The following is a 56,211-nucleotide window of genomic DNA, read 5'->3' as shown; positions in this document are numbered from 1 at the left end:
CAGATCGATTCGGTGCGCGCCGATCTGACGCTTCTGGAGACTGAGATCACCGACTTCGAGCGCCTGCGCGACGGCGCGGTTCGGAGCTTCGACACCGACTCCCTGGCCGACTTGCCGAAGGTTCTGATCCAAGCGCGGATCGCTGCGGGCCTGACCCAGCGCCAGCTCGCCGATCGGCTGAGCCTAAAGGAGCAGCAGATCCAGCGCTACGAAGCCACGCTCTACGACGGCGCGAGCTTCAGCCGCATGGTCGATGTCGCCGATGCCATCGGCTTGGTCGTCAACAAGCGGCTGGAACTGATCGAACCGAGCGACCCCCAGGCGGTGGTGAAACGTCTGTCGGCCATCGGCCTGGACGAAGGTTTCCTGAGGCGCCGGATCACGCGTGACCTCGACCTGGATCACGACCGCGAGTCGCTAGGCGTGATGGCCAATCGGGTAGGGGCGATCTTCGACTGGTCGCCGCGCGACATCCTCGGCTCAGGCGCTCTGGATCCGTCTCAGCTCGGCGGCACCACGGCCCGCTTTAAGATGCCCAAGGGCCGCGATGCCCGGTCCGCCAACATCTATGCGGCCTATGCCTATCACTTGGCGACGCTGTGCGCGAAGGCCATGGTCGACCGGCCGCGGTCGACGATCCCGACCGAGTGGCGCGTGTTCCGGCACGCCCTCGTCCATAACTATGGCGGCGTGGATTTCCGGGCGTGCTTGGACATGGCTTGGGATCTCGGGGTCGTGGTTCTGCCACTCAACGATCCGGGCGCGTTCCACGGCGCCTGCTGGCGGATCAACCACGTCAACGTCGTTGTGCTCAAACAGGCGCATCGCTACCCGGCGCGCTGGCTGTTCGACCTGATCCACGAGCTGCGGCACGCTGCCGATAATCCCGACGCCGCCGAGTTCGAGGTGGTCGAAGGTGAAGAGACTTCCGACGAGCGCCGGACCTCCCATGACGAGCAGCTCTGCAGTTGGTTTGCTGGACAGGTCACCCTCGACGGGCAAGCTGAAGCCCTGGTCGAAGCTGCCATCGCGCACGCGGACGGCGACATGCGACGCTTGAAGACGTCGGTGACGGCCGTCGCCGATCGGTTCGGCGCCGATGTCTCGGCATTGGCCAACTACGCGGCCCATCGGCTGTCGCTCCAGAAGGTGAACTGGTGGGGCGTCGCGGCCAACATGCAGGACACGTCCTACGACCCGCTGGTCTTCGCGCGGGACACCTTCTTCCAGCGCTTCGCCTTCGAGAGCCTTGGCGAACGCGAGCTGGACCTCCTCACCCTGGCTCTCCACGACGAGGCCGCCGATGGCTGAAGATCCGGAATTCAATCAGCAGGCGTTCGCGCCGCTGAACGTCAAGTGCAAGGACAGCGACTGCGCGACGGGCCGCCATGCCTTTAGCCCGGACAAGAGAAAAAGGGACTGGGCTAAGACCTACGAAGGCCAGTGCCGCGAGTGTGGCGTGAACCTGGTCGACTGGGATCGCGTGAAGCAACGCGATCTGCGCGATGTGGAAGGCGTGTTCGCAGAACTGCAGCACGAACTGATCCGCCACGTATTCTTCCACGCGCCTTTCGACGAGAAGTCGCGCAAGCAGGCGGCGAAGCTGGGGCGGCAAGCGCTGCGCCAGCGGGTGCGGCCTTACCTGGAGAAGAAGATCGGCAAGGCGAATATCGCCTGGGACGGCCGGCAGACGCCGAAGGGGGAAAGCGCCATCCATTTCGGCCAGCATGCGACCGCGACCTGTTGCCGGAAGTGCCTCGAGTATTGGCACGACATCCCGCAGGGGCGCGAGCTGACCTCGGCCGAGCTCGACTACTGCGCGGGTCTGGTGCTGGCCTACCTCGATCAGCGCATGGTGGATCTGATGGCGCCGGCGCCCGGCGCAGGGACCTCGCCGGATCTCGTCACGAAGATGACCTCGCCCCCCGCGCCGCACTCGCCGGGGGCGGCCCCCTGATGGCCAAGCCGATCGACACCGGGGCCTTTACGGCGCAGATGCGCGCCAAGATCGTGCGCCCGGCGTCCGGCGAGATCTTGATCAGCCGGCTGGCCGGCTCAGATCAACAAGCCGACCTCACCGTGCCGCCGAACTGTGACGGCCTGGGACGCGTGCGGCACTTCCGCCGCGCGACGGCCGCTGGCTGGCCTCAGAACCCACTGCCCATCGACCCTGCCGCGCGGGCGCTTGGTGGGGTACCCGGCGATATGGTCCGCGCCCAGGTATTCCAGAATGCCGCCTGCGGCTGGCGCTGCTGGTACTGTTTCGTCCCCTTCGCGATGCTCAACGGCAACGCCGCCAACGGCGTCTGGCGCACCGCCGAGCAATTGGTGTCGCTCTACGCGACCGAAGCCGATCGTCCTGATGTGATCGACCTGTCCGGCGGATCGCCCGACCTCACGCCGGAGTGGATCGTCTGGATGATGGATGCGCTGGAGGAGGCGGGCCTGGCGGAGACGACATACCTGTGGTCCGACGACAACCTCAGCACGGACTACGTCTTCACCAAGCTCTCCGACGCCCAGCGCGAGCGTCTTGCCGCGTACCGGAACTATGGCCGCGTCTGTTGCTTCAAGGGTTTCGACGCCGCCTCGTTCGCCTTCAACACCACCGCCCAAGCTGACGGCTACGACGCGCAGTTCGAGCGGTTTGGCCAATATCTTGAGCTTGGCTTGGACCTTTACGGCTATGTGACCCTGACAGGTCCGGGTGTTGCGGCAGCGGCCAACGGCGTTCCGGCTCTGCTCGATCGCCTGCAAAGGTTGGACCCGAATCTGCCGCTGCGAGTGATCCCCCTCGAAATCGGAAACTTCTCGCCGACGCGGGAGCGTGACGCCCGCGGTGGGCATGCCCGCTTCGAGGCCGCGGCTCCGGTGCAGGATGCCGCCATCGCGATCTGGATGGATGAGCTGGACCGGCGGTATCCGGCCGATCTGCGCACTCGGGCGATAGTGGACGTGCCGCTCGGTGTGCAGCCATGAGCGCGGCGCCTGGCCTAAGCACGCCCTGGACGGCGTCGTTTCCGGCGCTGGTGGCGGCGGCCAAGGGGCGCCACCCGATCGAGTTGCTGGCCGACCTCCAAGGTGAGCAGAGTCTGAGCGCGCAGCGGCTCGCTGGCGAGGCAGGCGCCGTTCCGCTCTTCACGCCTCCCTTGCCGCAAGGCGAGGGCTTGGCTTTGCCCCATCCGCTCGACGCCGAGTGGCGGTTCTGCGCCGAGACGGCGCGCGGCTTGGTGCGCCGAGCGGTCGCGGTGACCCGGCCCGGCGACAAGGTCCTCTTGCTAGGGGTGCCGACCGTGATCCTAGCGGCCGCCGAGAGCGCCGCGGACCGCCGGTTCTGCGTGGCCTACGAGGACAACATCATCGGCGTGGGACTCGCGGCGCGGCTTGGCGAAGACCCGCGCTTCCAGGATCCGGTCGCGGCGGACTGCGCTGCCGCGATCGTCGACCCGCCTTGGTATCCGCCTGTATTTGCGGGCCTGCTCGGAATGGCCGCAACGGGCTGCAGCCAGGACGCTGCGATTTTTGTCGGCACGCCGCCTTTGGGTGTGAGGCCAACGTCGGAGACGGAGCGCGCAGAACTCCTCGCGACAGCAGACCAACTTGGCCTCAGCTTGGTCGATCAAGCGTCGGAGTCCTTGACCTACCGCACGCCCGCCTTCGAAGCGGCCGCCATGCAAGCGGCCGGTGTCCACCTGTGGCTGCCGACATGGCGTCGTGGCGATCTTCTGGTGTTCCGCCGCGGGGAAATCCGTGTCGGGCCGCCACTGCCGACGGCGCCGCCGGCCTTCGAGCTGACGCTGCACGGCGTTCGCCTGCGACTGCTGGCCCAGCCGGCGCCGGCCCCCGATGGTATCGTGCCCCTCGTCAACGGCGAGGTGTTCCCTAGCGTCAGCACTCGCGTCTCAGGTCGCGCGCAGGCCAATCTCTGGACCAGCGGCAACCGCGCCTTCAGCTGCCCCCCGGCCGCAACACTTACCGCCCTTCAGCTCCTCGCGGCCGAACACGACCTGTGGCCAAAAGGACTCGACCCGGCGCGAACCGAGACTCGGGATTCGACGCCGATTGACCCGATTCACCTCGTTGCCGAACTTGCGCGAATCGCTGCGCGCGACCTCGCGCATTCGGCGACGCTGGTTGGAGGGTCGTCTTGGGACCGGACTGCGAACGACGCGCGATTCTTGAACGGCTCCGCGACCATGTTCCGGCGAACTCTGGCTGGGGCCGCCGGCTGAGCGACCTGCTCGCTGAGGAAGAGATCAGCGTCGGCGTCCATTTAGCGATCTTCGTCGAACCCTTTCTCTCGGCGGTCCTCGACGGCCGTAAGACCGTGGAGTCGCGCTTCGGCGTCCATCGTCGTCCGCCCTACCGCTGTGTCGATCCGAACGACATTATCCTCATCAAGCGGAGTGGCGGCCCGATCGTCGGCGTCGCCCAGGCGGGTGCTGCGACTTTCCACCAGCTCTCGCCGCGCGTGCTGTCCGACATCCGCGAACAGTTCGCCGGCCAGCTCTTCGCCTTGGACGACGCGTTCTGGGAGAGCCGCGCGGAAAAGCAGTATGCGACCCTGATCGAGCTCAACGATCCAGTGGAAGTCACGCCGCTGCCTTTCCCCAAGCGTGACCGGCAAGGCTGGGTAATTATCGACCGTCGCCCAGAGCGCGAGCCGCAGTTGGCGTTTCAATGATCATTGCACTTGCCGGCGCCATCGGCAGCGGCAAGAGCACCCTGGCCAATGCGCTGGCCGCAGCCCGCGCGGCTCGATGCGCCAGCTTTGGCAACTACGTCCGGCACCTGGTTGGCGAGCGCGGCCTCGACGTGAACGATCGTACGGTCCTGCAGGACGTCGGCCACGAGCGTGTCGAGGCTGACGCCCGCGCCTTCCTGGACGACACATTGGAGTGGGCCGGCCATCAGCCGACAGATGAACTCGTGCTCGACGGCGTGAGGCATTTGAAGATCCTGGCCGCGCTGCAGGTCCGCGCCGCCGAGCTGAACGATCCGACGGTGCTGGTCTACCTGGGCACCCCGGTCGACGTCCGCCATGCGCGCGTAGCCTCCCGTGGCAAAACGCTCGAACAGATCCTCGAAGACGAGCGCCACCCGGCGGAGCAGGACCTTTATCAAGGCCTGCGAAACGCCGCCGATCTCAGGCTTGACGGTGGCCGGCCGGTGCTGGAGCTGCGTGACGAACTCTTGGGCTTCCTGTCGACGCGGTGATTCAGCGTCTGTTGGGCGGCCACGTTTGTGATAGAACAAGACAGGAACATAGGGCTGAGTCTTGAGCCAACGCACCGGGAGCGCTGATCTGCCGCTACATGGCGGCCGCGTGCCTGCGTGGCTGTCTGATCGGATGACCGCGCTGGGTGTCGTCATGTGCGAGGCCATCATCCATCACTACGGGCGCGATGAGCTGCTGAGGCGCCTGGCGCATCCGTTCTGGTTCCAAGCGTTCGGCTCGGTCATGGGGATGGATTGGCATTCGTCCGGTATCACCACGAGCGTGCTCGGTGCGCTGAAGCGAGGCCTTGCGCCGCGGTCGAAGGAACTTGGCCTCCATGTCTGTGGAGGCCGCGGCAAACACTCTCGGCAGACGCCGCACGAGCTCGTCGCACTGGGCGATCGCCTCGGATTTGACGGCGGCGGCCTGGCGACCACTAGCCGGCTTGTCGCCAGAGTCGACAGCGCCGCCGTACAGGACGGCTTCGACCTCTATCTGCACGGGTTCATCGTTAGCGACGACGGGCGCTGGGTGGTGGTGCAGCAAGGAATGAAGGGCGAGGTCGGCCAGGCGCGCCGCTATCACTGGCTGTCGGAGGGTTTGGAGAGCTTCGTCGATGCTCCCCATGTCGGGATCGATGGTGAGACCCAAGGCGACATCCTGAATCTCACGGATCTGCGCGCCCGTGCCTCGCGGAGTGCTCAGATCGAACTGCTGAACACTCTGGGCGCCGAAGGGGTAGCTCGCGAAGTCGCCGCGATTGAGCGGGCAAAGTCTCCCGCGCCGGCTCCCGAACCCCAAATGATGTTGCCCCACTTGAGCCTGCCGGCGCACCACGAGGTTCGACGAGGCGATGTTGTGATGACCCGTCTCCAGGGCAACTTGGCTGCGGCTGCCGAGCGGGGTCCGGTGGACTTCACCGAACTCCTGCAGGTTCCGGGCGTCGGAGCCCGGACGGTGCGGGCGCTCGCGCTCGTCGCGGAGGTGATGCATGGCGCGGCGTGCCGTTTCAGCGATCCCGCGCGGTTCGCCTTCGCACATGGCGGCAAGGATCGTCATCCGTTCCCCGTGCCGATCCACGTCTACGACCACACGATCTCAGTACTGAAATCCGCGGTCAGCAATGCCAAGCTCGGCCAGGACGATCAGCTCCACGCTCTACAGCGCCTGGACGCGGAGTCGCGCCGGCTGGAAGACATGGCGGCGGCAGTCAGCTTTGAGAAGGTGGTAGCCGAAGAGCGCGCTCGCTCTGGCCGTTACGGCGGGCGCAGCATCTTCGGCTGGGAAGCGGACGCGCGCCGGATCGCCTAGCCGGGTCGGGGCGCAGGCATTTCGTAGAGCTCTAGATTCTTGGGCGCGTAGAGAGGACTCGCTTGGTTGTTGGCATCCAACCACTCGAGATAGCCATCCACGTCGGGGCCGCCGATGTTTATCGTGTACTCGATTCCGAAGATCGCCTGAGCGAAGTAGATTTCCTGCCTGGGCGTCACCAAAAAATCCGACTCATGCATGACTTGGCCCCACGAACCGTCGGGACCGAGCGTTCGCGCGTTCGCGGGATAGATTCTTCGGACGTGTACGGACCAGTCCAAGGGCTGCCCTCGGCGGGCGTGATTGCGCAGGGGGTCGAGCTGAGGATCGTCAATGAACTGCTCGAGGAGCCTGGGATCGTAAGTCAGCCGTGCGGCCATCGACTCCGTGGCTACCTTCGCAAAGAACCGCGACAAGACCGTGCCCGAGGGCGGGGCGCCTCCCATCGGCATCAGAAGTCGACCTTCGGGCCGTTCTGCGAGACGGCCGAAATGCTCCGTCGGCACCGCTGCTGAGAGCGCCCTGTCCTTGGCGTCGCGGAACAGCCGAACGGGTACGTCGGGATCGAGCAGACCGACGATCGAAGGTACCCGGCCCTTCTTGCTCGGCAGGCCCTCGTGGAATCGCATCTGGCGGACCGCCTCAGCCTCTAGGAACGGCTTCTCCACGGCCTTGGCGAAGTAGTTGTTGCACTTGTCGCAGACGACGCCCTTCGGCAGCAAAAGCTTGGAGTTGCCGATAGACTCCGGAAGGATGTGCTCGATGCTGCGGGAGGCCGACGATTCCGCCTTGCAAAAGATGCATCGCATGAGGTGCGTCCCCGCTCTCGGGTTGGGGCTGAGGCAACCAGGATTCCACGATGGTCTCAATTGTGGTCGGGACGGGCCCCGTTGTTCACATCACCGGACACGGCTTGGCAATAACAAGCGAATTTGCGCTGGCGCCAGGGATAACCCTAACTTCAGAGATCCCGAGGCAAACTACCTCTTTCGCATCGAGCGTCAGCAAGATGCCAACGGACGCTGCGCTGATGGTCATGGAGACCCTCGCCGACTTCTCCCTGCGGATTGAACACCCTGACGGCGGTGAAGTATTGGCGGCCAAAGCCTGGAACGCGCTCTGGGTGTTCAGCCTGCTCAGCTTGGCATTCCGGTCACCGATCATCCCGCTCTATAGCTATGCTCAAGACCAGGGGTTCGCGATCGCGAACCGTAACCTGATGATCCGGCCACGCGAGGCAGTGCTGGAGCCAGTCCCGGAATTTCTGGCCTGGGCGGCTGCAAGCATGGAGCGGTTCGACGTCGTACTTGCCGACCAGCGTTTTCAAACCGCACAGCGCTACTACAACAATGCGCACTACCTAGTCGACGACGACGCGAAGATTATGTTGCTGTGGGCGGGCATCGAGGGTCTTTTAGGGGTGGAAGCCGAGATCAGCCGACGCATTGCCTTGCACGCCGCGATACTCTTAGACGGCTCGCCCGATGAGAAGGCTGCAACGTATCAAGCCGTCAAAAAGGCCTACGCCGCTCGTTCCAAGGTTGTCCACGGCGTGGGAATGGACCGCGCGGCACTTTCGACGGCGTATCGCTTCGCGAGCGACCTCCTCGCCAAGGTTCTGCGAAAAATAGTCGATCTCGGCCGTGTGCCGACGATGGCTGAGCTGGACCGCGTGGCCGCGTCTGGATCGTTGTCCAGCTAACCCTCTTCACATCGCGCGGCGTCGAACCTCGGCTCTTTGGTCAGATCCTAGCGTCTACTCAGGACGCTTCTGAGGTCTTGCGGATTGCACCTTCTAGGCCAGCCGGTGTAACCAATCCCCCTGCGGCCCCTGTGGTGAAATTGGTAGACGCGCCGGATTCAAAATCCGGTCCCGAGAGGGGTGTCGGTTCGAGCCCGACCGGGGGCACCACCTATTCAGATGCATTATGAGCGCCGTGCGATTTGATGGCTTATCATTCCGCGCCATCATTTCAGCACGCGCTGAAATGGGAGCTATCAGTGAAATTCCTTGACCTTTTTTACTGGAATGGCCATTTCAACTGAATGTTGAAATCGCACGAACCAATTGAAAGCATTGAGGCTGGAGCCGGGGAGATTCTGCGCAGCCTGCTTCAAGACGTTCCGGCAATCCAAAATATCGAGGTTGAGCACGAACACGCCACCCAGGATCGCGGTGTGGATCTGCTATTTCGCTTCGATGTGGAGGGCCGGCCGCACACGATCGTCTGCGAGGTAAAGTCCAGCGGCCAGCCTCGCTACGTGCGCGACGCCGTCCATTACCTCAACCACCTTGCGCTTCGATTTGATCGCGCCACGCCGGTCTTCATCGCGCCCTACCTCTCCGAGCAGGCCCGCGACCTCTGTCGCGACGCCGGCGTGGGCTATGCCGACCTTGAAGGCAACTGCCGGATCGTCTTCGACGGCGTCTTCATCGAACGCGTGGTCGCGACCAAGCCGGCCACTGAAAAGCGTGAGCTCAAGTCCCTCTTCAAGCCCAAGTCGGCCCAGGTCCTGCGGCGTCTGCTCCGCGAGCCGTCGCGGGTTTGGAAGGTCGTCGATCTCGCTGAGGCGGCGGACGTCAGCTTGGGGCATGTGAGCAACGTCCGCAGGGCGTTGCTCGACCGGGACTGGGCGGCGGTGGAGCCTGACGGCCTGCGCCTCACCGCGCCGGACGCCTTGCTCGATCATTGGCGCGACAACTATGAACCGCTGGCCGGTGAGCGCATCCACGCCTACACGCCCGCGCATGGGACGTCCTTCATGGCGGCCGTTCGTGGCGCCATGAGAGATCCGGGGGTACATGTCGCGCTTGCCGCAAATTCCGCGGCGCACTGGCTGGCGCCGTACGGCCGCACGGGCCGTGAGCACATCTATGCCGACAAGGCTGGATGGGCGGCGCTGCGCCGCCATCTCGAGGTCGGCCCGATAGGCCGCGGCGCCAACCTTGAGATCATGGTGCTCAAGGACGATGGCCTGTTCCGCGATATCGTCGAGCCCGCGCCCGGACTCTTCACGACCAGCCCCGTACAGACCTATCTCGATCTGGCGGCCTCCGGCGAGCGGGGGCGCGAGGCTGCGGACCATCTGCGCGAGAACGGCTTGGAGTGGCCGCGATGACCGAACCGCAGATCGCTTCGGACTACGACGATCGCACCACCGCCGCCGTGAAGAAGGTGCTGGTCGAGATGGGCCAGGTCCTCGGCAGCTACCAGGGCAAGTTCGCCGTGGTCGGCGGGGCGGTCCCGTGGTTGCTGCTCGACAATCCCGACATGCCGCATATCGGCACCTTCGACATCGACCTCAGTCTGCACGCCGAGGCACTGGGCGATGGCGAGTACGCGCTGCTGATCGAGGCGCTGATGGGCGCAGGTTACGAGCAACGGACCGACAAGCGCCGCTTCCAGTTGGTCCGCCGCGTGCCGGCGACGGCGGAAGGCCCGGCGATCGACGTGGTCGTCGACTTCCTCATGCCGCGTGATGCGGACGTCGTGAAGAACCTGCCGCCGCTGGTGGCCGACTTCGCTGTCCAGAAGGCGGACGGCGCCGACCTGGCGCTCAAGTTCTACCAACTGGTCGCGATCGACGGCCCGATGCCGGACGGGGGGACCAACAGGGTCGAGGTGGCGGTCGCATCGATCCCGGCCCTGCTGGCGATGAAGGGCTTCGCGATCCACGGGCGGCACAAGCAGAAGGACGCCTACGACATCTACTATTGCGTCCGGAACTACCCCGGCGGCGCGACCCCCCTGGCGGAGGCCTGCAAACCGCTGCTGGAGGTCAAGGGCGGCGCCGAGGGGTACGGACGCATCAACGAGAAGTTCGACACCTTCGAGGGCTATGGCCCGACCTGTGCCCGCAAATTCGTCGAGGAAGGCGGAGCGCTGGGCGAACGCTCTGCCGACGAGTGGCAGCAGGACGCCTTCGGCCAGGTGGATGCCTGGCTGAAGGCTCTGGGACTGCGGTGAGCGGTCGGTTCGGCGTCAGAGGTCGAACTTCGGGATGTTTTCGGCCGGCAGCTGCCAGCCGTCTTCCAGCTGCACCATCGCGACCTCCTGGTGCTCACTGTCGGCGATCGGCCGGATGGAAATCAGGCCGATCCGGAACTGCAGCGGCGGGCCCTCGCTGAAGCGCCTGAGCGCGCGGTAGCGGCCCGTGTGAACCAGGTAGCCCAAATCGGCCAGCTCCGTACAGGCCTCGGCGAGGCCGCGGCACGCGTCCAAGCGCTCGGTCAGCCCGATCTCGTCCCAGATCTCGCCCCAGTCGCGCAGGTTCTGAGCGAAGGAGGTGGCCGCTTCCAGGGCGTCGTCACCAACGGTGTCGAGGTCGATGTTCCAGGCGTGGAAGCCTTCGAGCGCGGACATCAGGCCCCGGGCGTCGCGGAGGATGGTCGTACGGACCACGGCCGTGGTGCGCAGCGCTTTCAGCATCGAGTCGCGCTGGCGCTGGGCCTGCTCTGGCGAGGGCTTGATGAAGTAGCTCCGCTCGATGCGCAGGCCGCGGCAGAGGCTGCGCAGGGTCTGTTCCGCGGGGGCGCTGCGCCCGCTTTCCAGTTTTTCGATCGTGCGGGTGGTCAGCCCCGTGGCCAGCGCGACGTCCTGCTGCGTGAGCTGGAAGACGCGCCGCAGGAACCGCAGTTGCTCGGCGAAGTAGGGCAGGTCCAGTTCGATCTGTGTGTTCATCTCGGGTCTCCTTGAGGACCTGTCGAGCGTGATCCATCGTCCTGCTGGTTTCCCCGAACCGTACCCGAATGCAGACCGAAGGCGGATTGGACGAGCAGCGCGATCACCCACCACGCGACCCTGTCGCCCGATAGAAGAAGGGGCCGCGAGGATGCCCGCGACCCCTACGCCGACCGAGAAGCCCCGTCCACGTTTCGGATCATACGCTGTCTCGCCGGCCTGCACGCCCGCCCGCGCTCACAGTTCGCAGACGATGCGCTCCAGGGCCGGATCCCCGCGCTTGTAGCCCTTGCGCGGCGCGGCGGAGGCCTCGTCCGATATGACCGCGCCCAGCGCTTCGCTGAGCCGCATCAGCTTCCAGCCCACCTTCTCGCCGCTGGCGCTGCCGCCCCGCACCTGCCAGGCGCGCATCATCGGCTCGCCGGTCTTGGTGTAGCCCACCGCGTGGACCTCCACGCAGCGGCTGTACCCATCGTACCGGAGCTCCAGCACCTTATGCTCGCGCAGGGCGCGGCAGGCCGTGTCCATCCACATGGGCCTGAGCCTAGCCTGACTCGGGTCCGGAGCGTGACCTGGGAGGGGAAGGCCTTCCCCTGCGCCGGAGCCCCGCGGTCTCCGGCGACCCCTTCGACTCATGTCCATTTGTCAAGCTGGGAGGCACGCCGAAGCGCCCGGCCGATGGGCCGAGCGCCAGCCGTTGGAGTCCATGCGCAGGGTCGGAGGCGGGGCTCAAGACGACGGTGGATCAGACACTCATGCGCGGGTTGGCTACCGCAGGACCGCGGTGTTCGTCTCGGAGCTTGCTCTGTCAGCGGGCGGGCGTCGGTTCGATGACCGGCCACACGAAGGGGTCGAGAGATCTCCTTACCGGCCCCGCCCCCGATACTGCGTATGGACGCGTGTTGGACCTGTCGTCAGGCGACCGCCGGCGCGGCGACGCGCTGGCCGATGGCCCAGATGAAGCCCACCAGCTCGCGCGCGATGGCGGTGATCACCACGTTCTTCGGCTTGCCCGTCGCCGCCAGCCGGCGGTAGCGGTCGTGCAGCCGCAGCTGCGCCTTCCAGGCGATCTTCACGATCTCCAGCTCGACGCCTTCCTGCCGCCGCTGAATCTCCTGGCTGACGCGTGGAGACTTGGCGTAGGTCCAGGCGCTCTCGACCAGCAAGCGTCGGGCCCGCGGGTTGCCGGCCTTGGTGATGCCGCGCCGGCGGACCTTCGCGCCGCTGGAGTGCTCGGCCGGCACCAGGCCGAGGTAGGCCATCAGCTTGCGCGGGGTGGTGAAGCGCGCGAGGTCGCCGATCTCCGCCACGATGGTGGCGGCCGTGATCATCGCGACGCCGCGCATCGCCTGCAGGGCGATCACCAGCGGCGCCATCGACCAGGTCGGGATGATCGCCTCGATCTGCTTCACCAGGCGATCGTGCCGCGCGTCGGCTTCCTGGATCGCCAGGATGTACTCCTGCATCGCGAGTTGCTGGGCTGGATGCTCGAGTTCGAGGGTCGCCAGCCACCGCCAGTACGACACGGTCCAGGCGCTTCGGCCGCCGTATCGGTAGCCTTGCCGCAGCAGGAAGCTGGAAAGCGCTTGGCGGGCGCGGTTGCGCCAGTACATGGCCGCTTCCCTCGCGCGGACGAGATCCCGGACAGCCTCGTGGCTCGCGTCCGGCACCCACACAGTCGTCAGCTCCCCGGCGCGATGCATCTTCGCCAACGTGGTCGCGTCGCGCTTGTCGGTCTTGATGTGGTCGCCTGGCCGCGTCGGAATCAGCGACGGCGCGATCACCAGGCACTCGTAGCCGGCGTCGGTGAGCTCGCGCGCCAGGCCGTAGCCGCACGAGCCCGCCTCGTAGCAGAATGTCAGCCTGGCGCCTGGGTGCTTGCCTTGCAGCCGCCGGCCCAGATCGGCCATGGTGCCCGGCCGATGCGGCACGGAACCCTGGAACCTGATCTCGTTGGAACGGCCCTCCGGCGCCAGCGCCACGGCGATCGTCGCCTTATGAACGTCCAAGCCTACAAAGATGACTTCCTGATCCACTGATCCCCTCCTGTCCGGGCTCGCGCCGGCCGCGCCGGCGCCGCCCAGACGGTCGCACAGCGATGCGACCGCGCATGCCCGTGGACATCAGGTCAGCGGGGGGAGCCCCCGCAACGCCCCCGGTTCGGAGAGCGGCCGGCGGGCGGGCTCGGTCCCGCCGCGGGGCCCGCGGCTCCTACGGGACCGCCCCTTCGGGCGCTTCGCGCCGCCAGCCGCTCGACGGCGCGTCCCGCCGTGCAGCGGCTCGCCTTCGGCGGTCGCGCAGGCTCCTTGCAGCCTTCTCCTTTGAACGACGCGCGGGCGCGCGTCGGGGGCTTGGGGCTCCGCCCCCGGCGTGCTTCGGAGCGGCTTCCGCCCAGCTTCGGGCTGGGCAGGACCGGCCAGGTCTGCAGGGCCTCAAGCCCTGCAGCCGGTTCCCCGCGAAGCCGCCCCTCCGCTTGCACCCCCGGTCTCGCCGACGGGCAAGGCTGCAGGCGCGCCTTGCGCCTGACAGCCATGCCCCAAGGAGCAGGACCATGACCGACCAAGCTCAGATCATCCCTCAAGACGGCGACGTCATCGACGTGCCGCTGAACAAGCTGAAGGCCTCGCCGCGCAATGCGCGGCGGACCCCGCACGCCCCCGCCGACATCGAGGCCCTGGCCGCCAGCATCGCCGTGAAAGGCGTGCTTCAGGCCCCGGTGGTGGAGCCGGAGACGGACGCGGACGGCGCGCCGACCGGCGTCTACTTCGTGACCATCGGCGAGGGACGGCGGCAGGCGCTGCTGCTGTTGGCCAAGCGCAAGACGATCAAGAGGGCCGCGCCTGAGCGTTGCGTGGTGGACCTGAACAACGACCCCCACGAGATCAGCCTGGACGAGAACGTCACCCGCACGGGCCTGCATCCGGCCGACCAGTTCGACGCCTTCCGGCGGCTCGCCGAGGAGCGCGGCCTGTCGGCCGAGGAGATCGGCGCCCGTTTCGGGGTGTCGGCGGCGGTGGTGCGCCAGCGCCTGCGCCTGGGCGCCGTCAACCCGGCGCTGATGGACCTCTACCGGTCGGGCGAGCTGAACCTCGACCAGATGATGGCCTTCGCGGTGAGCGAGGACCACGCCCGGCAGGCCCAGGTGCTGGAGCAGTTGGGCGGGCATCGGCCGCCCTACCTGATCCGCCGCACCATGACGGCGGCCAAGGTGTCGGCCACCGACCGGCGCGCGGTGTTCATCGGGGCCGAAGCCTATGGCGAGGCGGGCGGGACCATCCTGCGCGACCTCTTCACCGAGGACGGCGGCGGCTGGTTCGAGGACGTGGCCCTGCTGGACCGGCTGGTCGCCGAGAAGCTGGCCGCCCTGGCCGAAGAGGTTCGCGCCCAGGAGGGCTGGAAGTGGGCCGAGCCACATCTGGACTATCCCCGGTCGCTCGGGCTGGCCCGCGTCTATCCGCACCCTGTGGCGCGCTCGGACGCGGACAAGGCGCAGATGGATGCGCTCTCCGAGGAATACGACGCCCTGGTCAGCGAGTGGGATGCGATCGAGGACCTTCCGCCGGAGGTGGCCGAGCGGTTCAAGGAGATCGACGCGGCGCTTGAGGCCTTCGGCGACGGGACCGCCTACGATCCCGAGGAGATCGCTTGCGGCGGCGTGTTCGTGATCCTCGGCCACGAGGGCGTGGCCCGCTTCGAACGCGGCTTCATCCGCGCCGAGGACATGCCGTCGCTGGAGCCGGAGCCCGAGCCTGACCCCGAGGCCCGCGCCGAGGGCGAGCCGGAGACGCGCGCCCCGGAGGCCGAGGCGCCGGAGGGGAGCCCCAGCGCGCCGTTGCCGGAACGGCTGGTGCTCGACCTGACGGCCCACCGTACCCTGGCCCTGCGCGACGCCCTGGCCGCCCACGCCACGGTGGCGCTCTCGGCGGTGGTCCACGCCCTGGCCCTGGCCGCCTTCTATCCCGCCTACGAGCGGCCCACGTGCCTGGAGATCAAGGCCGCATCCGCGTTCCTCGACGGCCATGCGCCGGGCATCGATGACACCCGCGCCGGGCGTAGCGTCGACGCGCGGCATGCGGCGTGGGCGGGCCGCCTGCCCAAGGCGACGGACGACCTCTGGGAGGCCGTCCTGGCGCTGACCGGCGGCGACCTCCTGGACCTGCTGGCGCACTGCGCGAGCCTGACGGTCAATGCGGTGCGCTCGCCCTACGACCGCAAGCCCGGCGCCTGGGCGCATGCGGATCGGCTGGCCGAGGCGGTGGACCTCGACATGCGCGGCTACTGGTCGGCCACCGAGGCGAGCTATCTGGGACGGGTCACCAAGGCCCGCATCGGCGAGGCGGTGCGCGAGGCCGTGTCGGCCGAGGCCGCCGAGCGGATCGGCGGCTTGAAGAAGCCCGACATGGCGTCCGAGGCCGAAGCGCTGTTGGCCGGAAAGGGCTGGTTGCCGAGCCTGCTGCGCGGGCCGATCCCGGTTCCAGGCGAGGGGGAAGCGCCCGCTGAGACCACGAGCCTGACCGCAGAAGCCGCGTGAGGCGGGGCCGCGTCGCGGCCCTTCCGATCCGACTCCAGGGGCCGTGCGCCGACGAGGCGTGCGGCCCTTCTTTCGTGCGCCGTGGCCGGGGGCGAGCTTGGCGGCGCGGGATCGCCAGGAAGGTCTTCGGAGGGTCGCACCGGCCCATGGCCGCCGCTCTGGCCTGATCTGTCCGAGGGGTCCGGGCCGCGAGGCGCGGCCCCGCCGTCCGCCGCAACGGCGCGCGCTGACTTTCCTCCCCGGCCTGCGGCCTTCCTCGCGAGGCAGGAAAGTCGCGCTTCGCCATCCTCCGCTCCGCTTCGGGCCTGCCGGCTGCGGCGGCCGTCGCCCCTCGTCCTGGGGATCGCCATCGAGGCCGCGATGGGCGCGGTCCGACAGACCTCTAGGAGACTTCCCATGGCGACCATCGGCACCTTCAGCAAGGACGACGCCGGCCACTACAACGGCGCGATCAAAACCCTGACCCTCGACGTCAAGTCGGCCACCTTCCGTCCGGTCGAGACGGACAACGACAAGGCTCCCGACTTCCGCATCTTCGCCGGCAAGACCGAGTTCGGCGCGGCCTGGAAGAAGACCTCGCGCGACAACCGGGACTACCTCTCGGTCAAGCTGGACGACCCGAGCTTCCCGGCCCCGATCTACGCCAGCCTCGTCGACGCCGACGAGGGCTACAGCCTGATCTGGTCGCGCAGCAGCGCCAGCTCGAACTGACCCCCGCGCCACGCGCCCCGCCGTCATCGGCGGGGCGACTCCTTCCCCAACAACCCCGAACGACAGGAGGCCGCCATGACGCGCCTTGTCGAGACCTCACGCCCGCACCCCAAGCCCGACCTCTACACCCGGGTCACCGACGCCATCGTCGCCGAACTGGAGGCCGGCGTCCGGCCCTGGATCAAGCCCTGGTCGGCCGAGCACCTTGCCGGCCGGATAAGCCGCCCGCTTCGCGCGACCGGCGAGGCCTACAGCGGCATCAACGTCCTGCTGTTGTGGGCGGAAGCCGTCGCCCAGGGCTATGCGGCCCCGATCTGGATCACCTTCCGCCAGGCGCTCGCGCTGGGCGGCCATGTCCGCAAGGGCGAGCACGGGGCGACCGTGGTCTACGCCAACACCTTCAGCCGCACCGAGACCGGCGACGACGGCCAAGATGTCGAGCGCGCCATCCCGTTCCTCAAGGCCTACACCGTCTTCAACGTCGAACAGGTCGACGGCCTGCCGGCCCATTTCCACGCGGTTGCCGAACCCCGGCTGGACGCCGTCCAGCGCATCGCCCATGCGGAGGCCTTCTTCGCCGCGACGGGCACCGAGGTGCGCCATGGCGGCGATCGCGCCTATTACGCGGTGGGACCGGACTACGTGCGGATGCCGCCGTTCGAGTGTTTCGCCGACCCGGAAGCCTACTACGCCACACTCGCCCATGAGACGACGCACTGGACGCGGCACCCCACGCGCCTCGACCGCGACTTCGGCCGCAAGCGCTGGGGCGACGAGGGCTACGCCCGCGAAGAGCTGGTCGCCGAACTCGGCGCGGCGTTCCTATGCGCCGACCTCGGGCTGGAGCTCACGCCCCGCTCGGACCACGCCAGCTACATCGCAAGCTGGTTGGAGGTGCTGAAGGACGACCGCCGGTTCATCTTTACCGCCGCCGCCCATGCGCAGCGCGCCGCCGACTTCCTGCGGGCGCGGCAGCCCGGCTAGCCGTCAGGGGTCGGCCGGCCTCGGGCCGGCCGACCCCTCCCCCGCCAAGGGCGCGGCGCCGGCGCCCTTAATTCAAGGTCGGGCGAGGCGGGGTGTCGAGGGCGTCGGCGACACGCGCCAAGAGCCCGTCCAGCGCATTGAGGGCGTTCTGCGGGTCGGGCAGCGGCCACGACAGATAGGCCGGATAGCGCAGGGTCTGGGCGAGATGCGGCATCGCCAGCGCGCTGAGCACCGCTTCGATCTCGGTGCCCGCCGGTTCGAGGTCGAGTCCACGGTCGCCGGCCAGCCGCAGGCAGAGCGGCAGGTCGTGGCCGATGATGATCAGCCGTTCGTCGTCCACGGCACCGCCCGCGATCACCGCCTTGAGCCCAAGCTCCATGGCGTGGGCGATCAGCATGAAGAAGGGCGGGCGGACGTCCTCGACCATGCCGACCTCCGCCAGCGCCGCCGCCGCCCGGCCATAGGCCCGCGCCCGGTCGAGGTAGCGCCGCCCCCGGCGGGTCATCCAGGAGATCGCGGTCATGACGGCGCTTCCGGCTCGTCCGGCCCCGCCTCGCCGAGGAGGCTGAGGAAACTCACGAAGGCCGGCCGGCTGGGACGCGGCAGGCGGGCATAGGCCCGCAGCAGGTCGAGCGCGCCGGGCTCGCCCAACAAGGTCGCGACCTCGTCGGTCACCCCGCGCGCTTGATCGTTGACGCCGAACAGCTCGGCCACAGGCGTGTCCAGGGTGCGGGCGATCTTCACCAGCATGGAGGCGCTCACGCGGTTGGCGCCGCGCTCGTACTTCTGGATTTGCTGGAAGGTAATGCCGCCCGCCGACGCCAGGGCCTCCTGCGACAGACCTCGGGTCTTGCGGGCCAGTCGGATGCGGGCACCGACGGCGATGTCGATGGGATCGGGGGCGGAGCCGGGATGATGCGACATGGGCGTCCTCCTCTCGCCTAGCGCCACAGGCGCCTGAGGTCGGCCTGACAGCTCCGCAGCAACGGATGGGCGTCCTCATTGTCGTGCGGATCGAGCAACCACAACAGGGCGTCCAGCCGGGCGAAGACGCCGTCGCGTGTGCAGGCCGGGGTCGTCTTGAGGAGCGGCAGCAGCACATCGTACTGGCCGTCGATGACGTCGAGCTGGTCCTCGATCACCCGGAACTGGGCGGCCTCCGGCACGGCCGCCTGCTGCGCCTTGGTCAGGCGTGGCCAGTTGCGGTGCTTGAAGAGCCAGCTCTCGAGATCGGACCAGGCGAGCAGGAGCCGGCGTTGCTCCCGCTCCAGCGCGCAATACTGCTCGGCGACGACCTGGCCGGGGTCGGCGGCCCCGGCCAGGGCGGGCAGCGGAAGGCCGGCGGCGCCGCCGATCTGCAGCAAGCGGCGGCGGCTCGGCGCATGGGTGATCGCAGGTTTGGAATCGGGCATGTATCGTCGCTCCGGCGGCGTGCTGGGCGTCGCGGTCAGAAGTTGCGTAAACGTCGCTAATTCGCGCTGTTTGCGCAAGTTTGTCAAGAAGGGTCCGTTCTGAGCTCGCCGCTGATCACGCCTCTACAAGCTCGGCTGGCGCGCGCGGCCCTTGGCCTCAGCCTGCGCGACCTCGGCGCGGCGACTGGCTTGGCACCCAACACCATCACCCGCTTCGAACTTGGCCGGGGCGGGGTGCATGCTGCGAACCTGTCGCGGCTGCAGGACGTCTTCGAGCAGCGCGGCGTGGTGTTCCTGCCGGCCGACGAGGTCGGCGAGGCGACCGTGCGGCTGCGCCGCCCGCCGGGTCCCTGAGCCCGCGGGCCCGCCGTGTCCGAGCCGCTGGTCCTCCAGATCAATCTCAATCGCGACAGCGTCGCGGCGCCGGCCCAGCGGGCCATCACGATCTGCGCCCAGCTGCTGCCCATCGCCCTGACCGCCGTTGCGGGCGCGGACCTCGCCCGCCGCAGGTCGAGGGGGCGTTCGTGCGGATCGGACACCCGCCGCACGCGGACGTCGAAGCCATCCGGCAGCACTTCCGGCAATGGCTCGTCGCCAAGGCGCTGCAGGAACTGGCGCGCGGGGTTCGCGGCGCGCTGGAGGAGGCGGCGAAGTACGTCTGGGCCTTCGGCCAAGGCGGGAAGCAGATCACCGTGGCCGACTTCAACACCGGCTTGGCGGCCGAGGAGCGGCGCGCCAATGGCCGGAACTTCCCGCAGTTGCTGGAGGATGTGAACGCGGGTCTCACGCGCCCCTTCGAATTCGGCGGCGCCTATCTCTACCTGCAGCGCGCCCGCAGCTGCTTGGAACATCAGGACGGCGTGGTCCTGCCGCGCCATCTGAACGAAGGCGGCGACCGTATGACGCTTCGGATGCCGCGCTATGAAATCTGGGCGATCGAACTCGATCCGCCGCAGCAGATCGAGGGTCCGATGATGCTAGAGAAGGAGTCGCGGATCGTGATCCGGCCGGGCATTTGGCAGATGTCGTTCATGGCGGGGCAGCGCATTGAGCTCATGCCGGCCGACGTCATGACCATCGCCCAGGGCTGCATGGTTTTCGTGCAGGACCTGGTGGGCAAGCTGCCGCCCGCGCAGGCTGAGCCGGCGGCGGCCGGCGAATGAGCCCCGGTCGTCAGGGGTCGAACGTCCCGACGAATTCGCGATCGGCGTAGTGGCGGACCTTGCCGGCGATGAGCGGATCGCGGCCGGGGCGCAGCACCAGCATCAGATGGTCGGCCAGTCGCATGACCTCGTCCGGGGTCAGCAGATCACGGCGCACCCGCTGTTCGCTCCAGGACTCGCCTTGACCTGAGGAGGTTGAGCCGCCCTGCATCGACGACGAGGAGCCCGTATTCGCCGACGTGCCCTGCGCGATGAAGGTCTCGGTCATGACGCCCAAGGTGCGCGAGACCCATTGGGCGGTGTCGAAATCCGCCACGTCGAAGATCTGGGTGACGGCGGCGTTGGCGAGGAAGGTCCCGTGACGCTCGCCATAGAGCGCCTTCAACTGGTGGAGGTCCTGCAGGATGGCCCAGAGCTGGACGCCGTAGCCGGCCATCAGCCCGTAGGCCTGGACGAGCGGTTCGAGGCGGCCGAGCGTCGCGAACTCGTCCAGCAGGAAGAGGATCGGCGCGCGGTTGTCGTGGGCGCCGCCGCGCGGCTGGCGCGCGAGCGCATGCAGCGCCTGGGCGACCAGCAGGCGCAGCCAGCGCGCATAGGCGCCGAGCCGTTCGGGCGGCAGGACCAGGAAGACGGTGGCGCGCCGGTCGCGGAGGTCTTCGAACGCGAAGTCGGCCCGGGCGAGGCTGTTGTTGATCCGGCCGCTGTCGAGGAAGTGGGTGTGGCGCTGGGCTGCCGACAGGACGCCGGCGGCCTCCCGGTCGGCCTTGCCGAGATGGCGGTTGGCGGCGCGCGCGACCAGCCCGTCGGCCGCCGGGCTCGCCTGCATGGCCTTCAGCGTCGCGGCGAAGCGCGCCGGCGCAGAGGTGAGCAGGTCGCGCACCGCGGCGAGGGTGGCGCCCTCGGCCGGGGGATGCGTGACCACGTGCAGGATGACGCCGGCGATCAGCGCCTTGGCCTCCTCGTTCCAATGCGCCTCGCTCACCTGCTCCGGCGGATCGTAGACCAGGGCCTCGGCGATCAGGGCGGCGTCCTCCGGCAGGTCCGCGCCGAACGGGTCCAGCGCCGCGAGCGGATTATAGGCGGCCGCCGGGCGTCCCGAGACGCCGAACGGATCGAGGACGTGAACGGGGCCGTAGCGACCCCTCGCGCGGGCGGCGATCCGCGCGTTTTCGCCCTTGGGATCGACGCACAGGACCGCGCGGTCGGCGAGCAGCAGATTGGGCAGCACGACCCCGACGCCCTTGCCCGAGCGGGTCGGCGCGAAGGTCAGTAGGTGACCCGGCCCGTCGTAGCGCATCAACCAGCCGTCCGTCGCCCGGCCGATGATCAGCCCGTCCGGCCCGCCGAGCGCGCCGCGGGCGCGGCGGTCGTCGCCGAATTGTGCGCTGCCGTGGCTCGTGGTCGGCCCGGCATATCCATAGCGGGCCTTCCACTGCAGGAAGCCGAGCGCGCCGCCGGCCGCGGTCCCGGCCAGTGGGATGATCCACTCCGCCAGCAGGTCGGGCAGGCCGAAGTGGTCGCGGACGATCAGGAAGGGCAAGCCGGCGCAGACGTTGCCCCAGAAGGCGCCCACCAGCGTCGGCCATATCGCGCCGAACGCGAGCCTCACGGCATGGGCTCCGCTTCCGCCGCGAAGGCACGCTGGCCGCGTCGCCGCCAGAGCAGCCGCGCGCCGTCGCCATCGGGCGCCTGTAAGCGCTCGGCGAGGTCTAGGAAGGCGCCGTAGAGGGCGGCGCGATCGTCATGCGTGAGATCGACGAGGCCGGCCTTGGCCACCAAGCCGCCCAGCTCGATCAGGTGGCGCGTGCGTTCGCGGCGTTCCACGACCCAAGCCCTCGTGTCCGACCTTGCCCGCGCGGCCTCAATGCGGCGGAGCGCCGCCGTCATCCGGCGCCCGGCGCTCGCCATTTGCTGCAGGCTTCGATGAAGGCCGGGCCTGTCCTTGAAAGAACGCGGCGCCCTTGCTGCGCCACCCCTCGCGTGTGCCTGCGTCCGCCTTGCCCGCCGCTAGCAGCGCGCCGGCCAGGACGTCCAAATCGAGCTTGTCGGCGCCTGTGGCGATGACCAGCTCTCCGAACTGCGTCACCCGCCGGCCCTTCAGCGCCTTGGCGCGCCGCTGCAGGGCCTGGAGTTCGGCGTCGAGATCGCGCGGCTTCTTCATGACGATGGCCTCCGAGGATCGGAGCGCGAACCCTGCGCGGCCGATGACCGGCGTGCTATGGGTAAGCTTACGCATGGCGCGCCCGTCACTCACGGCCGAAGGTCTGAGTGCGCGCTTATACGTCGCTGACGCGACGTGCTTGGGCGGGAGGGATCGCATGGCGATCTATCACTTCTCAGCGAAGGTGATCTCGCGGGCCAAGGGCTCGTCGGCCGTCGCGGCTGCCGCCTATCGGTCCGCCTCACGGCTGCACGACGAACGCCTCGATCGCGCGCACGACTTTTCCGCCAAGACCGGCGTCGTCCATTCCGAAGTCATGCTGCCTGAGGGCGCGCCCGAGCGATGGCGCGATCGCGAGACGCTCTGGAACGAGGTGGAGGCGCGCGAGGTCCGCAAGGACGCCCAGCTCGCGCGCGAGGTGGAGTTCGCGATCCCGCGGGAGCTCTCGCAGCGGGACGGCGTCGCGCTGGCGCGGTCCTTCGTGCAGCGAGAATTCGTCGACAAGGGCATGCTCGCCGACCTCAATGTCCACTGGGACGTGGGCGCCGATGGTGAGGCGAAGCCGCACGCGCACGTGATGCTCGCCCTGCGGGCGGCAGGGCCTGAGGGATTCGGCGGCAAGGTCCGCGACTGGAATGCGACTGACAGGCTCGTAGGCTGGCGGGAGGCCTGGGCGGAGCATGCGAACCGCCGGCTTGCCGAACTCGGCATCGAAGCCCGCATCGACGCCCGCGCGCTCAAGGACCAGGGCATCGACCTGGAGCCGCAGAACAAGATCGGCGCGTCCGGCGCGCGGCGCGAGATCCATGGCGAGGCGGCGGAGCGCGCGGAAGATCACCGCGCGATCGCGCGACGCAACGGCGAGCGGATCCTCGCCGAGCCTGAGATCGCGCTGTCCGCCATCACGCACCAGCAGGCCACGTTCACGGACCACGGCCTGGCGCGATTCCTCCACCGGCACACGGACGGGCGCGAGCAGTTCGACGCCGCGCTCGCCAAGGTCCGCGCGAGCGGCGAGACGGTGCGGCTGGGGCGCGACGGCAACGGTCGCGAGCGCTTCACCAGCCGCGAGATGTTGCGCGTGGAGCGCCGCCTAAAACAGGACGCCGACGCTATGGCCGCCCGGCCGGGTCACGCGGTCGGCGGACGCGACAGGGTCGCGGCCCTGGCGCGTTCGTCCGAGCACGGTCTCGACCTCTCCGTCGCGCAGCGCGACGCCGTGGATCATGTCACGCGTTGTGGCGACCTCGCGCTGCTGGTGGGCTACGCCGGCACGGGCAAGAGCGCCCTGCTGGGAGTCGCACGCGACGCCTGGGAGGCTCAGGGCTATCGGGTACGCGGCGCCGCGCTGTCGGGGATGGCCGCTGAGAGCCTCGAAGGCGGTTCCGGCATCCCGTCCCGCACCCTCGCCAGCCTCGAACACGCATGGGCGCGCGACCGCGAGACGCTCGGGCCCCGCGACGTGCTCGTGGTCGACGAGGCCGGCCTCGTGGGCTCGCGGCAGCTGGGCCGGGTCATGGCGCAAGCGCAGGCGGCCGGCGCGAAGGTGGTGATGGTCGGGGACGCGGAGCAGCTGCAGGCCATCGAGGCGGGGGCCGCGTTCCGGGCGCTCGCCGAGCGTCACGGCGCCTATGAGCTCACCGAGGTGCGACGCCAGCAGGTCGACTGGCAGCGGGACTCGACCCGGCAACTGGCGACGGGCCGGACCGTGCAGGCGCTCTCCGCCTATTCGGCCGCGGGCGCCGTGCGGGGGCACGACGATCCTGCAGCGGCGCGGGAGGCGGTGGTCGCGGGCTGGTGGGACGCCAAGCAGGCGGCGCCCGGGTCCTCACAAGTGATGCTGGCCTACACCCGCGATGACGTCGCGGCCCTCAACGGCCTGGCGCGAGAGCGCATGCAGGCGGCCGGCGCGCTTGGACAAGATCATCGGGTGGAGACGATCCGGGGCGCGCGGCTGTTCGCCGAGGGCGAGCGGATCGTCTTCCTGCGTAATGAGCGCGAGCTCGGGGTGAAGAACGGCACGCTCGGGACGGTGGAGCAACTTGGCGACACGCGCCTGGGCGTGCGCCTGGACGACGGCCGGCGGGTCGCGTTCGATCAGAAGGCCTACACCGATCTCGACCACGGCTATGCCACCACGATCCACAAGTCGCAGGGCGTGACGGTCGACCGGGCGCATGTGCTCGCCGGCGCGTACATGGACCGGCACGCGACCTATGTCGCGCTCTCCCGCCACCGCCAGGGCGTCACGCTGCACTACGACCGCCAGACCTTCGCCGACGAGGCCGCACTGGGGCGGGCTTTGTCTCGCGAGCGCGCCAAGGACTCCACCCTGGACTATCCGGCTCAGTTCGCAGAACGCCGTGGGCTCGGCCCCGCGGCCGCGGGTGTCTTCGATGCCTTCCGGCCGGCGCAGTCGGGCGGGCGCATCGGCCAGGACGCCCGGCAGGACGAGTTGGCGCGGGTTCAGGCCCTCGCCCGCGCCTGGCAGGACGGCGCCCGCATGCAGGCCGCCGGACACGAACCCCTGGCGCACCAGCGTCTCGCGCTCGACCGCGCGGCCGGCGCCCTGGACCGCGCGAGCCCGGGTCTGGCGGCGAGGGTCGCTGGCGAGCTAGAGCGCGATCCGACGCTGGCCGCTTCGGCGGCGCGAGGGCGGCCGGAAGCCCTGCTACGCGCCGCCATGCGTGAGCCGCCACAGCGGGACCTGCCGCGATCGCAGGAGATCGACCGCGCGCCAGGCCAAGATCGCGGGCTGGAGCGATGAGCCTGCAGCCCGATGACGCGGCGGCCGACGCCTTCGAGCGCCTGCGAAGCGAGGTGGCGCTGCTCCGGCGCGCCGTCGAGGGCTTGGCGGCGGACGTCGGCGCGGCGCCGGCGGACTACAGCCCGACGCTGGCAGAGCTCACTGAGGCGGTGGCTGAGGTGGGCGCGCAGGTGGTCGCGATCAGCGAGCGGCCTCTCCTGGCGCTGGCGTCGGAACAACTCGGATCGCTGTTCCAGATCGCCGCGGCGAAGGTTCTGGCTCGACCGGTTGCGGAGTTGGAGCGCGAGCGCGCGACGCTCCAGCAAGCGGCTGATGCCCTGGGCAGGGTCCGCCAGTCTGATCTGGCGAGGTCCCGATCCTGGTGGAGGACGGCCGGCGCCTTCGGCGGCGGCGCACTGGCGGGCGTGGTGCTCCTGAGCCTTTGCCTCGGTCCGGTGGCGAGGCTGCTCCCGGCCCGCTGGAGTGTCCCGGAGCGACTGGCCGCCGCCACCCTGGACCTGCCGATGACCGAAGCCGGTGAGAAATTGCTACGGCGCGGCGATCCCGATGGCTGGGAGGCGGTTGCGGTCGCCCGCCGCTTGCCCACCGAGCAGGTCAGGGCGCTGCGCGACTGCATCTCCCGCACGCCGACGGGCCGGAGCAGGACCTGCCAGGTCAAGCTTACGCGCCAATAATTGGCGGGTTCTCCGCCGATCTCCGGCGGATCATCCGCCAAATCTTGTCGTCTGAGGGTTGCGTTTGTTCGTGGTGAGTTCTTGAGGTAGCGTGGTGCTCGATTTCGCGAGCGTTCGGTGCGCCATGCGTATGCTTAAGCTTGAAGAGTCTTCCGCATCTCCGGACCGGAACTTGGTTGTTCTGAGCTCGCGCCAACTCGAATGCTTGAGCTGGGCGGAAGTCGGCAAGAGCGCGCGGGATACGGGCCAGATTCTGGGTATCTCCCAGCGCACAGTCGAGAAGCATCTGGAGCAAGCCTACGGGCTGCTCGGCGTCCGCACGCGCATTCAGGCGGTGGTGCGGGCCCGGCAACTGGGGCTTCTCGACTGACCGGCCTGCTGCTGCGTGTGGCGGCGTGACGCTACGGAAGGTCGCGCGAATCGGGCAAATTCCACGCCTCCGAACACATCCAGTTATCGGCGAGGTCTTGATGGTCTCAGTCTTTCGCGAACTCCCTGGCATCGCCGACCTTGAGCGTCGGGCGCTCCTCGAACCGCAGCTTCGCTCCCTCGTCGGCGCAGTGACGTGCCCGGAGTTCGACCAGTCCGCTCTTGAGCTCTTCGGCACGACCTCGCCGGACTTCCAGGAAGGACTAGGAGACGACGATTGGACCGGCATCTACGGCGACCTCCCAGAAGACGATCGCGAGATGGTCGCGTATTTCGCGACCAAGGGCTGGGTCGTCTCTGACGGGTATGGCCGCCCCTCCTACATGCTTGAGCCATACCTGCTGCTTTTGTGCGGTCATCTGGCTGGCAAGCTGCCGTTGAACGCTCAGGTCTCGGCGGCCCGCTGGGGCAGCAATCTCGCGGAAGAAGCCAAGCGGTTCCGCCCGGCCCGCAGCTAGGCCGACGGGTCCCAGTAGACGAAGCCACGGACAGCATCATCTGGGTCGCGGTCGCCGGGCAAAGTTCGCCGAACTGCCGCGCCGCGCGGATCTGGGCTGGCGCCTCTTCGCGCGGGGCCTCGACAAAGCCGAGGGCGCCGAAAAAAACCCGTCGCATCGGTGGTGAGCAGCCAGACGCGCTCGGCGCCGATGCGCGCGGCTTGGCGCTGCGTCGCCCGCCGCCGTCCGTTCCCGTGCCGAGCACGAGCGGTACCCACACGAGACGATCCGGTGCTCACTGTCGACGTGCAAGAGTCGGTCGGCGAATTCGGCTGACATCGGATTCAGGTCAATGTGCATGAGTGCCTGAGATATCGTCCAGAAGCTCGCCCAACTTCGTGATTATGCGATCTGGCTTCACTTCGGTGTCAGGCGGAAGGCCTTTGCCCTGCCGGTCATGCAGATCGAATAGATGCCGAGCCGCTGGGGAGCCGCGACCTCCCATTCCAGATTGTCGCCGACCATCCAGACCTCACTTGGGTCGGCGTCCAAGGCCTGCAAGGCGTGGCGATAAGCCCGTTCCTCCGGCTTTCCAAAGCCATGCTCATCCATCAGCAGACCGGTCGACCTGTGCCATTCCCGCCGACGCAGCAACGCCCTTGCATCGAATTATATTACGATCCATATTCGTTACTGAATTGAGGCGTCGCCAGAAACACGGCGTCGCCCGGCAGGGGGAGGTCGGATCTTGGCGAAGGCTCGAGTGGAGATTGCCAGGCTTGACAACTCCGCGGCGACCCGATCCGACCTGTTGGACCTCTTCAGCCGGGTGCAGCTCATACGGCAGGCCGAGCAGCGGCTTACCACGCTGTTCGCAGACGGAGAGGTCCCGGGGTTCATACATCTGTCGATCGGCCAGGAAGGCGTTGCGGCGGGGGTGGGAGCTGCGCTTGGGCGCGACGACACTCTGGCGTCCAACCATCGCGGCCATGGCCACGCCATCGCCAAGGGCCTCGATCTGGATCGGTTCTTTCTCGAGATCATGGGAAGGGACGAGGGCTATTGCCGCGGTCGCGGCGGCTCCATGCACATCGCGGACATGTCGGTCGGCATGCTGGGCGCCAACGGCATCGTCGGCGCCGGCTTGCCGATTGCCGTAGGCAGCGCGCTCGCCCACCAGGTGCGCCGGACGGGTGGCCTGGCGACCGTGTTCTTCGGTGATGGCGCCCTCGCCGAGGGCGTCGTGCTGGAGAGCCTGAATCTGGCGGCGCTCTGGAAGCTCCCCCTGCTGTTCGTCTGCGAGAACAACGGCTGGTCGGAGTTCTCGCCCACCGCCAAGCAGTTCGCGGCAGACGTCAAGGATCTGGCCGCCGCCTTCGGCATCCGATCGCGCCTCGTGGACGGCAATGACGCCGTCGAGGTCTGGCAGGCCGCCCGGCAGTTCTGCGACGAGATCCGCGACGGAGGCGGCCCACGGCTTCTGGAGTGTATGACCAAGCGGGTACGGGGCCATTTCGAGGGCGATCCCCAGAAGTACCGCGTCGGCGTCGACACCACCGAGATGGGGGATGACGATCCGGTCGTGAGGCTCGCAGGACGACTATCCGACGCCGGCGTGTCGGACGACGAGATCCAGGCGGTCACGGCGCGCGCGGTCGCCGCCATCGAAGCGGCCGTCGCCGCTGGCCGAGCCGGATCGCAGCCGTCCTTTGAGCGCATGCTCGACGGTGTCTATGCGCGGCAGGTCGCCAATGGCTGAGGTGCGGTTCGGCCAAGCGATCAATCGCGCCATCTCCGACGCCATGGCGCAGGACCCGACCGTGGTCATGTTCGGCGAGGACGTCGCCGCCGCGGGCGGGCCCTTCGGGGTGACGCGAGGCCTCGCAGAGCGCTTCGGCGGCGAGCGGGTCCGTGACACGCCGATTTCCGAAGCGACCATCGTCGGCGCCGCTGTCGGCGCGGCGATGAGCGGGCTGCGGCCAATCGTCGAGATCATGTTCATGGACTTCATCACCCTGGCCATGGACGCCCTCGTGAACCAGGCCGCCAAGGCCCATTTCATGTTCGGGGAGCAGTGCTCTGTGCCGATGGTGGTTCGCACGCCCCACGGCGGTGGCATCTCGGCCGGGCCGCAGCATTCCCAGTGCCTTGAGGCCTGGCTGGCGCATGTTCCAGGCCTGAAGCTTGTCTGCCCCGCGACCATCGCCGACAGCTACAGCCTGCTACGGGCCGCCATCGCCGATCCGAACCCGGTGATCTTCGTGGAGAACAAGGCCCTCTATGCGTTGAAGGGCGAACTGCCCGATGAGCCCGAGAACGTCGCCATCGGCGCGGCAAGAACCGCGCGCGCGGGGCAGGATCTGACCATCGTCACCTATGGCGCCGCCCTAGCTCCCGCGCTGGACGCGGCCGCGACGCTTGCCTCCCAGGGCGTGGAAGCCGAGGTCATCGATCTTCGCTCGATCCAGCCGTGGGACGAAGCGGCGGTGCGACGGTCGCTGGCGCGGACCCATCGCCTCATCGTCTTCCATGAAGCGGTCGAGGCCTTCGGGGTCGGCGCGGAGATCGTCGCGCGGATGTCCGATGTCGCCTTCGACGAGCTTGACGCCCCGCCGCTCCGCGTCGGTGCGCCCTTCTCGCCGCCGCCGTTTGCAAAGTCCCTCGAACAACAATTCCAGCCCTCAGCCGATCGCCTGATCCACGCGGCGCGCCGGGTGCTGACCTAGTCCGCGGAGCGCCAAGGCCATGAGCGATGATCTTGTTCTGATGGAGTCCAAGGCGGGCATCGGCCTGATAACCATCAATCGACCGAAGACGCTGAACGCCCTGAACCTGCAGACACTGGCGGCGCTCGAGGCGGCGCTGACCACGCTCGAGCAGGACCGCGAGGTGCGGGTGATCGTCTTCACGGGCGCCGGCGACAAGGCGTTCGTGGCCGGCGGCGACATCGAAGATCTCAACTCCCGCCAGGGCCTGGCGCACTATCAGGGCTTCGCGGAGGTCATCCATCGCGTCTTCCGGCGCGTCGAAACTTGCGACAAGCCCACCATCGCCGCAGTGAATGGCTATGCGCTGGGCGGCGGCGCCGAGCTGCTGCTGGCGACGGACATCCGCATCCTCGCCGACCATGCGCGCATCGGCCTGCCCGAGATCCTGCTGGGTCTTTTCCCCGGTGCCGGGGGGAGCCAGCGCCTCATCCGCCAGCTTCCGCTGTGCCTGGCCAAGCAACTGATGTTCACCGGCCATCCGATCGGCGCCGAGCGGGCCGTGCAGCTGGGCCTGGCCAACATGGTCGTCCCCGCGGCCGAGCTGATGAGCGAAGTGATGGCCCTCGCCGCCGACATCGCGGCCAAGTCGCCACTCACCCTGAAGCTGATGAAGCGGGCGCTGTTGCACGGCGGCGAGATGACCCTCGCAAACGCGCTGGCGTACGAGCAGAGTATGATCGGCCTGGTTCTCGACACCCGGGACGCCCACGAAGGCTGCAGCGCCTTCCTTGCCAAGCGGCCGGCGACCTTCGTCGGGGAATGAGCGTGGCCGTCGTCGACCTCCTGATGCCGAAACTCGGCCTCACCATGACGGAGGGGGTGGTTTCGCAATGGTCCTGCCAACCGGGCGGGCGTTTCGCGCCGGGCGACATACTGCTCGTCGTCGAGACCGAGAAGATCGCCAACGACGTGGAGGCGACCGCCAGCGGCGTCCTGCGGGAGATCCTCGTTCCCGAGGGTGAGACCGTGCCGGTCGGCGCGCCGATCGCGCGATGGGAGCCCGACGGCGCGGTCAAGGCTGCGGCTGCCCCGGTGTCCAGCCAGACCGCGGCGGCGCCGACGGGTCGGGAGGAAGGTCGGCAGGTCGCGGACCTGACGAGCCGGCGGCCGGAGGGCGCGCGTGTGGTTGCGACGCCCTACGCGCGACGCCTGGCGGCGGAGAGGGGGATCGACATCCCATCCATCGCAGGCCGTGGCGAAGGCGGTCGCATCCGAGCCGCTGACGTACTGGCCGCGTCGGCGAACGGTGAGCCGGACGCCCCGGCCGTCTCCGTTCCGGAAGCCGAGCCCGCATTCCGCGGCGGCGGCAAGCTTGTCCAGCCCACCGGCTATCAACGGTCAGCGGCGCGCCGATTGAGCGCCGCCAAGCGCGACACGCCCCACTTCTACCTGTCCGCCGAAGTCGACGTCGGCGAGCTGCTGGGACTGCGGCAGAAGCTGGTGTCCGGCGGCGGCATCGAGCGGCTGACGCTGACGCCGCTCTTCCTGCTCGCGATGGCCCAGGCGCTTCGCGAGGAGCCGAACGCCAATCGGGTCTGGTCCGACGATGGCATCGTCGCGTTCGACACCGTCGATGTCGGGTTGGCCGTGCACACTCACGTAGGGCTGCTTGTCCCCATGCTGCGGGACGCCGGGTCTTTGACGCTTCGACAGATCGCGGCTGAAGCGTCGCGGCTGACCACAAGAACGCGCGCCGGCGACCTCAGTCTCGACGATTTCGGCGGCGGCGCGGCCACCTTGTCGAACGGCGGAATGTTCGACGTGACCTACATGAGCTCGATCATCACGCCGGGCCAATCCTCGATCCTCGGTGTTGGAAGCGTCAGGAGCGTCTTCCGGCCCGACGTCGAGGGGCGTCCGATCCTGCGCCAGGAAATCGGCCTGGTGCTTTCCTGCGACCACCGGGTCTTCGACGGCGTCCTCGGCCTGAGGCTGCTGAGTCGTATCCGCGGATACCTGCAGGACCCGCTGAGCCTGCTCATCCGCTGACAACTGGAGCGATCATGTACCTTCCCCTCTCCGACGAAGCCCGCATGGTGGCCGACACGGCCCGTCGGGTGGGCGAGCGTTTCGGCCTCGAGTATTGGCGCGAAAAGGACGCGACGAAGAGCTTTCCCACAGAACTCTGGCAGGCCATCTGCGACGCCGGTCTCTGCGGCGTCGCCCTGCCCGAAACCTACGGCGGCTCCGGTCTGGGCATGGTCGAGATGGCGCTGATCGTCGAGGCCCTCTCGGAGGCGGGAGGCGGATCGACGCTCGGCCAGCTGTTCATGTGCAATCCCATCTTCGGCGGCGTTTCGATCGCCCGATTTGGCAGCGAGGCGATGAAGGCCGATCTCCTGCCCAAGCTCATCTCGGGTGAGGTCAAGTTCTGCATGGCGCTGACCGAGCCGGACGCCGGGAGCAACAGCCTGGAACTCACCACCTTCGCCGCCCGCGACGGTGACGGGTGGCGCGTCAACGGCCGGAAAATCTGGATCACCGGTGTCGACACGGCCCAGAAGATGCTGCTCGTTGCCCGCACGAAGAAGCCCGACGAGGTCAGCCGCCGGACCGACGGCCTCAGCCTGTTCCTGATCGACGTGGAGCGCGAGGGGCTCTCTTCTGCGCCGATCGAGAAGCTGGGGACGAACACCCTTTCGTCTTCGAACGTGTTCTTCACCGATGTCCGAGTCGAGCCCTCCGAGCTCCTCGGCGAGCTGGATGGGGGCTGGCGGCAACTGCTCGACGTCCTCAATACCGAGCGTATCGTGACCACGGCGGGCCTGGTGGGCGCCGGGAAACTGGCGCTGAAGCTGGCTGTAGAATACGCGAACCAGCGCAAGGTGTTCGCCGGCCGTCCAATCGGCTCCTACCAGGGCCTGCAGTTCCCGCTCGCGCAGAGCTATGCCGAGATCGAATGCGCCGCGGTCATGAACAACAAGGCCGCGGCGCTGTTCGACGCCGGCCTGCCCAACGGCTCCGAGGCGAACATCGCCAAGCTGATCGCCGCGCAGGGAGCCTCGCTGGCGACTGAGCGCGCCATGCAGACGCTGGGCGGCATGGGCTACGCCAAGGAATCGCACCTGGAGCGCCTCTGGCGCGACGCCCGTCTCTTCAAGTTCGCTCCGGTGTCGGAAGAGATGGTGCTGAACTACATCGCCACCCAAAACCTCGGCATGCCGCGCAGCTACTGATCGGAGCCTCGACGTGAACATAACCTTCGATGGCGCGATCGCGGTGGTCACCGGCGGCGCGAGCGGAATCGGCGAGGCCTCGGCCCGCGGCCTGGCGGCGGCCGGGGCGAGGGTGGCGGTCGCCGACCTCAATATCGAGCGTGCCGAAGCGGTGGCGGCGGACATCGGCGGCCTGGCCGTCCCCCTCGACCTGGCCCAGGAGGCGAGCATCCGGGCCATGGCCCAGCGGGTGGAGGCGGAACTCGGCCCCATCGAAGTGCTGGTGAATTCCGGCGGCGTCCTGCAACGACCGCTGCCTCCGGAGGATCTCACCCTCAAGGAGTGGGACATTGTCATCCGCGTCGACCTGCGGGGCCTCTACGTCGCCTCCGCAGAGATCGGCGGCGCCATGGCGCGACGCGGTCGCGGCGCCATCGTCAACATCGCCTCGGTGTCTGGCATGACGTCGAACCCGGTGCACGCCTACGGTCCGGCGAAGGCCGCAGTCATCAATCTCACGGCCAGCTTGGCGGCGGAATGGGGCGGCCGGGGGGTGCGGGTGAACGCTGTCTCCCCCGGCTTCACCGAGACGCCGGGCCTGCGCCGCGGCATGACGCTCAAGATGATGGATCCGGCGAGGATGACCCAAAATTCGGCGCTTGGTCGGATGGTGCGCGCGGACGAGATCGCCGCGGCCGTGACGTTCCTCGCCTCGTCCTCCGCCTCCGCCATCACAGGCGTGAACCTTCCGGTCGACGCCGGTTTCCTCGTCGCCCCGCCGTGGGCGGCTTACGGCAATCCCTGACGGCGGCGATCTCCCACCGAACGAGGCCCACATGCTGCGTCTTTCCGACCTGCCCCGGCTCAGCCGTCCGCTTCGCCAGGATGATCTTTCGGACCTAGGGGAGCCCACCACGGAGAAGATCGTGCAGGCTGTGGACGGCGGCCGCCTCGCGGAGGCCAAGCAGCTTGCGCGCTACGTGGTGACGGAAGGAAAGGCGCTCCACGACCTGTTCTGCGACTGGATCTGGAACCTGTTTACCGAGATCGCGCGCCGCCAGGGCGAAACCGAAATGCACGCTGTCATGCGCAAGAGCCAGGAGACCTGGATGATGCGCCGCACCTGGAAGGGGTACCTGAAGCTCTCCGTGGAGGAGAGGGTCCAGGTCACCGCTGAGGTCATGCGGTCGCATCACGGCGGTCCGAAGCAGCAGGGCGAGATCGATGTCGTGGACGAAGGCGACCGCTACTCAATCTATATGGATCCCTGCGGTAGCGGCGGGCGCATGCGGCGCGGGGATCCCGTCGACGGCACGCCGTCGCGTCTCGGCGCCCCATACAATTTCGGAAAGACCGAGGAAGCGCATGACTGGAGCTGGGGACAGAAGGATGTTCCCTACTACTGCCTGCACTGTTGCCTGAACGAGCTGCTGCCCATGGAGTGGGGCGGCCACCCCCTGTGGGTCACCGGCTATGACCCTGACGCGTCGAAGCCCTGCGCCTGGCACTTCTACAAGAAGGCCGAACTCATTCCCGACCAATATTACGAGCGGGTCGGCCGGACCAAGCCGGAGTCGGGGGCGTACTGACGATGGCCCGCCTCCTTTGCGTGCGTGGATGATCACAACTGTGTCACCCGGCCAAACCGCTCAAATCCCGCGATAAAACCGCCTTGCAGAGCTCGATAAATTACGATACATACCCGTTATCATAATAGAGGGATGGAACATGCGTTTCGGGTTGTTCGGAGGGGTGGCGAGAACCGCGGAGGTCGCAGGCGACAGCCAGACGTACGGGACCTTCATCGACTACGTCGTGGAGGCCGAGGCGCTCGGTTTCGAGTCCCTGTTCCTGGTCGAGCACCACTTCACCGGAGACGGCCAACTTAGCGCCTCGCTGACCTTGCTGAGCTATCTGGCCGGGATCACCAGCACGATGCGGCTGGGCACGGCGGTGACCGTAATGCCCTGGCACAATCCTGTTCTGCTCACCGAGCAGGCGGCGCTGGTGGACCTGGTTTCCAACGGCCGTCTCGAGATGGGCGTCGGGCGCGGCTACCGGCCCAACGAATTCCACGGTTTCTGCATCGATCCCAGCGAGGCCCAGGCCCGCTTCGAGGAGGCGGTCGATCTCCTGGTGAAGGGCTGGACAAGCGAGGAGCGCTTTTCGCACGAAGGCGCCTTCTGGAAGTTCCGGGACATCGTCGTCGAGCCCCAGCCGGTCCAACGGCCTCACCCGCCGCTCTGGGTCGCCGCCGGCAGCGAAGCTTCGATCCGGGACGCGGCGGCGAAGGGCCGACGGGTCCTGCTTGACCAGTTCGGCGACATGGACCTCACGCGGCAACGTGTCGCCTGGTACCATGACCAACTTGACCGCGAAGGCCGCCGTCCGGAGGATGGGTGCATCGCCGTCACCCGGGGCTTGCTTCTGCTCAAAGACAACGACCCCGCGCACCGCGAAGACGAGATCCGGAAGCGCCTCGACGTCATCGCCGCCATCAAGGCGTCCGCTCAGATCCCCGGGAGCGCGCCCGAGCAGCCGGCCGGCAGTTTCGTCAACGACTCGCGTGAGGCGACGGAGTCCGCCGCGATCATCGGTCCGCCTGAAGAATGCATCGCGCGACTGAAGCAGCTGCAATCCTTCGGCGTCGACCACGTGCTGCTCAACGACCCCTGGGGCGGGGTGGACCGGCTGCGGCTGTTCGCCAAGACGGTCATGCCCGCTTTTCGGCAGGATCAGATCTTAGTCGACACGGCCGAGAGGGCGAGGGCTCGGGCCTAGCCTCTGGTGGGCGCTTCTAAACAAGAAAAACGATGACATCGTTAGGGAGACTACTGAGATGAGCGAACTTCCGATCCTCGACTTGGGTCCCTACCTGAGGAACGAACCTGGGGCTCTCGAGAAACTGAGTGGCGAGCTGTACGAGGCCGCCACGAAGGTGGGTTTCTACTTCATCATCAATCATGGCGTGAGCCAGGAATTGATCGACCGGACGTTTGCCGAGTCGGCGCGCTTCCATGCGTTGCCCGAGGAAGAGAAGCTCAAGATCAAGCAATCCGAGCACTACGTCGGGTACGTCCCGCGTAACGGGATGCGGATCGACACCGGCGACGGGTTCAACAACTCGAAGAACCGCGCCGACGTGCAGTCCGCGTACCACGTGGGTCGCGACTATTCTCCGGACCATCCCTTGGCGAAAGCCGGCGTGCGCTACTACGTACCCCAGCCATGGCCGGAAAATCTCCCCGGCTTCAAGGAGAACGTCCAGGAGTACTTCAAGGCTTGCGAATCCCTGGGAAACCGCCTTTTGAAGATTTACGCGGCGGCCTTGGATGTCCCCGAGGACTACTTCGACGAGGCCTTCAAGGACCCGCTGGACTACCTCAGGATGGTCCACTACCCGCGGACGGACAAGTTGAGCTCCGACCAGTTCGGACTGGGCGCCCACACGGACGCCGGCTTCATGACCTTCCTGCCGCAGACGAAGGTCCCCGGCCTCGAGATCATGCTGGCTGATGGGCGCTGGATTCCGCAGCCGACGATCCCCGGGGCCTATCTCGTCAACGCCGGCCAGGCGCTGAAGCGGTGGACCAACGACAGGTTCCGCGCGACGCCGCATCGCGTGATCTCTCCCACTGGCGTCGAAGACCGCCACTCCCTGGCGTTCTTCTACAACCCGGGCGTGAACGCCCACATCGAATGCATCACCGAGAAGCCCAAGCACGAGCCGATGAAGTATGGCGATCACATGGCCCAGTACATGGCAAATACATACCGCTATTAAATCTACGCTTATCGCCACGCTTGCTGACCGGAAGGCAAGAGACGGCGCGACTGACAAGACGGCTCTCTTGGAAAGGACGTGAGTGTGTCTAGCGATAAGGTCGGCATCATCGGGCTCGGGGCCATTGGATCGGCATTCGCCCATCGACTCCTGCAGGCCAAGGTTCCTGTCGTGGGCTTCGACGTGTCCGAGGCCGCGGTGGCGGCCCTCGAAAAGGCCGGCGGGACGCGGGCTGCGTCGCCGGCCGCGGTGGCCGCCAGCTGCTCGACGGTGATCTTCTCGCTGCCGTCGGTGGACGCGCTGAGCGCCACCCTCGCCGGGGAGGGGGGCATTGTCGGCGCCGTCGCCGGCCCGGGGACCATTATCGACACCAACACCTTCGCGGTGACCGACAAGGACAAGGCCCGCAAGATCCTCGCGGATGCCGGCTGGGGCATGATCGACTGCACGTTCAGCGGCAACCGGGACATGGTGCTGACCGGCGACTATGCCTTCTTCGCCAGCGGCGATCCAAAGCTCATCGACACCAGCCAAGCCGTGCTCGACATCCTGTCCAACCGGGTGATCCGGCTTGGCGAGTTCGGCGAAGCGGCCACGATCAAGCTCATCGTCAACCACCTCGGCATGGTCCACACCGCGGCCGCGGCGGAGGCGATGGCGTTCGCAGTAAAGGCGGGGATCGATCCCCACCTGTTCTACAATGTGGTGATCCAGAGCGCGGCCTCGTCCGGAGCGTTCGAACTGCGCGCCAAGATGATGGCGGACGAGGACTACACGTCGTCGCGGGGCAACTACCGGATCGCCATCAAGGACGCCAAGGTCATCGCGGACTTCGCGGGGCACCTGAACTATCCGACGCCACTGTTCCAGTCCGCGGTCCAGATGCACCTGATGGGCGTGGCTCAGGGGCTGGAAGATCAGGACACGGCCTCCATGGGCACGATGCTGGAGCGCCTGTCCTCCGCAAAGCGGAAGCCGCCAAAGCGCTGACCGCCGCCAACGCCCGCCGAAAACACGCCTGACCGCTGCGAGTCGCAAGGCCCGCAAACCTCTCCTGCACTCGAGGACCTACGCCCATGCGTTTCATCGACTTCTTCGACCGGGGTGCTGCGCGCTATCCAGACCGTCTTTGTCTGGTCGACGGCGGGATCCAGCGCACCTACCGCGAGGTCGAAAAGACATCGCACGTGGTGGCGCTCGCCTTGCAGGCCGCCGGCTTCGAGCCCGGCATGAAGGCCGGCATCTACAGCCGCAACAGCGCCCGCCTGCTGGAATGCCTCCTGGGAGTCTTCCGGGCCGCCGTGGCGTGGGTGCCGCTCAACGCCCGGTCGACCAGCGCCGAGCTGATGCACGTGATCAACCTCGCGGAATGCGACGTGCTGTTTTACGACGACAAGTTCGTCGACACGGTCGCGGAGCTCCGCAAGGCCTGCCCGAATGTGAAGCGCTTCGTCTCCCTGTCGGACGACGGGCCCGAAGGCTTCCACACCTTCATCGCCGGCCATGAAGGCCTCGCGCCCGATGTGCCGGAGGACGACGAACGGCTCACCGCGGTCTATTCGACGGGCGGGACCACTGGCCTGCCCAAAGGGATCGCCTGGCGGGCTCGCGTGTTCGAAGTCATGACGGCGAACTTCTTCACCGCCCTGCCGTGTGACTTCGCTCCCGTCCACCTGGCCGTTGCGCCGCTTACCCACGCCGCCGGCGGGCTTGCGCTGATGCTGTTCGCGGAAGGCGCCACGCAGATCATTCTGCCGCAGGCGGACCCCCTGGAGATCATGCGAAGCATAGAGAAGCATCGCGTGACCCATTTGTTCCTGCCTCCAACCGTCATCTACATGATGCTGTCGCATCCGCAGGTGCGGGAATTCGACTATTCTTCGATGAAATACTTCGTCTACACGGCAGCGCCGATGTCGGCCGACAAGTTGCGGCAGGCGTTAGATATCTTCGGCCCCGTGATGGCGCAGTTCTTCGGACAGACGGAGGCGCCGCTCGCCTGCACGGTGTTGACGCCGAAGGACCACCTTCGAGCGGTCTCCCCGGGCGGCAACGAAGATCTGCTGAAGAGCTGCGGCCGCTCCACCCTGTTCACGCGCGTGGAGATCATGGATTCCGACGGCAAGATCCTCGCCAACCACGAGCGCGGGGAAATTGTCGTGAAGAGTAACCTGGTGATGCCGGGATACTACAAGGACCCTGCCGCGACTGCCGCAGTCTCAGAGTTCGGATGGCATCATACCGGGGATATCGCATACCGCGATGATGAGGGATATTTCTATATTGTAGATCGCAAGAAAGACATGATCATTTCTGGCGGTTTCAATGTGTTTCCAAGTGAAATCGAGCGCGTTCTCTGGGCTCATCCTGCGGTCCAGGACTGCGCGGTGATCGGTGTTCCGGACCCCAAATGGGGCGAGGCGGTCAAGGCCGTTATCGAACTGAAACCAGGGGCGTCGGCCACGGAGGAGGAGCTCATCCGCCTCTGCAAGGCGGAGCTCGGCTCCGTCAAAGCTCCAAAGACCATCGAATTCTGGCCTGTCTTGCCGCGAAGCCCGGTCGGGAAGGTAAAAAAGGCTGACATCAGGTCGAAATATTGGGTCGGAGAAGATCGACTGGTCTGAGTTCCAACGAGTAGTTCCAGAGAGTGGCGTAAAACATCAATAACAACCTAGAGGGAAATGCCATGTTTGCTACGAAGAGCGCAAGATTGTTCTTGTTGCTGTCGTGTTCCGCCGCCGCGTTGTGCGGCGCGGGCACGCCGGCCGCCGCGCAGGACGCCGCCAGCCATGAGGCCGGCATCGTGCAAGAAGTCGTCGTCACCGCCACCCGGCGAGAGACCAAGCTGCAGGACACGCCCTTGGCCATCACGGCCGTCGGGGGTGAGTCAATCGCGCGCCAGGGCGTGAGAGACCTGCAGGAGCTTTCCCTGGCGGTGCCCAGCCTGGTCATGGGCCCGGACGCGGCGTTCGGGTTCAACGCCTCGATCCGCGGCATCGATTCCGCAGCCAGCGGCATCGGCGCCGACACGCCGGTCGGCTTCTATGTGGATGGGGTCTATCTCGGCCGCAATGCCTCTGGCGTGTTCGGCCTGGCCAACATCGAACGCATCGAGATCCTGCGAGGGCCGCAAGGCACCCTGTTCGGTCGAAACGCCACTGCTGGCGCGGTCAGCATCATCACCAAGCTGCCGACCAGCGACACCCAGTTCATGGCCGAGGGCACCTACGGCAGCTATGCCAACCTCACCCTGCGCGGCATGGCCAGCGGCGCCATCACCGACAACCTCGCGGGCTCGATCGCGATCTTCCACAACCGGGTGAAGAGCTACGCGGACATCAACTCGTTCACAGGCGACGAGATGGAGCCGATCCGCGAATCCAACGTCCGCGGCGTGCTGAGGTGGCGGCCGAACGAACGAACGGACGTGATCGTCCGTGGGGATGTCGGCGCCTCGGACGACAGCGCTGTGTGGCCGGACGTCGTGCGGCTGCCGGGCTATGTGGGCACCGCCGCCACGGTGACGCCGGCGGCCATCCAGGCCACGTACGGCCATATCAACGACATCGACCTCAACAACAATCCCTACATCCAGCGGCGCCAGGGCGGACTGATGCTGGAGGTCAACCACGATGTCACCGACACGATCCGCCTGACGAGCCTTTCCGCCTATCGCGACAGCTTCGCCAGCTTCCTGGTCGACACCGACGCCGGACCCCACACGCTCGCCAGGTCGTGGATGGAATCGGAGCGTCAGAACCAATATTCGCAGGAGCTGAGATTCGCTTCCAGCGGGAGCAGCCCGTTTCAGTGGGTCGCGGGTCTCTACTATTTCCGCGAGCACGCCAAGGTCCGTTACTTCATCGACCGCTTCAACGTCGCTCCCGTTGATGAGATCGCCTTCAACCCCATCAACACCACCAAGAGCTATGCGGTGTTCGGGGAGGCGAGCTATCTCTTCTTCGACCGGCTGACCCTCAAGGTCGGCGCCCGATACACCCGTGAAACCAAGGACTTCGCCAACACCTCGGTTCGGGACCTGAACCCGAACCCGAACGAGCAACTGCCGCGCGTGCTGCCCTTCCCGGACGCGTTGCGTCGCGAGACCTCCAAGACCTGGTCGGATGTGTCTCCGAAAGTCAGCGCCGACTTCAAGGTCAACGACGACATCATGATCTATGCGTCGGCGCAGAAGGGCTTCAAGAGCGGCGGAAACAACTTCACCTCGGCCGACTTCGTGGCCAGCCCGACGTTCAACCCGGAGACGGTGTGGTCATATGAAGCCGGCATCCGCTCGGAGTGGCTGGATCGCCGGCTCCGGCTGAACGTCACGGCCTTCTACATGGACTACAAGCAACTGCAGATGCGGGTGAACATCGGGCCCGGGCAGGCCCTGTTCCGCAACGCCGCGAACGCCGTCAGTAAGGGCATCGAGGCGGACGGCGTGTTCGTGGTCGCGCCGGGCCTGACGCTGAACGGCGGCGTGACCATCCTCAGCTCCAAGTTCCAGGACTACAACTTCTTCGCCGCCAACCCGGCCGGGTGCTTGGGTGGCCGGTTCGACGCCGGCAGCCTGACCTGTAGCTACTCCGGCAACGACCTCCAGCGTTCGCCCCACTTCAAGGGCACCATCGGGGCGTTGTACCAGTTCGACGCCGGCCCTGCCGAGGTCGATGCGGAAGTCACCTACAGCTACACTTCGAGCCAGTACTACGACGACCGTAACCTGCTCGGACCGGGCGCCTATTCCGGCCTGAACGCCTACGTCGCGCTGCGGCCCCACGAGAGCAACTGGGCGCTGCGGATCTGGGGCAAGAACCTCACCAACGAGCGCTACTACGGCCACCTTAATCCCATCGGGGCGGCAATCCTCGGCACGCCGAACGCCCCTCGCACCTACGGGATCACGGCGACCTTCACCTACTAGGCGATCGAGACCGGGGGCGGCGTGTGCGCCGCCCCCCGCAGTCAGGCCCCGCGGGCGCCGGTGGCTCCCGGGCGGTACGAGTTGGAGGAGACAATGCCGAGCATCGACGTCGACGGCGCCACGCTGAACTATACGGTCCGCGGCAGGGCGGGGAAGCCGTGGGTCACGGTCAGCCACTCCCTGGGCGGTGACATGACCCTGTGGGACGCGCTCGCCGAACACCTGGCCCCCGATTTCCAGGTGCTGCAGTACGACACCCGCGGCCACGGCCGCAGCCGGGCCGCGCATGCCGAGTTCACCGTGGAGCGGTTGGGCGACGACGTGGTCGCCTTGTGGGACGCCGTCGGCGCCGTGCGCAGCCATTTCATCGGCCTGTCGCTGGGGGGAATGCTCGGGCAGGGGCTGGCCCTGAACCACCGTGAGCGGCTCGACAAGCTCGTGCTGTGCGACTGCCGGGCGGACTCGTCAGATGATTTCCGCGCGCTCTGGGACATGCGTATTGCGCAGGTCTCCGCGTCCGGCGCCGGCGCGGTCGTGGACGGAACGCTCGAGAAGTGGGTCACGCCGCAGTTCCGGACGGCCAACCCGCAGGTAATGAGCGCCATCGGCGAGATCATCCGGGGGACTTCGGTCAACGGCTATGTGGGCTGCGCCCGGGCGATCCAGAACCTCGCCTTCGGCCCGCGCCTGGGACAGATCACCACGCCCACGCTGCTGCTGTCCGGCGGCGAGGACCTCCCGCACCCCGAAATCCTCAAGCGGATGTCCGCCGCCATCCCCGGCGCGACCTACGCCGAGGTCCCGGACGCGGCGCACCTGCCGAACGTCGAGCAACCCGCCGCCTTCAACCGGGTGATTTCCGAATTCCTGGCCTGACGAGGGCCAGCACCGACGGCTCGTAAGATTCCTGCAACTGGAAGTGTGAAATGAAACTCGGTTATTTCTCCATGCCCGTCCATCCGTTGGGCAGACCGTGGGCGGAAACGTTGGAGGAGGATCGCCAAGCGGTGATCCTGGCAGATCAACTTGGCTTCCATGACGCCTTCATTGGCGAACATGTGACGGACAAGTACGAGAACATCACTAACAGCATGCTCTTCCTGTCGAGCCTGGTCCACGCCACCAAGCAGATCAAGCTGGGAACCGGGACCACCAACCTGTCCCACGCCCATCCGGCGCTCATCGCCGCGCAGGCGGCCATGCTGGACCACCTGGCCGGCGGACGCTTCATCTTGGGCATCAGCCCGGGGGCCTTGCCCACCGACGCCGAGGTGCTGGGCATACTCGGCGAGGACCGCAACGCGATGTTCGCCGAGGCGATCGACGTGATCCTCGCGATCTGGGCGGGCGAAGCACCGTACGACATCGATCTGCCGAACAATCGCTACAAGGTGTCCACCCGCAAGACCCTGTCGGCCGAGCTCGGCATCGGCTACTTCGGCAAGCCGCTGCAGACGCCCCGGCCCGAGATCGTCGGCACCGTCGTCGCCCCGTTCTCCAAGGGCGTCATCGCCATGGGCAAGGCCGATTTCCACCCGCTGTCGGCCAACTTCCTGCTCACCAAGTGGCTGAGATCGCACTGGGACAACTTCGCGGAGGGCAAGCGACAGGCGGGCGAGACGGCGTCACCGGACCACTGGCGCGTGGCGAGGACGATCTTCGTGGCGGACGACGAGGCGACGGCGCGCGAGTACGGCCGCGATAGCGCCAGCAGCCCGTACCGGTTCTACTACGCCCACCTCCTGCGCAAGCTGAAGAGCGTGGGCCGGCACGAGGTGTTCAAGACCGATCGAGAGCAGCCGGACGACGAGATCACCGTCGACCACGTCCTGGACAATGTCGTCATCCACGGGACTCCCAACCAGGTCGCCGAGCAGATCCTGGCGATGCGCGAGGAGATCGGGGACTTCGGCGAGATCGTCTACGCGGGGCTCGACTGGGTGGATCCGAAGCTCGCCCGTCGTTCCATGGAACTGATGGCCACCGAGGTCCTCCCGCAGATCAACAGGGCAAGCGTCCAATAGGGGCCGCGGCGCCTGGGAGGTTCGTGCGAATGACGGTCAAGATTGGCGTGATCTCACCCACGCAGCTGACCAGCGAGGTGGTCGACGCCGCATTCGAGGACCGATGGCCGGAGGCGAAACACCTCTCGATCATCGACGAGGCGCTCTACGAAGCGCTGGGCGCCGAGCGCGTGCCCCCCGCCGGGTGCGTCCAACGCATACGCCGGCTGATGGAGCTGAGCGTGGAGTCGGGCGTCCAGGCCATCGCCTTCACCGGCTCGGTGTTCGGGCCCGCCGTGATCGAGGCGCGAAAGACCATTCCGGTCCCGGTGCTCACCTCGTTCGAGGCGATGATCGAGGAGGGGCTGGCCCTGGGATCGCGCCTCTACCTGCTGTCCACGGCCCCCGAAGCCGTCACGGCGCTCGCGGCAGATGTCCGGCAGGCGGCGGCGCGCTCCGACCGTTCGTACGAGATACGCGAGCGGAGCCTTCCGGACGCGCTCGAGGCCCTTTACCGCGACGGTGACCGGGCCCGCCAGGACCGCCTTATCGCCGAGGCGGTCGCGGAGGTGTCGGACGTCGACGCGATCCTCTTGGGCCAATTCACAATGGGCTCGGTCCTGCGGCTGGTGGGCGACCGCTCGCCGCCCGTTCTCGCGCCAGCCTACTCGATGGTCAGTCATTTCAAGCGAAGATTTTCCCATGTCTGATATTCCGGTCACGATCGATCCCGACTTGTCCCGGGCGCAGCCCCGGTCGGCGGCGGACGGTGTCCAGGCGACGGCGGCGCGGCAGGTGTATCCGCCCGCGCCCGTCGCCATGTTCGGCGTTTTCATCCTGTTCCTGATCTATGCCTCGTCGTTTATCGACCGCCAGATCATGAGCCTGCTGGTGGGCCCGATCCGGACCGACCTGAACCTCACCGACACCCAGTTCAGCCTGCTCCACGGACTGGCCTTCGCCCTCCTCTACGCCACGCTCGGAATTCCCGTCGGACGATGGGTCGACCGCGGTAACCGCAGCCTGATCATCGCCGGCGGGGTCGCGATCTGGAGCGTGCTGACGGTCCTGTGCGGTTACAGCCGCAATTTCGTGGAGCTGTTCCTGGCCCGGGTCGGCGTGGGGGTGGGCGAAGCCACGGCCATCCCGGTGACCTACTCCCTGATGGGTGACTACTACCCGCCCGAGCAGCGGGGGCTGGCCCTGGGCGTGTTCGCCTCCGGCAGCTACGTCGGGATGGGCGGGGCGCTGGTGGCGGGCGGTCTCATCGTCGGTGCGCTGTCCAACGCCGGACCGATCCAGCTTCCATTGCTCGGCTCGCTCGAGCCCTGGCGCTTCGCGTTCTTTGTCGTCGGGGCGCCCGGCCTGCTGCTCGGCCTGATGGCGCTGATGCTCTACGAGCCGCGCAGGGGGCGCCAGAAGCAGGCCGCTGCCGCCAGGGTGCCCTGGAGCGCCGCGCGCCAGCATTACCGCAGCGCCTTCCGCGGCGTGGCGGCGCACCACCTCACCGGCGGCCTGCTGGCCATGGCCCTCTACGCCATGCTGGCGTGGGCCCCCGAGCACGCCCGGCGCGAGTTCGGAATTCCCGCCGGTCAGGCCGGCCTGGTCATCGGTTCGATGATCATCCTCTTCGGCACTCTGGGCGCCATTGCGGCCGGCGCGGCCTCGGACGCGCTCATCCGCCGCGGCGTGGTCGCGGCAAGGATGGTGGTCTTCGTGACTGTCGGGCTGGGCGCCATCCCGGGGAGCCTGGTGTTCGCCTTGGGCCCCAACCCGGCCGCCGCCCTGGCCGGCCTGGCCCTGTGCACCTTCTGCTTGTCGGCGTGCTCGTCGCTCGGTCCGGCCGGTGTCCTGGAACTCAATCCTCCGGGGCTGCGGGGCCTGGGTTCCGCCATCTATCAGCTCGTCGTGGCGCTGGTGGGCTTCGGCTGCGGGCCAACCATCGTCGCGGCGACCAGTGACTTCATCATCCGCGGCGACGGCGACCTTAGCCTGCCGCTCGCCGTGACGGTGCCCGTCATGCTCCTGGCGGGCGCCACGGCAGCGCTGGCCGGGATCAAGCCCTACAAGCGGGCGCTCAAGCTGGCCGCCGACTGGAAGTAGAGCCCGGCAGGTTCCGCAGGCTCGCGCCGCCACCCCCAGGGGTGGCGGCGCTTTACATCCTACATCCGCTCGATGATCGCGGCCGGGGCCATTCCGCCGCCGGCGCACAGGGTCGCCAGGCCGACACTAAGATCGCGGCGCTCCAGCTCATCGAGCAACGTGCCCAGGATGATGGCGCCCGTGGCGCCGATCGGATGGCCGAGCGCCATGGCGCCGCCGTTCACGTTGATCACTGCGGGGTCGATGTCGAGGTCCCGCATGAACTTCAGGGGGACGACGGCGAACGCCTCATTGACCTCGAAGAGGTCGATGTCCTTCAGGGTCATGCCGGCGAGCGCCAGGGCTCGCTTGGACGCGGGGATCGGGGCATTCAGCATGAGTTCGGGACTATCGCCTACGGTCGCGACGGCGCGCACCCGGGCGCGCGGCTTCAGGCCGTGGGCCTTGGCGTATTCCGGCGAGGCGAGCACGACGGCTGCCGCCCCGTCGACCACGCCGGAGGAGTTGCCGGCGTGGTGGATGTGCTGGATCTTCACGTCCGGATATCCGCGCCGAACCATGTCGGCATAGGACATCCCGCCTTCCTCGAGGGGCTCCTCGTAGCTGCGCGCGAAGGCGGGGCCGAGCTGCGCCAGCCCCTCGACCGTGGTGCCCGGGCGCGGCAACTCGTCATGATCGAGCGCCAGCGTGCCGTCGTCGTTGTAGATGCTCACGAGACTCTTCCCGAAGCGCCCGGCCTTGATTGCGGCGTCGGCGCGGCGCTGGCTCTCTACCGCAAGGCTGTCGGCGTCCTCCCGGGTGATGCCCTCCAGGGTGGCGATCAGATCCGCGCAGATGCCCTGGTGCGTCTGGGGGTGGAGCTCCCGGAGGTGCTCGTTGCCGGAGTCGAGATACGGATCGGTCCGCAGGCCCCAGGCGTGCGACATGGATTCCACGCCGCCGGCGAGCACCAGGTTCTGCATGCCAGACATCACGCCCATGACGCCCAGGTTTACGGCGGTGAGTCCGGATCCGCAGAAGCGGTCGAGCGAGAAACCTGCGGCGGTGTCGGGAAAGCCGGCGTCGAGCGCCGCCATGCGGGCGATGCACGACCCTTGCTTGCCCCATTGGGTGCTGCACCCCGCGATCACGTCGTCGATGTCGCCGCAATCCAGCCCATTGCGGTCCGCGAGTTCTCGCAGCACCGCCGAGAGCAGCCGCTGCGGATGGATATGGGTCAGGGCGCCCCGGCCAACCTTTCCGATTCCGCGCGGCGTACGCGCCGCGTCAATGATCCATGCCTCAGTCATAGGCGTCCCCTTTTTCAGTGTGTCTGTGGTCAGAAGTGCGAGCCTCGGCTCACGCTGGGCTGTGGTGCGGCGTCAGGAGCACGACCGATCCGGCGTGCCGGCGGGCTTCGGCGTCGGCGTGGCAGTCGGCGGCGTCCTCAAGGCGGTACCGGTGCGAGATCCGCGGCTCCACGACGCCCTGCAGCACCAGGTCGAAGACCTGTGCCGCACCGGCGACGAGTTCAGCCCGCGTGGCGCAATAGTTGGCGATCGAGACGCGGGTCAGGAACGGCGCCCCCCGCGCCGCCAAGCCGCTGAAATCGATTGGATCGATCAGGCCCGAGGCGCTGCCATAGCTGACGAACAGGCCCATCGGCCGAAGGCAGTCGATCGACGCGTTGAAGGTGTCACGGCCGGTCGAGTCGTAGACGACGTCGACGCCGCGCCCGTCCGTGGCGTCCAGCACGGCCCGGGAGAGCTCGGACGGTGCGGCTGTGATGACCGCGTCGCAGCCCTGGGCCTGGGCGATCGCCACCTTCTCCTCGTTGCCGACGATCCCGATCACCTTCGCGCCGAGATGCTTCGCCCACTGGGTCAGGAAACCGCCCACGCCGCCGGCGGCGGCGTGCACCAGCAGGGTCTCACCGGGGTGGACCGCGTGGACCCGGCGCAGAAGGAACTCTGCGGTCAGGCCCTTCGTGAAGGCCGCCACGGCGAGCTCCGTGGGCAGGCCTGGCGGAATGACGACCAGCTGTTCGGCTGCGACGTTCCGATGCTCGGCATAGGCCCCGAGCTGCATCTTGTAGATGACCCGATCGCCGATCTTCAGGTCCGTGACCTCGGCGCCGACCTCCTCGACCACCCCGGCGGCCTCCATGCCGATTCCCGAAGGAAGGCGCAGCGGGTAGCGCCCCGAGCGATGCGCGATGTCGATGAAATTGAAGCCGACGACCTCCTGCCGCAGCCGGACCTCGAGCGGACCTGGCGACCGGAGATCAAGTCCGGAGAGACGAAGGACGTCGGGCCCGCCGACCTGCGTCAGCTGAAAGGCATGTGTTTTCATAACGCTGGCCCCTCTGTTCGCAAGGGGCGGGCGGTCCGTCGCGGAGGGGGGTCAACAATCTGATTGCGTCGCAGTGATAGTTTCATTACGATACGATATCATAATCTAAATACGACGCAAGCCGGCTCCAGGAGGGAGCTGGTCAACCTGGGAGATGTTCATGCTTGTGGTTGGAGTGGGTGGAACCCTGCGCAGCGGCTCGTCGTCCGAGGTCGCCCTCCGCATCGCGCTGGACGAGGCCGCCGCGTACGGCGCGGAAATCCTTTGCTTCTCGGGCGAGCAACTGCGGCTGCCGTTGTATGAGCCTCACATCGCGGAGCGGTCGGCGGAGGCCGCGGCCTTAGTCGCCGCGCTACGGTCGGCAGACGGGGTGATCATCTCCAGCCCTGGCTACCACGGCGCCGTGTCGGGCCTCGTGAAGAACGCCCTCGACTACACCGAAGACATGGCGTGCGATGCGCGGGCCTATTTCGACGGCGTTCCGGTGGGCTGCATCGGCCTCGGTTTCGGTTACCAAGCCGCGGTCGCGACCATGGAGATGCTGCGGTCGATCACCCACGCGCTGCGGGGTTGGGCGACGCCCTATGGTTGTGCCCTGCAGACCACGCCGGGGCTGTTCTCGGAGGGCGCCTGCTCCGATCCGGGGGTTGAGGAACAGCTGCGCCGGGTGGGTCAGCAGGTCGCCTGTTTCGGTCAACCACAGCGCGCGCGCCTGTCATTTGCCGCCCGGTCCCCGTTTACCGAACGCCTGGCGCGGACGGCGGGAGGAGAACCCTGAGGATGGATTTCACATGACCATGCCAGTACCATCCGACAATCGACAAAAGGTGATTCGGCCTGTGCGATCGCTAGGCCGCAGAAGCGGGACGCGAGTACACCAGCGAGACGGGAGCGGAGTTTTGAGTGCGGGCGCAGCAAGCCGTTCGGCGAAGACGAAGGCCGATCCGACGCCGCGAAATCCGGGCGTACGCCGGGCCGGACGCCCTCGCGATCCGAACATCGACCGACTGCTGCTTGAGACCACGCTCTCCGAACTGATCGCGCGCGGCTACGCCGGCATGTCGGTGGACAAGGTGGCGATGCGGGCAGGCGTGGGCAAGCCCGCGGTCTACCGCCGCTACCCGGACAAGGAGTCCCTGGCGATCGCTGCTCTCGGCCGCCTCGCGGCGAAGACCGATGTCCACTTGACCGGAGACTTGCGGGCAGATCTGACCGCCGAAATCAACGAGGCGCACGAGAACCTCGTCCGAACCAATGGCGTCCCCCTGGTGGGTACCCTGATCGCCGAGCTGAACCGGCATCCCGAGCTGCTCAACATGTACCGCGAACAGCTTGTTCGCCCCCGGAGCGACAAGGTGGAGCTGATCCTCCGGGACGCGCAAAGTCGTGGGGAGCTGCGGGCGGACGCCAATCTGCCGTTCATCACCCGGCTGTTGTTCGGCCTGATCACGGGCAGCTACATCGTGGGCGAGCCGCTTGACAGGGCGGCTGTTGCGGCCGCTGTCGACGTCATCCTGGATAGCGCTATCGAGTCCAAGCCTTCGCGTCGCTAACGCTCGAGCCGTCACTCCCTCATCACACAGAAAGGCGCTGCTATGCTTGCGCTTTACCATCTGCCGATGGCCATCTGCGCCCAGAAGGTCCGCGTTTGCCTGGCCGAGAAGGATCTGGATTGGGAAAGCCGCATCGTGGCGGACCTGCGCGCGCCAGAGTACCTGAAGCTGAATCCCGGCGGCTATGTGCCAACCCTGGAGCACGCCGGAAGGCTCGTCACGGAATCACGGATCATCTCGGAGTATCTGGACGAGGCTTTTGGGGACCCGTCGCTGACGCCGCGCGACCCCTATCTCCGGGCGCAGATGGGCCTCTGGACGAAGCTCCTGGACGAGGAGCTGCATCCGAACATCTTCATCCTCACCTGCGCCGTGAGCCTGCGTCACTGGTATGCGGCGATGTCGCCGGAACAGCGGAAAGCCGCGCTACCGCTTGACGCCCTGAAGCGCCAGCGCGCCGAAGACATCATTGCCCATGGCGAGGAGTCGCAGCACGTGATGCCGGCTCTGCGATGTTTCGTGCGGTTGGTCGAGCGGATGGAGGAGTCCCTGAAACGCTCTTCCTGGCTCGCAGGCGACACCTACAGCCTGGCCGATGCGGACTATACGCCCTACCTGCAGCGCCTGACCGATCTGGGTCTGAGCTTCCTCTGGCGCGACAAACCGGCGTTGAGCGCCTGGGTGGACCGGGTGCGGGCGCGGGATAGCTTCCACGCCGCGATCATCAAGTGGCAGCCGCCGGAGCATCGCGAGCGCGCCTCCGGGGTCGCGAAGCGGGCGAGCGAGCTGTTCGCGGCCAAGCTGGCGAGCGTCGCCCCCGCGGCCTAGGCCGTGGCAGATCGCCCTGAAGTACCTCTTATGGACCCGCCTGTGATCTTGTCCCTCGAGTCGGCTGCGACGATCGTCGATCGCGCGCTCAACGAGGGTCGTGTGCGCGACCTGCGCCCGCTCTGCGTGGCCGTGTTGGACGCGGGGGGACATCTGCTGGTCCTCAAGCGCGACACCGACGCCAGCGCGCTGCGTCCGCAGATCGCGATGGCGAAGGCGGCCGCCTGCATCGCGATGGGCTTCGGCGGACGCGAGCTCGCCCGGCGGGCCAAGGCCGCGCCAGAGTTCTTCCAGATGTTGAACCACATGGGGCAGGGCGCGCTGGCGCCGGTCGTAGGCGGCGTGCTCGTCAGGGACGCCAGCGGACGGATCCTGGGGGCGGCCGGGGCGAGCGGCGAGACGTCCGAAAACGATGAAGCTTGCTTGCTGGCGGGCGTCCTTGCCGCAGAACTTGTCGCGGACGCAGGCTAGCCGCCCGACCGGCGCCATCGGCCGCTCGGCCATGATCCACGCTTGACCTGATTTCAATTATGATGTGGTATCGTAATGAAATGCAGGCGCAGGTCCCGGCGCCCGCGCCTTGGACATGCCGCGTGATGAACAGCCTGTGTCGCATTGAGCGATCCGCCCAGGAAGATCCGCACCTTCTGGCGGGGGAGTGCGTCGCCCCGAGCGTGCTCACCGTTCTGAAAGCCGGAGCAGCCGCACCGACCCATAGGCAAGGCGCCGTGATCGCCATCGGGAACTTCGACGGGCTGCATCTCGGTCATCAGCAGATGCTGCGCGCGGTCGTGACGGAGGCGGAACGCTCCGACCGCACGCCGGGTGTCCTCACGTTCCATCCGCATCCCCGGCAGACTTTCGCCCGCACGAGCCCGTTCGCGCTGTCTTCCACGCGGGCGAAGCTGGACCTGATCCAGGCGGAGGGCATCCGGGCCGCCTTTCTCCAGAGGTTCAACCGGCGCATCTGCGCGATGTCACCGGACACCTTCGTGGCGGAGGTGCTCGCGCGCCAGCTTCGCGCCTCGCAGGTCTTCGTGGGCGAGGACTTCCATTTTGGCCACAAGCGCGCTGGCGACGTCGGGCTGCTGTCCCGCCTCGGCGAGGCTTTCGGCTTCACGGTGACGGCCATGGCGGCCTTCCGCGACCCGACCGGCGCGCCCTACTCGTCGACGCGAGTGCGCGACGCGCTGAGGGACGGCGATCCGCGGAGCGCGGCGGCCCTGCTTGGGCGGTCTTGGCGCACGACCATGAAGCGTCACGGCGCCCACCAGTTCAGGTTCGGGCATTTGCTGCGCCCGCCCGCCGGCATCTACCGTGTCGAAGTCCGCGCCGCCCCGACGGGGCCCGCCCTGACAAAGACCGCCTGGCTGAGTGGTGGTGAAGGGGGCGGCGAGCCCCTCCTCACCCTCGGCAGCGGTGGCGTTGGGGAACGTCAATCCACCCTCATCGTCGATTGGCTGGACCGTCTTTAGATGCCTGGGCCTGCCGAACACCCTGCGGCGGACGCGCCGCCAGTCCGCCGTCGCGTCGCGGCCAGGCTCGGCGCGATCTTGAGGGGTTGGTTTCAGGCGTCGCCCAACGACTCCGCCGCTTCGAGCTGGATCGTACCGGGGGATATCTCGGCGTGGCCGGTGGTGCACGAGCGGCTCGCCCAGGAACGGGACCAGGTCGACAGCCGGATCCCGCAGACGGGACGCAGCGTCCCACCCCCCGATCGCTTGAAAGATGGAGCCGCCTGATGGACCCCAATCCGCTTTTCCCCCCTGGCGCGGCCCTGGTCATCGGCGGCAGCGGCGGCGTGGGCCGCGCCGTGTGCCAGGCGCTCGTCCAGGCGGGCACGGACGTGGCTTTCACCTATCGCAAGAACGCCGCCGCCGCCGCCGAGGTGACGCAGGCGCTGGAAGCCGCCGGTCGCCGCGTCGCTTCCGCGGCTCTGGAGCTCTCCGACGGGGCGGCGGTCAAGGCCTTCGTCGACAAGGTGGCGAGCGATTTCGACCGCCTGCACACGGTTGTGCTGTGCGCCGGCGCCGACATCAGCATGAGCTATGTGGCCGACGCCGACGAAGACGAGTGGCGACGCACTATCGACGGCGACCTCACCGGCTCCTTCCATGTGATCAAGTCGGCCATCCCGCACCTGCGCAAGGGCGGCGGCTCGATCGTCGCCATGACCTCCGCGGGCCTGCTGAGGCATCCGCAGAAAGACATCTTCTCGGTGGTGCCGAAGGCCGGGGTGGAGGCGCTCATGCGAGGCGTCGCGCGGGAGGAAGGCCGTTTCGGCATCCGCGCCAACTCGATTGCGCTGGGGGTCATCGACGCGGGCCTGTTCGACCGGCTGCGCGACCGCCTCAGCGACGACTTTGTCGAGGCGATGAAGAAGAACACGGCGCTGCGGCGCTTCGGTACGCCACAGGACGCCGCCGAGGCCGCCCTCTACCTGGCGTCGTCCAGGGGCGGGTTCGTCACCGGACACAGCCTCGCGCTCGATGGCGGGTTCTCCGTGTAATGGACCACCCGGCTTCCCCCCGAAGCACGTGGTTCGAGTTCAGGCTGCCGCCGTCGCGCGGCCTCGGCCGGCTTCCTTGAAAGTGATGCGCATGACGACTCAACGAGAAGCAGAACTAGAGGAGCTGCTGCGGGGCGCAGATATCGTTCCTCTGGCGATATCCCTTGTCCACCTGACGGGCGACCTGTCCATTCTCGAAGAGATCGCCCCGTTCATCAGGGGGCCGTGGGACTATATGCAGTCGGTCCCCGAAGGCATCAAAGCCGGCCTCGTCGCGCGCATGCGCGCGGAGCTCATCCGATTGGACGAGGGCGGCGCGCCGCGCCTGCCGATGCCGGACACTGAAACCCTGCGGCACATGATGAGCGTGGCGGTCGGTCAGGAGGTGGGCGCGGACTACGTCTCGATGCTGGTGCAGCAGATGTCGCTCGGGGGCGAAGAGAGTCGCGACGACATCGACGACTGGCGCGCCGATCCCAAGGTCCTGCAGTCCACGAGCTTCCGGGTGCTGATCGTGGGTGCGGGCCTCTCCGGCATATGCGCCGCCATCAAGCTTCAGAGCGCCGGCATTCCCTACACGATCCTGGAGAAGAACGACTCGGCCGGCGGGACCTGGTTCGAGAACCGCTACCCCGGATGCGCCGTCGATACGCCGAACCATTTCTATCAGTTTTCGTTCGAGCCGAACAACGAGTGGCCGAACTACTACTCCCAGCAGCCGAACATCCTCGAATACATCATTCACTGTGTCGAAAAGTACGGGTTGAGGCCGAACATAAGGTTCCACTCCGAGGTGACCTCGGCGACCTACGACGCCGCGCGGCAGCTCTGGAAGGTTTGCGCCCGAAACGAGCAGGGTGAGATCCAGCACTACGAGGCGCAGGCGCTGATCACCGCGGTCGGGCAGCTCAACCGTCCGGCGATCCCCGACCTGCCGGGGCTCGACAGCTTCTCGGGCGAGGTCACCCACACGGCGACGTGGACCGACACCACCAGCGTCGCGGGCAAGCGCGTGGCGCTGGTCGGTACTGGCGCCAGCGGAGTGCAGATCGGGCCGAACATCGCCGGCGAGGTCGACCAACTATTCGTGCTGCAGCGCTCAGGCAGCTGGATTGTCCGCAACTCCAATTACCTGCGACGCGTGGAAGAGCCGAAGAAGTGGGCGCTGAACAACGTGCCTTTCTACGGGGCATGGTACCGCTTCCAGCTGTTCTGGGCCTTTGGCGACGGCTTGTTCCCGGCGCTGAAGATCGACCCCGACTGGCAGGGTGACGACGGTTCGATCAGCGCCCTGAACGCGCGCTATCGCGAAGCGATGGTCCGCTACATGTCGAAGGAGCTGGAAGGGCGGGAGGACCTCCTGGCGAAGGCCATGCCGACCTATCCGCCCTACGGCAAGCGCGCCCTGGCGGACGCAGGCTGGTTCAAGATGCTCCGGCGCGACAATGTCCACCTGATCACCACCCCGATCGAGCGGGTCTCGCCTGACGCCATCCATCTGAAGGACGGTTCCGCCGTCCCGGTCGACGCGATCGTCTTCGCGACCGGATTCCAGGCCGGCAAGATCCTCTGGCCGATGACCATCAAGGGGCGGTCCGGCCGGACGATCCGCGAGCTGTGGGGGGACGACGATCCGCGCGCCTACCTCGGCATCACCGTGCCCGATTTCCCGAACCTCTTCGTGCTGTACGGACCCAACACCAATGTCGGCCACGGCGGCAGCGCCATCTTCCTCGCGGAATGCCAGGTTCGGTACACGATGAAGAGCCTGCGCGCGATGCTGACCGAGGGCATCGGCGCGCTGGAATGCCGGCAGGACGTCCACGACGCCTACAACGAACGCATCGATCAGGAACTGCGTCAGCTGGTGTGGAGCCATCCCAGCGTGGGCAGTTGGTACAAGAACGACAAGGGCCGGATCATCACCAACCAGCCCTGGACGCTTCTCGAGTACTGGCGGCTGACGCGGGAGCCGAACTTGCGCGAGTTCCATATCGAACCTCGAAATGGAAGCGGCGACGAAAAGTAGGCCTCGCCTCATCCCCATTGGGTACTGCCTCCTGAGGCGCCAGCCGTGCAATCCGAGAACGCTACAGCCTCTTCACCCTGGAGCTCAAACACAGCGTCCGAGCGGACGTTCCGAACGTCCGTGTGTGGACGGCCCTTCGGATGCAAGAGGTTTTCGGAGAGATCCAGCGCCACGGGTTCAGGTGCTTCCGTGTGTCCGGCCTGTTGATGCGGCTCATCACGGCCGCTGGCCTGTATGGAGATCGCGGATCGGGTCCACACCGCTTTCGCGCGCTCGAGGCGCTCGGACATTTCCCTGGTTTTCCCGATCCCGTCTCTGACCGTTGCGCCATACCTCTCGTGTGACCTTCCCGCGCCCCTGACGCCTCTGGCCGCGCCGCTAGGCTGCCACGGCCGGAGCTCTGTACGATCCGCCGTGCGCCATCAGCGCCCAGACGATCCTCGCCATCTTGTTGGCCAGCGCCACCGTCACGAGCATGCGCGGCTTGCGGCCGAGCATGCCGGCGAGCCAGGGTCCGGCCCGAGCGTTGTCACGCGTGGCGACCTTCACCGCCGAGCTGGCGCCCAGGATAAGCAGCCGCCTGAGACTGCGCTCGCCCATCTTCGAGGTGCGGCCGAGTCGCTCCTTGCCGCCGCTGGAGTGCTGCTTCGGTGTCAGCCCCAGCCAGGCGGCGAAATCTCGGCCTCGGCGGAAGGTGGACGCCGGCGGAGCCAGCGCCACCAGCGCTGTGGCGACGATCGGCCCGACACCGGGGATCGTCATCAGCCGCTTGGCGATGGGATCGGCCTTGGCGCGGGCGGCGATCTCGCGATCAAGCACCGCGATCCTGGCCTGCAAGGATGCGAGGCTTTCGGCGATCACCAGCAGGATCGGCCGAGCCTCTGCGGGCAGGTCCGACGCTGGGTCGGCTACCAGATCGAGCAGCTTTGCGACATGACCGGCGCCTTGCCGCACGACGTAACCGAACTCGCCAAGATGTCCGCGCAGCGCGTTGATCAGCTGGGTGCGCTGACGGACCAGCAGATCCCGGGTGCGGAAGACCACGGCCGCGCCTTGCGCCTCGGCGCTCTTCGCGCCGACAAACCGCATGGTCGGCCGCTGCGCCGCTTCGCAGATCGCCTCGGCGTCAGCCATGTCGTTCTTTTGCCGCTTCACGAACGGCTTCACGTACGCGGGCGGGATCAGCCGGGTCTCGTGGCCCAGTGTGGCGATCTCACGGGCCCAGTAATGCGCGCTGGCGCAGGCCTCCATCGCCACAAGACACCGCGCCTGGCTGGCGAAGAACCCCAGCACCTGGTCACGTCGCAGCCTCTTGCGGAACGCCACGGCTCCTGACGCATCTGCGCCGTGCGCCTGAAAGACACTCTTCGCCAGATCGAGCCCGATCGTAGTAACCTCGCCCACGGACGCCTCCTTCGTAGTGGTGCTCAACACCTCCACTCTGGCACTTCGATGCCGTCACGGGGCGTCCACCCCATCGCTTCCGACCCCTTGCGCACTCCACACGGGTTCCCAAAGTGGCGACATGTCTGCAATGCCTGTCGCCCACTTTCGGACGGTCGTTGAACGCGAGTTCCTCGACCGTGGGTTCAACAAGGTGATGACCTGCCCCCCGCCGCTCCCTCGATCATTGTGAGAGCCCTGGGGGTTGATAGTTGATCTTCAGCGCCGGCGGTAGCGGCCGGCCGGTGGAGCTGATCAAGTTGCGCAGCCGGCCGGCCGCGGGGTTCAGCCGCACCGC

General features: G+C 67.4%; 56 protein-coding genes and 1 tRNA gene (1 of these 57 only partly in view). 43 read left to right on the top strand and 14 right to left on the bottom strand.

Annotated elements, in window-relative coordinates:
- From GC203_RS12855 to GC203_RS12825, 7 genes are all read left to right on the top strand, one after another.
- A protein-coding gene (locus GC203_RS12855) for a helix-turn-helix transcriptional regulator (RefSeq protein ID WP_293454973.1) crosses the window boundary here: on the top strand, positions 1-1,311 show its 3' portion. Its footprint begins 126 nt before the window's first position; the window shows 1,311 of its 1,437 coding nt (coding positions 127-1,437); the start codon falls outside the window, past its left edge; its stop codon occupies positions 1,309-1,311.
- Positions 1,304-1,957, top strand: coding sequence for a DUF4186 family protein (locus tag GC203_RS12850; RefSeq protein WP_293454971.1), 654 nt, complete (start codon positions 1,304-1,306; stop codon positions 1,955-1,957). Before GC203_RS12855 ends, GC203_RS12850 begins: the two co-directional genes overlap by 8 nt.
- Positions 1,957-2,979: a hypothetical protein gene (locus GC203_RS12845; protein WP_293454969.1), complete on the top strand. Its 1,023-nt coding sequence runs from the start codon at positions 1,957-1,959 to the stop codon at positions 2,977-2,979. The genes GC203_RS12850 and GC203_RS12845 overlap by 1 nt, the downstream gene beginning before the upstream one ends.
- Positions 2,976-4,232 (top strand): hypothetical protein, encoded by a 1,257-nt coding sequence (locus GC203_RS12840; RefSeq protein WP_293454966.1) that lies wholly within the window; start codon positions 2,976-2,978, stop codon positions 4,230-4,232. Before GC203_RS12845 ends, GC203_RS12840 begins: the two co-directional genes overlap by 4 nt.
- A complete protein-coding gene (locus GC203_RS12835) occupies positions 4,148-4,684 on the top strand; it encodes an ASCH domain-containing protein (protein WP_293454964.1) in 537 nt (178 codons plus the stop codon). Before GC203_RS12840 ends, GC203_RS12835 begins: the two co-directional genes overlap by 85 nt.
- Positions 4,681-5,217, top strand: a complete 537-nt coding sequence (locus GC203_RS12830) for an AAA family ATPase (RefSeq protein ID WP_293454963.1) — start codon at positions 4,681-4,683, stop codon at positions 5,215-5,217. Before GC203_RS12835 ends, GC203_RS12830 begins: the two co-directional genes overlap by 4 nt.
- Positions 5,218-5,278: 61 nt before the next feature.
- Positions 5,279-6,529, top strand: coding sequence for a DUF763 domain-containing protein (locus GC203_RS12825; RefSeq protein WP_293454961.1), 1,251 nt, complete (start codon positions 5,279-5,281; stop codon positions 6,527-6,529).
- Here GC203_RS12825 and GC203_RS12820 read toward each other — a convergent pair.
- Entirely contained in the window at positions 6,526-7,338 is an 813-nt protein-coding gene (locus tag GC203_RS12820) for an HNH endonuclease (RefSeq protein ID WP_293454960.1), read from the bottom strand. The genes GC203_RS12825 and GC203_RS12820 overlap by 4 nt on opposite strands.
- Positions 7,339-7,559: 221 nt before the next feature.
- Here GC203_RS12820 and GC203_RS12815 point away from each other — a divergent pair, with 221 nt between their 5' ends.
- From GC203_RS12815 to GC203_RS12800, 4 genes are all read left to right on the top strand, one after another.
- Positions 7,560-8,231 carry a HEPN domain-containing protein gene (locus GC203_RS12815; RefSeq protein WP_293454958.1) on the top strand — a complete coding sequence of 224 codons (672 nt, stop codon included), beginning with the start codon at positions 7,560-7,562 and terminating at the stop codon, positions 8,229-8,231.
- A 125-nt stretch (positions 8,232-8,356) separates the two neighbouring features.
- A tRNA-Leu gene (locus GC203_RS12810) sits at positions 8,357-8,441 on the top strand.
- A gap of 134 nt (positions 8,442-8,575) precedes the next feature.
- Complete coding sequence (locus tag GC203_RS12805) at positions 8,576-9,649, top strand: type IV toxin-antitoxin system AbiEi family antitoxin (RefSeq protein WP_293454956.1); 1,074 nt, start codon at positions 8,576-8,578, stop codon at positions 9,647-9,649.
- Positions 9,646-10,497, top strand: a complete 852-nt coding sequence (locus tag GC203_RS12800) for a nucleotidyl transferase AbiEii/AbiGii toxin family protein (protein ID WP_293454953.1) — start codon at positions 9,646-9,648, stop codon at positions 10,495-10,497. The genes GC203_RS12805 and GC203_RS12800 overlap by 4 nt, the downstream gene beginning before the upstream one ends.
- Before the next feature lie 15 nt (positions 10,498-10,512).
- Here GC203_RS12800 and GC203_RS12795 read toward each other — a convergent pair whose 3' ends face one another.
- The 3 genes from GC203_RS12795 to GC203_RS12785 all read right to left on the bottom strand — a co-directional run bounded on the left by GC203_RS12795 (position 10,513) and on the right by GC203_RS12785 (position 13,247).
- Positions 10,513-11,211, bottom strand: coding sequence for a helix-turn-helix transcriptional regulator (locus tag GC203_RS12795; protein WP_293454951.1), 699 nt, complete (start codon positions 11,209-11,211; stop codon positions 10,513-10,515).
- Positions 11,212-11,448: 237 nt separating this feature from the next.
- Entirely contained in the window at positions 11,449-11,745 is a 297-nt protein-coding gene (locus tag GC203_RS12790) for a hypothetical protein (protein WP_293454949.1), read from the bottom strand.
- A 380-nt stretch (positions 11,746-12,125) separates the two neighbouring features.
- Complete coding sequence (locus tag GC203_RS12785) at positions 12,126-13,247, bottom strand: IS110 family transposase (protein ID WP_293454947.1); 1,122 nt, start codon at positions 13,245-13,247, stop codon at positions 12,126-12,128.
- 515 nt (positions 13,248-13,762) lie between these two features.
- On the opposite strand from GC203_RS12785, the gene GC203_RS12780 reads away from it, so the two are divergent.
- From GC203_RS12780 to GC203_RS12770, 3 genes are all read left to right on the top strand, one after another.
- Positions 13,763-15,742, top strand: a complete 1,980-nt coding sequence (locus tag GC203_RS12780; RefSeq protein WP_293454945.1) for a ParB/Srx family N-terminal domain-containing protein — start codon at positions 13,763-13,765, stop codon at positions 15,740-15,742.
- Positions 15,743-16,138: 396 nt separating this feature from the next.
- Positions 16,139-16,453: a DUF736 domain-containing protein gene (locus GC203_RS12775; RefSeq protein WP_293454942.1), complete on the top strand. Its 315-nt coding sequence runs from the start codon at positions 16,139-16,141 to the stop codon at positions 16,451-16,453.
- A 75-nt stretch (positions 16,454-16,528) separates the two neighbouring features.
- Positions 16,529-17,437 carry a zincin-like metallopeptidase domain-containing protein gene (locus GC203_RS12770; RefSeq protein WP_293454939.1) on the top strand — a complete coding sequence of 303 codons (909 nt, stop codon included), beginning with the start codon at positions 16,529-16,531 and terminating at the stop codon, positions 17,435-17,437.
- A 67-nt stretch (positions 17,438-17,504) separates the two neighbouring features.
- Here GC203_RS12770 and GC203_RS12765 read toward each other — a convergent pair whose 3' ends face one another.
- Genes GC203_RS12765 through GC203_RS12755 form a run of 3 tightly spaced genes read right to left on the bottom strand, consistent with a single transcriptional unit; the run spans position 17,505 to position 18,849 of the window.
- Positions 17,505-17,960: a hypothetical protein gene (locus tag GC203_RS12765; RefSeq protein WP_293454936.1), complete on the bottom strand. Its 456-nt coding sequence runs from the start codon at positions 17,958-17,960 to the stop codon at positions 17,505-17,507.
- The gene (locus tag GC203_RS12760; RefSeq protein WP_293454933.1) at positions 17,957-18,361 is read right to left on the bottom strand and encodes a helix-turn-helix transcriptional regulator; all 405 of its coding nucleotides are present in this window, start codon (positions 18,359-18,361) and stop codon (positions 17,957-17,959) included. The genes GC203_RS12765 and GC203_RS12760 overlap by 4 nt, the downstream gene beginning before the upstream one ends.
- A 17-nt stretch (positions 18,362-18,378) precedes the next feature.
- Positions 18,379-18,849, bottom strand: a complete 471-nt coding sequence (locus GC203_RS12755) for a hypothetical protein (RefSeq protein ID WP_293454931.1) — start codon at positions 18,847-18,849, stop codon at positions 18,379-18,381.
- A gap of 66 nt (positions 18,850-18,915) precedes the next feature.
- Here GC203_RS12755 and GC203_RS12750 point away from each other — a divergent pair, with 66 nt between their 5' ends.
- A complete protein-coding gene (locus tag GC203_RS12750) occupies positions 18,916-19,203 on the top strand; it encodes a helix-turn-helix transcriptional regulator (RefSeq protein ID WP_366501788.1) in 288 nt (95 codons plus the stop codon).
- A gap of 170 nt (positions 19,204-19,373) precedes the next feature.
- Positions 19,374-20,012: a hypothetical protein gene (locus GC203_RS12745; protein WP_293454929.1), complete on the top strand. Its 639-nt coding sequence runs from the start codon at positions 19,374-19,376 to the stop codon at positions 20,010-20,012.
- 10 nt (positions 20,013-20,022) lie between these two features.
- On the opposite strand, the gene GC203_RS12740 is transcribed toward GC203_RS12745, so the two are convergent.
- Genes GC203_RS12740 through traD form a run of 3 tightly spaced genes read right to left on the bottom strand, consistent with a single transcriptional unit; the run spans position 20,023 to position 22,173 of the window.
- Positions 20,023-21,621 (bottom strand): type IV secretory system conjugative DNA transfer family protein, encoded by a 1,599-nt coding sequence (locus GC203_RS12740; protein ID WP_293454927.1) that lies wholly within the window; start codon positions 21,619-21,621, stop codon positions 20,023-20,025.
- Positions 21,618-21,836, bottom strand: a complete 219-nt coding sequence (locus tag GC203_RS12735; RefSeq protein ID WP_293454925.1) for a conjugal transfer protein TraD — start codon at positions 21,834-21,836, stop codon at positions 21,618-21,620. The genes GC203_RS12740 and GC203_RS12735 overlap by 4 nt, the downstream gene beginning before the upstream one ends.
- Positions 21,837-21,873: 37 nt before the next feature.
- Entirely contained in the window at positions 21,874-22,173 is a 300-nt protein-coding gene (gene traD, locus GC203_RS12730; protein WP_293454923.1) for a conjugal transfer protein TraD, read from the bottom strand.
- Positions 22,174-22,330: 157 nt separating this feature from the next.
- Here traD and traA point away from each other — a divergent pair, with 157 nt between their 5' ends.
- The 4 genes from traA to GC203_RS12710 all read left to right on the top strand — a co-directional run bounded on the left by traA (position 22,331) and on the right by GC203_RS12710 (position 26,501).
- Positions 22,331-24,940, top strand: coding sequence for a Ti-type conjugative transfer relaxase TraA (gene traA, locus GC203_RS12725; protein ID WP_293454921.1), 2,610 nt, complete (start codon positions 22,331-22,333; stop codon positions 24,938-24,940).
- Complete coding sequence (locus GC203_RS12720; RefSeq protein WP_293454919.1) at positions 24,937-25,614, top strand: DUF6118 family protein; 678 nt, start codon at positions 24,937-24,939, stop codon at positions 25,612-25,614. Before traA ends, GC203_RS12720 begins: the two co-directional genes overlap by 4 nt.
- Before the next feature lie 91 nt (positions 25,615-25,705).
- The gene (locus tag GC203_RS12715; RefSeq protein ID WP_293454917.1) at positions 25,706-25,984 is read left to right on the top strand and encodes a helix-turn-helix transcriptional regulator; all 279 of its coding nucleotides are present in this window, start codon (positions 25,706-25,708) and stop codon (positions 25,982-25,984) included.
- 100 nt (positions 25,985-26,084) lie between these two features.
- Positions 26,085-26,501 carry a hypothetical protein gene (locus tag GC203_RS12710; RefSeq protein ID WP_293454914.1) on the top strand — a complete coding sequence of 139 codons (417 nt, stop codon included), beginning with the start codon at positions 26,085-26,087 and terminating at the stop codon, positions 26,499-26,501.
- 396 nt (positions 26,502-26,897) lie between these two features.
- On the opposite strand, the gene GC203_RS12705 is transcribed toward GC203_RS12710, so the two are convergent.
- A complete protein-coding gene (locus GC203_RS12705) occupies positions 26,898-27,092 on the bottom strand; it encodes an HAD hydrolase-like protein (RefSeq protein ID WP_293454912.1) in 195 nt (64 codons plus the stop codon).
- 136 nt (positions 27,093-27,228) lie between these two features.
- Here GC203_RS12705 and GC203_RS12700 point away from each other — a divergent pair, with 136 nt between their 5' ends.
- From GC203_RS12700 to GC203_RS12625, 16 genes are all read left to right on the top strand, one after another.
- Positions 27,229-28,239 carry a thiamine pyrophosphate-dependent dehydrogenase E1 component subunit alpha gene (locus tag GC203_RS12700; RefSeq protein ID WP_293454911.1) on the top strand — a complete coding sequence of 337 codons (1,011 nt, stop codon included), beginning with the start codon at positions 27,229-27,231 and terminating at the stop codon, positions 28,237-28,239.
- A gap of 1 nt (position 28,240) precedes the next feature.
- Positions 28,241-29,206, top strand: a complete 966-nt coding sequence (locus GC203_RS12695; protein ID WP_293454910.1) for an alpha-ketoacid dehydrogenase subunit beta — start codon at positions 28,241-28,243, stop codon at positions 29,204-29,206.
- 40 nt (positions 29,207-29,246) lie between these two features.
- Positions 29,247-30,011 (top strand): enoyl-CoA hydratase/isomerase family protein, encoded by a 765-nt coding sequence (locus GC203_RS12690; RefSeq protein ID WP_293454907.1) that lies wholly within the window; start codon positions 29,247-29,249, stop codon positions 30,009-30,011.
- Positions 30,008-31,237: a dihydrolipoamide acetyltransferase family protein gene (locus tag GC203_RS12685; protein WP_293454906.1), complete on the top strand. Its 1,230-nt coding sequence runs from the start codon at positions 30,008-30,010 to the stop codon at positions 31,235-31,237. Before GC203_RS12690 ends, GC203_RS12685 begins: the two co-directional genes overlap by 4 nt.
- Positions 31,238-31,251: 14 nt before the next feature.
- A complete protein-coding gene (locus GC203_RS12680) occupies positions 31,252-32,424 on the top strand; it encodes an acyl-CoA dehydrogenase family protein (RefSeq protein ID WP_293454905.1) in 1,173 nt (390 codons plus the stop codon).
- A 43-nt stretch (positions 32,425-32,467) separates the two neighbouring features.
- Positions 32,468-33,208, top strand: coding sequence for an SDR family oxidoreductase (locus GC203_RS12675; RefSeq protein WP_293454903.1), 741 nt, complete (start codon positions 32,468-32,470; stop codon positions 33,206-33,208).
- Positions 33,209-33,239: 31 nt separating this feature from the next.
- On the top strand, positions 33,240-33,992 hold the full coding sequence (locus tag GC203_RS12670; RefSeq protein WP_293454900.1) for a hypothetical protein: 753 nt from the start codon (positions 33,240-33,242) through the stop codon (positions 33,990-33,992).
- Positions 33,993-34,131: 139 nt separating this feature from the next.
- On the top strand, positions 34,132-35,184 hold the full coding sequence (locus GC203_RS12665; protein ID WP_293454898.1) for an LLM class flavin-dependent oxidoreductase: 1,053 nt from the start codon (positions 34,132-34,134) through the stop codon (positions 35,182-35,184).
- A gap of 58 nt (positions 35,185-35,242) precedes the next feature.
- A complete protein-coding gene (locus GC203_RS12660; protein WP_293454896.1) occupies positions 35,243-36,187 on the top strand; it encodes a 2-oxoglutarate and iron-dependent oxygenase domain-containing protein in 945 nt (314 codons plus the stop codon).
- Positions 36,188-36,265: 78 nt separating this feature from the next.
- Entirely contained in the window at positions 36,266-37,177 is a 912-nt protein-coding gene (locus GC203_RS12655; RefSeq protein WP_366501776.1) for an NAD(P)-dependent oxidoreductase, read from the top strand.
- An 86-nt stretch (positions 37,178-37,263) separates the two neighbouring features.
- Positions 37,264-38,811 carry an AMP-binding protein gene (locus GC203_RS12650; protein WP_293454891.1) on the top strand — a complete coding sequence of 516 codons (1,548 nt, stop codon included), beginning with the start codon at positions 37,264-37,266 and terminating at the stop codon, positions 38,809-38,811.
- Between the two features lie 95 nt (positions 38,812-38,906).
- The gene (locus GC203_RS12645) at positions 38,907-41,114 is read left to right on the top strand and encodes a TonB-dependent receptor (protein ID WP_293454888.1); all 2,208 of its coding nucleotides are present in this window, start codon (positions 38,907-38,909) and stop codon (positions 41,112-41,114) included.
- A 93-nt stretch (positions 41,115-41,207) separates the two neighbouring features.
- Positions 41,208-41,990 (top strand): alpha/beta fold hydrolase, encoded by a 783-nt coding sequence (locus GC203_RS12640; RefSeq protein ID WP_293454886.1) that lies wholly within the window; start codon positions 41,208-41,210, stop codon positions 41,988-41,990.
- A gap of 50 nt (positions 41,991-42,040) precedes the next feature.
- Positions 42,041-43,138 (top strand): LLM class flavin-dependent oxidoreductase, encoded by a 1,098-nt coding sequence (locus GC203_RS12635; protein WP_293454884.1) that lies wholly within the window; start codon positions 42,041-42,043, stop codon positions 43,136-43,138.
- A 29-nt stretch (positions 43,139-43,167) separates the two neighbouring features.
- Entirely contained in the window at positions 43,168-43,827 is a 660-nt protein-coding gene (locus tag GC203_RS12630; protein ID WP_293454882.1) for an aspartate/glutamate racemase family protein, read from the top strand.
- On the top strand, positions 43,820-45,220 hold the full coding sequence (locus GC203_RS12625) for an MFS transporter (protein WP_293454879.1): 1,401 nt from the start codon (positions 43,820-43,822) through the stop codon (positions 45,218-45,220). The genes GC203_RS12630 and GC203_RS12625 overlap by 8 nt, the downstream gene beginning before the upstream one ends.
- Positions 45,221-45,279: 59 nt before the next feature.
- On the opposite strand, the gene GC203_RS12620 is transcribed toward GC203_RS12625, so the two are convergent.
- Entirely contained in the window at positions 45,280-46,509 is a 1,230-nt protein-coding gene (locus tag GC203_RS12620; protein WP_293454876.1) for an acetyl-CoA C-acetyltransferase, read from the bottom strand.
- A gap of 49 nt (positions 46,510-46,558) precedes the next feature.
- Complete coding sequence (locus tag GC203_RS12615; protein WP_293454874.1) at positions 46,559-47,551, bottom strand: quinone oxidoreductase; 993 nt, start codon at positions 47,549-47,551, stop codon at positions 46,559-46,561.
- A 154-nt stretch (positions 47,552-47,705) separates the two neighbouring features.
- On the opposite strand from GC203_RS12615, the gene GC203_RS12610 reads away from it, so the two are divergent.
- The 7 genes from GC203_RS12610 to GC203_RS12580 all read left to right on the top strand — a co-directional run bounded on the left by GC203_RS12610 (position 47,706) and on the right by GC203_RS12580 (position 54,470).
- Positions 47,706-48,329 carry an NAD(P)H-dependent oxidoreductase gene (locus tag GC203_RS12610; protein WP_293454872.1) on the top strand — a complete coding sequence of 208 codons (624 nt, stop codon included), beginning with the start codon at positions 47,706-47,708 and terminating at the stop codon, positions 48,327-48,329.
- A gap of 121 nt (positions 48,330-48,450) precedes the next feature.
- Positions 48,451-49,104 carry a TetR/AcrR family transcriptional regulator gene (locus tag GC203_RS12605; RefSeq protein WP_293454870.1) on the top strand — a complete coding sequence of 218 codons (654 nt, stop codon included), beginning with the start codon at positions 48,451-48,453 and terminating at the stop codon, positions 49,102-49,104.
- 42 nt (positions 49,105-49,146) lie between these two features.
- Complete coding sequence (locus GC203_RS12600) at positions 49,147-49,932, top strand: glutathione S-transferase family protein (protein ID WP_293454867.1); 786 nt, start codon at positions 49,147-49,149, stop codon at positions 49,930-49,932.
- A gap of 30 nt (positions 49,933-49,962) precedes the next feature.
- Positions 49,963-50,403: a heme-binding protein gene (locus tag GC203_RS12595; protein WP_293454864.1), complete on the top strand. Its 441-nt coding sequence runs from the start codon at positions 49,963-49,965 to the stop codon at positions 50,401-50,403.
- Positions 50,404-50,483: 80 nt separating this feature from the next.
- Positions 50,484-51,407 (top strand): hypothetical protein, encoded by a 924-nt coding sequence (locus GC203_RS12590; protein ID WP_293454862.1) that lies wholly within the window; start codon positions 50,484-50,486, stop codon positions 51,405-51,407.
- Between the two features lie 266 nt (positions 51,408-51,673).
- On the top strand, positions 51,674-52,441 hold the full coding sequence (locus tag GC203_RS12585) for an SDR family oxidoreductase (RefSeq protein WP_293454860.1): 768 nt from the start codon (positions 51,674-51,676) through the stop codon (positions 52,439-52,441).
- 85 nt (positions 52,442-52,526) lie between these two features.
- Entirely contained in the window at positions 52,527-54,470 is a 1,944-nt protein-coding gene (locus GC203_RS12580) for an NAD(P)-binding domain-containing protein (protein ID WP_293454858.1), read from the top strand.
- A gap of 378 nt (positions 54,471-54,848) precedes the next feature.
- On the opposite strand, the gene GC203_RS12575 is transcribed toward GC203_RS12580, so the two are convergent.
- A complete protein-coding gene (locus GC203_RS12575) occupies positions 54,849-55,874 on the bottom strand; it encodes an IS110 family transposase (RefSeq protein ID WP_293454855.1) in 1,026 nt (341 codons plus the stop codon).
- Between the last annotated feature and the right edge of the window lie 337 nt (positions 55,875-56,211).

It is taken from the genome of Phenylobacterium sp. (assembly GCF_016124325.1).
GTDB lineage: Bacteria > Pseudomonadota > Alphaproteobacteria > Caulobacterales > Caulobacteraceae > Phenylobacterium.
The sequence above is the reverse complement of the archived record's forward strand: the minus strand, read 5'-3'. Positions and strand labels throughout refer to the sequence as shown.

Excerpts from the sequence above, each read along its gene's own strand:
- GC203_RS12850 (WP_293454971.1), top strand. The coding sequence starts at position 1,304 with ATGGCTGAAGATCCGGAATTCAATCAGCAGGCGTTCGCGCCGCTGAAC.
- GC203_RS12845 (WP_293454969.1), top strand. The coding sequence starts at position 1,957 with ATGGCCAAGCCGATCGACACCGGGGCCTTTACGGCGCAGATGCGCGCC.
- GC203_RS12840 (WP_293454966.1), top strand. The coding sequence starts at position 2,976 with ATGAGCGCGGCGCCTGGCCTAAGCACGCCCTGGACGGCGTCGTTTCCG.
- GC203_RS12830 (WP_293454963.1), top strand. The coding sequence starts at position 4,681 with ATGATCATTGCACTTGCCGGCGCCATCGGCAGCGGCAAGAGCACCCTG.
- GC203_RS12820 (WP_293454960.1), bottom strand. The coding sequence starts at position 7,338 with ATGCGATGCATCTTTTGCAAGGCGGAATCGTCGGCCTCCCGCAGCATC.
- GC203_RS12815 (WP_293454958.1), top strand. The coding sequence starts at position 7,560 with ATGGTCATGGAGACCCTCGCCGACTTCTCCCTGCGGATTGAACACCCT.
- GC203_RS12805 (WP_293454956.1), top strand. The coding sequence starts at position 8,576 with ATGTTGAAATCGCACGAACCAATTGAAAGCATTGAGGCTGGAGCCGGG.
- GC203_RS12800 (WP_293454953.1), top strand. The coding sequence starts at position 9,646 with ATGACCGAACCGCAGATCGCTTCGGACTACGACGATCGCACCACCGCC.
- GC203_RS12795 (WP_293454951.1), bottom strand. The coding sequence starts at position 11,211 with ATGAACACACAGATCGAACTGGACCTGCCCTACTTCGCCGAGCAACTG.
- GC203_RS12790 (WP_293454949.1), bottom strand. The coding sequence starts at position 11,745 with ATGTGGATGGACACGGCCTGCCGCGCCCTGCGCGAGCATAAGGTGCTG.
- GC203_RS12780 (WP_293454945.1), top strand. The coding sequence starts at position 13,763 with ATGACCGACCAAGCTCAGATCATCCCTCAAGACGGCGACGTCATCGAC.
- GC203_RS12775 (WP_293454942.1), top strand. The coding sequence starts at position 16,139 with ATGGCGACCATCGGCACCTTCAGCAAGGACGACGCCGGCCACTACAAC.
- GC203_RS12770 (WP_293454939.1), top strand. The coding sequence starts at position 16,529 with ATGACGCGCCTTGTCGAGACCTCACGCCCGCACCCCAAGCCCGACCTC.
- GC203_RS12765 (WP_293454936.1), bottom strand. The coding sequence starts at position 17,960 with ATGACCGCGATCTCCTGGATGACCCGCCGGGGGCGGCGCTACCTCGAC.
- GC203_RS12760 (WP_293454933.1), bottom strand. The coding sequence starts at position 18,361 with ATGTCGCATCATCCCGGCTCCGCCCCCGATCCCATCGACATCGCCGTC.
- GC203_RS12755 (WP_293454931.1), bottom strand. The coding sequence starts at position 18,849 with ATGCCCGATTCCAAACCTGCGATCACCCATGCGCCGAGCCGCCGCCGC.
- traD (WP_293454923.1), bottom strand. The coding sequence starts at position 22,173 with ATGAAGAAGCCGCGCGATCTCGACGCCGAACTCCAGGCCCTGCAGCGG.
- traA (WP_293454921.1), top strand. The coding sequence starts at position 22,331 with ATGGCGATCTATCACTTCTCAGCGAAGGTGATCTCGCGGGCCAAGGGC.
- GC203_RS12720 (WP_293454919.1), top strand. The coding sequence starts at position 24,937 with ATGAGCCTGCAGCCCGATGACGCGGCGGCCGACGCCTTCGAGCGCCTG.
- GC203_RS12710 (WP_293454914.1), top strand. The coding sequence starts at position 26,085 with ATGGTCTCAGTCTTTCGCGAACTCCCTGGCATCGCCGACCTTGAGCGT.
- GC203_RS12705 (WP_293454912.1), bottom strand. The coding sequence starts at position 27,092 with ATGGATGAGCATGGCTTTGGAAAGCCGGAGGAACGGGCTTATCGCCAC.
- GC203_RS12690 (WP_293454907.1), top strand. The coding sequence starts at position 29,247 with ATGGAGTCCAAGGCGGGCATCGGCCTGATAACCATCAATCGACCGAAG.
- GC203_RS12685 (WP_293454906.1), top strand. The coding sequence starts at position 30,008 with ATGAGCGTGGCCGTCGTCGACCTCCTGATGCCGAAACTCGGCCTCACC.
- GC203_RS12680 (WP_293454905.1), top strand. The coding sequence starts at position 31,252 with ATGTACCTTCCCCTCTCCGACGAAGCCCGCATGGTGGCCGACACGGCC.
- GC203_RS12670 (WP_293454900.1), top strand. The coding sequence starts at position 33,240 with ATGCTGCGTCTTTCCGACCTGCCCCGGCTCAGCCGTCCGCTTCGCCAG.
- GC203_RS12665 (WP_293454898.1), top strand. The coding sequence starts at position 34,132 with ATGCGTTTCGGGTTGTTCGGAGGGGTGGCGAGAACCGCGGAGGTCGCA.
- GC203_RS12660 (WP_293454896.1), top strand. The coding sequence starts at position 35,243 with ATGAGCGAACTTCCGATCCTCGACTTGGGTCCCTACCTGAGGAACGAA.
- GC203_RS12650 (WP_293454891.1), top strand. The coding sequence starts at position 37,264 with ATGCGTTTCATCGACTTCTTCGACCGGGGTGCTGCGCGCTATCCAGAC.
- GC203_RS12640 (WP_293454886.1), top strand. The coding sequence starts at position 41,208 with ATGCCGAGCATCGACGTCGACGGCGCCACGCTGAACTATACGGTCCGC.
- GC203_RS12635 (WP_293454884.1), top strand. The coding sequence starts at position 42,041 with ATGAAACTCGGTTATTTCTCCATGCCCGTCCATCCGTTGGGCAGACCG.
- GC203_RS12630 (WP_293454882.1), top strand. The coding sequence starts at position 43,168 with ATGACGGTCAAGATTGGCGTGATCTCACCCACGCAGCTGACCAGCGAG.
- GC203_RS12625 (WP_293454879.1), top strand. The coding sequence starts at position 43,820 with ATGTCTGATATTCCGGTCACGATCGATCCCGACTTGTCCCGGGCGCAG.
- GC203_RS12620 (WP_293454876.1), bottom strand. The coding sequence starts at position 46,509 with ATGACTGAGGCATGGATCATTGACGCGGCGCGTACGCCGCGCGGAATC.
- GC203_RS12615 (WP_293454874.1), bottom strand. The coding sequence starts at position 47,551 with ATGAAAACACATGCCTTTCAGCTGACGCAGGTCGGCGGGCCCGACGTC.
- GC203_RS12610 (WP_293454872.1), top strand. The coding sequence starts at position 47,706 with ATGTTCATGCTTGTGGTTGGAGTGGGTGGAACCCTGCGCAGCGGCTCG.
- GC203_RS12600 (WP_293454867.1), top strand. The coding sequence starts at position 49,147 with ATGCTTGCGCTTTACCATCTGCCGATGGCCATCTGCGCCCAGAAGGTC.
- GC203_RS12595 (WP_293454864.1), top strand. The coding sequence starts at position 49,963 with ATGGACCCGCCTGTGATCTTGTCCCTCGAGTCGGCTGCGACGATCGTC.
- GC203_RS12590 (WP_293454862.1), top strand. The coding sequence starts at position 50,484 with ATGCAGGCGCAGGTCCCGGCGCCCGCGCCTTGGACATGCCGCGTGATG.
- GC203_RS12585 (WP_293454860.1), top strand. The coding sequence starts at position 51,674 with ATGGACCCCAATCCGCTTTTCCCCCCTGGCGCGGCCCTGGTCATCGGC.
- GC203_RS12580 (WP_293454858.1), top strand. The coding sequence starts at position 52,527 with ATGCGCATGACGACTCAACGAGAAGCAGAACTAGAGGAGCTGCTGCGG.